Source organism: Bradyrhizobium betae, from assembly GCF_004123905.1.
Taxonomy (GTDB): Bacteria; Pseudomonadota; Alphaproteobacteria; order Rhizobiales; family Xanthobacteraceae; genus Bradyrhizobium; species Bradyrhizobium betae_A.
The window spans coordinates 286,481-343,358 of the sequence record NZ_MZXW01000004.1 but is presented as its reverse complement, the minus strand read 5'-3'; the positions used below and the strand labels follow the sequence as shown (position 1 = coordinate 343,358).

The window sequence follows — 56,878 nt, the reverse complement described above, 5'->3', positions numbered from 1 at the left end:
TCCGCGCGAAAGCGTAAGACCGTTGATGCGAAAGAGATCGTCCTGCACAGACCTCGAGCGAAGCGCTAAAGCAAAGTTGGAGCGACAGTCCTCCTCTGAAGTCCCCAGCCCATAATCGAATGACTGCGCTGCTTCAAGCGAGCTCATGACGCGCAGCGTGCTTTCACCGGCTTCGCGCATAAGCCGATACGCTTCGATGTGCTCCGGTGCCATGACGTGCCCCTCATAGCCTGCTGTCACACCACGGCTGTTGGCAATAAGCTGTCCCAGCCGCGCACCACGGTTCCAGTCATCAACAGTCGGCATCGGAAGGTTGACCATCAGGGATAGCCAGAAGGGATCAGGATTGTAGTAGTTGGTGACGCTGCCGCGAAAAATGCCGCTGGGCTCGCCATCTGGCTCTTTTTCGATCCAGACATCGCTCACGCGGGACGGTAGCGAAGCGGTTATCCCTAAACGGCGCATCGCCACGGTATTCATGGCACAGACATTCGGAATGCGCGGACCCCACGCGGCGATCATGACCGGATGGTTCGGCGCGATCACATCGAGCAGCGTACGGTTCGGCAGGCGACCTTCGGCGAGATCGCGCCAGCTCCTCCTGGTGAAATAATGAGGCTCGCCGACCGGGGTGGTAATAATCCATTCGCCGGCTGGCACTGTCCGTGCACGTTCTCGGATACGCTGGGCGATGTCGTCATGATTCTTGGCGTCGAGAATATCGACAGACATGCCAACGACGGCTGCAAAGTGAAGGAAATGAGGATGCGTGTCGATAATACCGGGCATGGCGGTCGAGCCGCGCAAGTCCAAACGCTCCGCCCCTTGGCCCGCGACTGTGAGCATCGAGCCCAAGTCTCCGGTCGCGAGAATGGTGTCACCATCGATCACCATGGCTTCGGCCATGGGCGATGCCGCATCTAGCGTAAGGATTTCACCTCCATGAATTACGGTTCGCATCGGCCTCTCTCAAGGTTTAAGGTTAAGTGACCGATGGTCACTTCACGAGACTTGCCGTTTTGACAGTGGCTGTCAAGTATTGCAGAAACGGTTATTCACAGCCGGACCGACGATGAAAATCCGAAAGAAGATGCCCGACGGCCACCACCACGGCAATTTGCGCGAGGCCGTGTTAGCAGCCGCGATGTCGCTCCTGCGGCAACGGCAGACTCCGTCGTTCAATCTCCGCGAGATCGCGGAGATGACGGGCGTAGGGCACTCGGCCGTATACCGGCATTTCGCCAGCAAGGACGCCCTGCTCGCCGATATCGCGGCCCGCGGTTTTACCGAACTAGCCCAAATTCAGGATCGGGAAATGGCCCTAGCCGGCGATGACCCTTGGGAACGGCTCATTGCGGCGGGGCTCGCCTATGTGAATTTCGCCCGAACCAATAGGGCGGCTTACATTGTCATGTTCGACCCCACTATGCGGGAGCGTTGGAACGAGCTCGAGAATGTCAGAACGGCATTGGACACATCATTCGGCCAGTTCGCCAAGACAATCGTAGCCTGTCAAACAGCCGGCCTGTTGCCGGCGGCGCCTCTCGAAATCCTGACCAGCATGCTTTGGTCTGCAGGGCACGGCCTCGCACAACTACTCGGATCGGGTCACCTCGATTGGCTTCAGTCTTCCGCAATAGGCGAAGACCAGTTTGTATCGATAGCTATCCATGTATTTTGCGAGGCCTTGCGCGCTCCGGCTTCAAGACCGTGGCTGGAACTACGACCTAGTCTAGCCGCCGCGACCCCGGGCCCGAGATCCAAGAACTCCTCCTGACCAAGCTCGCCTCACCCGGAGACCCAAAGTGGTCTATGGTAGAGCGCGCCGCGCGACAGCTTGCAGGCGTCCGCAAGGTCGGCGATCGAGGCCCGCATATAGCGAAGGAGGTCGGCCCCCCAACCGCCTGCTAAACTCGCTTCTCCCATGCTCGCCTGATTACCTGCATCAAATAGCGCGACTGTGTGTGGGAGAGCGGCCACCGCCGTCCACCACGAGAACAGCGCCCGTGACAAATGAAGCCTCGTCCGACGCTAAAAACAGACAGCAGGCAGCAATCTCGGCAGGCGCGGCCATACGCCCCAGCGCGATCCGCCGTTCGACAGACCGGAATTCGGCATCGGCCGTCGTGTCATTCTGCTCCGCCAGCAATTGCATCTCGTAGGCGCTCATCGGCGTCCGCACCCAGCCCGGCGCTACCGCATTGGCGCGGATAGAATCGGCGCCGTGCGCGAAAGCCAGCGAGCGCGTATAGGCGACCACAGCCGCCTTGCTCGCCGCGTAACTCGTGCTGTCTGGACTCGCATTGAAGGCTGCGACGGAAGCGACGTTCACGATCACTCCTGCCTGCTGCTTCAAGAGAGGCAAGGCAGCGCGACACACCCGCATTGTTCCGGTCAGGTTGACGTCGAGCGTCCTCGCCCAGACATCATCTGATACGTCCAGCGGCTGGTCCGGAATAATAAGACCCGCGGCATTGACTACGATGTCGAGCCGTTGGCCACATCTTTCGATGGCCCGCACGATATCGGCGCTCTTCGTAACGTCGCCCGCGACCGCGTGCCCACCCGCCTCCGTAGCCGCCATCTCAAGTTCGGCGTCACCGAGGCCGAACAGCACGACGCGTGCACCGTTCTGCGCAAACGTCAACGCGGTCGCCCGACCGATGCCGGTCGCCGCTCCCGTGATCAATGCGGTTTTTCCCGCGAGCCGCGCCGTCATCCAAGCCCCCATTGCCGCTCCACCGCAAAGCCGGTCTCGGGCAGCGTGCTGCCGCCATCGACGATGATGGTCTGCCCGGTCATGTATCCCGCTTCGACGGAAGCCAGATAGAGCATCGCGTAACCGATATCGTCGGCACTCCCCATCCGACCGACCGGGACGAAACGCTCGAGTTTCGCTCGCGTCTCCGGCGCGCTCATCGTGCCGCGGCCCGGCTTGGCAATGAACCCTGCCTCGACGCCGTTGACGGTGATGCCGTCGCGCGCCAGTTCGAACGCCGCGCCGCGGATGAAGGCGTTGACGCCGGCTTTCGCCGCCGAGTAATGCGCGCCACCACCCATCGCAACACGCGCGGACACCGAGGACGTCACGAGAATGCGCCCAAAGCGGTTGGCGCGCATGTGCGAGATAGCGGCCTGCGCCAACCAGAAACTGGCATTGAGGTTCAGCGCCAGCGCCTCCTCCAGCTTGGCTTCGTCCAGTTCCTCCAGCGATGACCACGGACAGCCGCCAGCATTGTGAACGACGATGTCGAGACGGCCATATCGTCCTGCGACGCGGTCGACCATGGCGTGCAGGCTGGCACGGTCGAGCGCATCGAACGGCACGCAATGCACCGTCAATCCATTGATCGCAAGCTCCGCCGCGAGGACTTCCGCAACCTCCCGCGTGCGGTTGGCGATCACGACGGTGGCGCCGGCATCCGCCAGGCGCGTGACGATGGCCGCGCCAATGCCCCTGCCTCCGCCGGTCACGATGGCGATCCTGCCTGAGAGGTCGAAGGGACGCGGCATGGTCAGATCACTCCGGTCTTGCGCAGGAGATCGATGAAACCGACGAACACCGCGGTGTGCAGCGCAATGTCCGCATCCGACGTCGCCGGACACATCAGCAGCATGGTGTGGAACGGCGTGACCAAAATGCCCTCGTTCATGTAGAATGCGTGCAGCAACGTCTCGAGGCCGGCCTGCCGGCCGGCGATAACATCGGCGCCGCTGCGCGGCTGCTGCGCCATGAACATGATTTCCGCACGCGCGCCGATCTGGGTGACATGCCAGGGCAAACGATTGGCCTCGATCAAGCCACGGATCTCGTCGGCAAGCCGGGTCGCGGTCGCGATCATGCGGCTATAGTTCTCGTCGGTCAGCACCTTTTCCAGCACCGCGCGCATGGTTGCGACCGTCAGTGCGTTGCCGGCGAGCGTTCCGCCGAAACCGAGATGGGCGGATTGGCGCTCGCGCGGATTGACATGGGGCACTATGGCCCAGAGACGTTCGGAGATCTCCTGGTTCAGCCCGAACACGCCGGCCGGAATGCCGCCCGCGATCGCCTTGCCTGCGACGAAGATGTCGGGCTGCAGGGCGTGGATTCCAGTGTAGCCGCGAGGGCCGCAGGACAGCGTGTGGGTCTCGTCGATCACGAGCACCGTGCCGCTCCGCCGCGTCAGCTCGCGCAATGCCTGATGAAAGCCCGGATCGACCGGGATCATGCCGAAATTGGTCATCAGCGGCTCGGCCAGCACGCAGGCGACGTCGCCATGCGCAAGCGCCGCCTCGAGCGCCGCGACATCGTTAAACTCCACCACGCGCGTGACGGTGTCGTGATCGATTCCGTTGGGATGAATCATGTTCCGCAAGCCGACGCGGCCATCGCGGATTTCGACATGCGCCTCCTCGACGCCGCCGTGATAGCAACCCGAGAACACCAGCACCTTGGGACGGCCGGTGATCATCCGCGCGATCCGGATCGCCGCACGATTGGCATCCGTCGCCGAGGTCGTCAGCGTCCAATGCCGCTGCCCAAACCGGCGCGACAGCTCGGCACCGACCCACAGGCTGTCCTCGGTCGGCATCATCATCGTCGCGCCGCGCTTGAGCTGACGCAGTGCCGCGTCGATCACCGCTTCAGGCGCGTGGCCGCACATGCCGCCGGTGTCGCCGAGACAGAAGTCGATGTAGTCGTGGCCGTCGATGTCACGAATATGTGCGCCGCTGGCCTCGTCGACATAAACGGGGAAACCGCCGGCCCAACGCCGCATCCAGTGCGAAGGGCCGCCGTAAAGGAAGTGCCGCTTGCCTTCCTGCCAGGCGTCCGCGGAGCGCGGATGCATCTTGCGGAAGCGTTCCTGCTCGGCATCGATCAGGCGATCGATGACTCCGGCGCGCTCTTCGGTTGTGATGCTCATAGCGCGATCCAGGCGGTCTTGAGGTCGGTATAGGCATCGAGCGCGTGCAGCGACTTGTCGCGCCCGAAGCCGGATTGTTTGAACCCCCCCAGCGGCACGGTGATATCTGCCCCGCCATAGGCATTCACGTGCACGACCCCGGCATGGATGGCGCGAATCATGCGGTGCGCGCGCGAGAGGCTGCCGGTCCACACGGCCGACGCGAGTCCGTAAGGGGACTCGTTTGCAAGTGCCACGGCATTCTCCTCGGATTCGAATTGTGTCACGGCGAGAACCGGGCCGAACACCTCCTCGCGCCAGAGATTCATCCGAGGCGCGACATCAGCCAAGATCGCTGGCGACATGAAGTGACCGCCGCTATCCGCCAGGAGCTGCTCGCCGCCGATCAGTCGCCGAGCGCCCTGCTCCTGCGCCAGCGCAACGGCATCGAGATTGCGGCGCAATTGCGAGGTGCTGGAGATCGCGCCGATGTCCGAGGTCAGATCGAGGGGATCGCCGACCCTAAGGCGCGCGGTCGCGCTCAGCAGCTGATCCATGAACCGGTCGTAGATCGATGATTGCACCAGCAGCCGCGATCCGGCGACACAAACCTGGCCTGAATTCCGGAAGATGCCATTCGCCGACACTTTTGCCACGTGACTGATATCGGGCGCATCGGCGAAGACGATGTTCGGGGACTTGCCGCCGAGCTCAAGATGGACGCGCTTCAGGTTGGAGCGTGCCGAGGACTCCAGCAGCCGTCGCCCGACCGCACCCGAGCCGGTGAACGCCAGCGCATCGACATCCATATGCAACGCCAGCGCCTCCCCGGCCGAGGCGCCACGGCCGGTAACGACGTTAAGGACGCCGTCGGGCAAACCGGCCTCGCTGGCGAGCCGCGCCAGATACAGCAAACTGAGCGAGGCGATCTCCGGCGGTTTCACCACGACCGAATTGCCGGCCGCCAGCGCCGGCGCGATCTTCCAGGCGCCGATCATCAGCGGAAAATTCCAGGGCACGATCACGCCGACGACGCCGAGCGGCTCGCGATGCACGAGGCCGAGCACGTCGCGGCCGGTCGGCGCGATCTCGCCGTAGAGCTTGTCGATCGCCTCGGCATAGTAGCGGAAGGTGCCGGCAGCGGATAGCGGCTCCGCCTTGTAGGCCATGCCGATCTCAGTGCCGTTGTCGCGGACGCCGAGCACCGCGATCTCGAGCGCATGTTGCTCGATCAACTCCGCAAGGCACAGCAACACTTTCTTCCGATACGCCGGCGCCGACCGCGACCAGCCGCCATGGCTGAACGCCTGTCGCGCAAGTTTCACGGCCAGATCGATATCGCGGGTGTCACCGTCGGCAATGGTGGTCAGGCGCCGCCCATCGATCGGCGACAGCACGTCGAGCCGCGCATCACCGAGCGCATCCGTCGGCCGGCCACCGAGAAAGAGCTGCTGGGGCGGAATGACTGCCGACCTCAATTGATCGATCTGGACTTGCTGCATGTCGGCTGAGTTGTCCATTGGCATGAGCAGCGTCAGGTGCGCCGCTCGCATGGTCTGATCCTTGCCAAAACAGACGGCCGAGCGGCAATCAACCGATGGGTGGATGTCGTTCCGCAGCCGCCGCTCATAGCGTGCGACCAAGCCTTGATGTCCGGCCTTCTGATGCAGGCCCGTCGTTCCATTCTTCCCTCAGCCATCGGTGAGTGCTGCCAGGTCATGCCCGAAACCATGAAACCGCGAATCCTCCTGATCGGCACCGGCGACACCAAGGCCGACGAGCTACTCTTCATGCGCGACCGCATCACGCGGGCCGGCGGAGAGACCGTGATGATGGACATCAGCGTGCTCGGCGATCCGCCCTACCGCCCGCAGCACGACAAGCATGCCGTCGCCGCGGCCACGCAGACGACCATCGCCGCGATCCTCGCCAGCGGTGACGAGAACTCTGCGATGTCGGCGATGGCACGCGGTGCCGCCACCCTTGCCCGGGAACTCACTGAGGCCGACGCGATCGATGCGGTCATCGCCATCGGCGGCACCATGGGGACCGATCTCGCGCTGGACGTAGCGCTGGCGTTGCCGCTCGGCATGCCGAAGCTCGTGGTCTCGACGGTCGCATTCTCGCACTTAATCCCGCCGGAGCGGATCGCAGCCGATCTGATGATGATCCTGTGGGCCGGCGGCCTCTATGGCCTCAACGGCACCTGCACGTCGGTGCTGGCGCAGGCCTGCGGCGCCATCGTCGGCGCAGCGCGCAGCGCGATCCGACCGAAGAAGGACCGGCCCGTCGTCGCCATCACTTCGCTCGGCAAGAGCTGTCTCAATTACATGGTGGAGTTGAAGCCGCAGCTTGAACGGCGCGGCTATGAGGTCGTGATCTTCCACACCACGGGCATGGGCGGCCGCGCCATGGAATCGATCGCCGCGCAAGGCGGCTTTGCCGCGGTGCTGGATTTGAGCCTGCAGGAACTCGCCAACCAGCTCACCGGCTCGGTGGTGAATTCCGGCCCTGATAGGTTGGAGAATGCGGGCAAGGCCGGCATCCCGCAGATCGTCGCGCCCGGCGCCATCGACATGGTGGACTTTCCGGCTTGGCTGCCGACGCCGAAGGAATTGGCTGATCGTCCGTTCCACGCCCACAACCGCCTGCTCGCCTCGGCGACGTCGGGTCCGGACGACCGCCGCCGGATCGCACGCGCGATTGCCGAAAAGCTCGCGCAAGCCAAGGCGCCGGTGGCGTTCGTGCTGCCGGCAGGCGGCATCCAGCAATGGGACCGCGAGGGTGAGTCCCTGCACGATCCCGAAGGGTTGACGGCGTTCGTCTCCGAGATGCGCTCGGCCATCGCTTCCCCTGTGGAACTTCACGAGTTGAAGGAGCATATCAACCACCCCGCCTTCGCCGAGCGCGTGCTGCAGATTTTCGATCGATGGGTGGCGGCCGGCATCGTGCCGGCCGGCCAGGCCACGGCCGCCGCGTGAAACCGCCGCTCGCCCGCGCGCTGGTGCTGGATTTCGGCGGGGTCATCTCAAAGACCCTGTTCGAGACCCATGATTTGACCGAGCAGGCACTGGGCCTACCGCCCTGCACGCTGAAATGGCTCGGGCCCTTTGCGCCTGACACTGATCCTCTCTGGGCCTCCATGCAGCGCGGAGATATTTCCGAGCGCGACTACTGGCTGACGCGCAGCCGCGAGGTCGGGCACATGCTCGGCGAGGACTGGCAAGCGATGGACACGTTCGTGCAGCGCGCTCGCGGCGCCGATCCCGCAACCGTCATTCGTCCCGAGGCGGACCGTGCCATCCGCATGGTCGATGACGCCGGCTTCATGCTCGCCATCCTCTCGAACGAGCTCGATCTGTTCTATGGCGCGAGCTTCCGGCACCGACTGCCGATCCTGCAGCGTTTCGTTGCAATCGTCGATGCGACCCATACAGGTATCCTGAAGCCCGATCCGCGAGCCTACAAGGACGTGCTCGACAGGCTTGGGCTCGCCGCGGAGGATTGCGTCTTCGTCGACGACCAACGTCGCAACATCGCGGGCGCCGCCGCCTGCAGCATGCGAACCGTGTTGTTCGACGTCAGGAATCCTCGCGCGTCATACGGCGAAGCCTTGCGGCATTTTGGACTGACCTTCGACTGAGCCGAGAGAGACCATGCGCGACAAGAATTTCCTGATCGAGAACAACGCCAAGCCGATCTGGCATCCGATGGCGCATCCCGCCGAGATGCGTGCGCAGCCGCCCCGCATCATCATGAAGGGCGACGGCGTGCACGTCACCGACATCGACGGCCGCAGGGTGATCGACGCCGTCGGTGGGCTCTGGAACGTCAATCTCGGCTACAGCTGCGATCCCATCAAGCGGGCGATCGCGGACCAGCTCGATGCGCTGCCCTATTATTCCGGCTTTCGCGGCACCTCGACCGGCCCGTCGATCGAGCTCGCCTACGAGCTCACCGAATGGTTCAAACCGGAAGGTATGGTCCGCGCCTTCCTGACGTCAGGCGGGTCGGATTCGGTGGAGACCGCGCTGCGGCTGGCGCGGCAGTACTGGAAGATCAAGGGGCAAAGCGATCGCACCAAATTCCTGGCGCTGAAGAAAGGCTATCACGGCACCCATTTCGGTGGCGCCTCGGTCAATGGCAACGCCAATTTCCGACGCAACTACGAGCCGCTTCTTCCGGGAGTGTTCCACATCCCGGCGCCCTGGACTTACCGCAATCCGTTCAATGAAACCGATCCAGCAAAGCTCGCGCAGCTTTGCGCATCGGCGATGGAGGATGAGATCGCCTTCCAGGGCGCTGACACGATCGCAGCCTTCATCATGGAGCCGGTGCTCGGCGCCGGCGGCGTAATCGTGCCGCCCGATAGCTTCATGACGCTCGTGCGCGAGATCTGCGACCGTCACGGCATCCTGATGATCGCAGATGAGGTCGTTACCGGATTTGGCCGGACCGGCGCCTGGTCGGGCTCGGGGCTGTGGGACGTGAAGCCGGATATGATGACGATCGCCAAAGCCATCACCTCGGGCTATTTCCCGCTCGGCGCGACCATGATCGGCGACAAGGTGGCTGAAGCGTTCGAGGCCGACAGCACCGGCTTCGGCTCGATCGGGCACGGCTACACCTACTCCGGGCATCCGGTCGGCTGCGCCGCGGGCATTGCGGCGCTCGCCGAAACGAAACGCCTCAGGCTCGACGAGAACGCCGCCGCACGGGGCAAGGAGCTGGCCACCGCCCTCGAAGGGCTGAAATCGAAGCATGTGCTGGTCGGGGACGTCCGCTGCAAGGGATTGATGGCCGCGATCGAGCTGGTGGCCGACCGCGACAGCAAGAAGGTGATCGACAAGAAGCTGATCGCCAGGATCGCCGACGCCACCTACGAGTCCGGGGTGATGATCCGCGTCTCCGGGAACAATATTATCCTGTCGCCGCCCCTGATCCTATTGGCGGCCGATGTCGCGACAATCGTCCAAGGCATCGACGCCGGCCTGTCGGCGGCCACCTGATGCGACGCAGGCGATGGCCCGCGCGAACAGCGGCGTTCGTTCCGGTCAGCGCCGATTGCCGATCCCTGATCTCATCCCATCCGGCCAGACTGTGCGCTACGAGATCGATCCGTGCCTCGTAGAGTTTCCCGGCTGCCAGCAGCGTCACCACCGCCCGGCGTGTAAAAGGCTGTCCCGGCCGCAAGGCTCGTATCTCGTCCTTGGCATTCTCGTCGATGGTCATGGACACGACCCGCGCGGCGGCGTCGAACTTTCCGGTGCTGCGCAGCAGGTCGACGGCAGCAACAATCTCGCCCGCGGTCAGGCCGTCCATCGGATGGGACGCCGACGCCGGTGGAGAAACCCTGGTTTCCGCATGCAACGCCGGCATGATGACGATCTCCGCGGCAAGCACCGCTCCGGAGCCACGACGTCCGCGACATCAGGGCCATCCCGCTCCCCGATCCAACCGTCCGTCGCAGGCATACTCACAAAGGCGGCGGGATGAAGCCCCCGAGTGCCCGTTCGAGCAACTGGGCGAATTTCAGCGGCGTGCGGTCTTCGAGGTAAGGACCGACGATCTGGACGCCGGCCGGAAGCCCCTCCACCAGCCGCCGGGTCGGGATCGCAGTGGCCGGCAGGTTCGCTACCGTCACCAGGCCGGGCCACATCAGATTGTCCATGTAGTGCGACGGCTGGCCGTTCACGACGATCCGACGTTCGAACCCCGCAGCCATGTCCATCTGCGCGACATCATGCGGAAACGCGACCGTCGGCGTGATCGGGCACAACAGCACATCATAGCGCGTGAAGAACGCGCGCCAGGCGCGGAACAGCTTTTCGCGCGCCTCGGCGGCATCGGCGAACTGAGCGAGGCTCTGGCTCATCGCCTCCGCCACCATGCGCGGATAGCTGCCCTCCGGCGCAGCCTTACCACCTGCGATGATCTCATCGCGCGCCGGCGGCGGGACACCCACGCCGATGATACCGAATAACGTCTGCATGTAGACGCGAAAGCTCTCGGCCGGATCGATCGCCGGCCGCGCGGCGGTGTCGACTTTCACCCCAAGTCGCGTCAGGTCCTCGACCAACCCGTCGATCGCGGCGGCATATGCTCCATCCAGCGCATAGGCCTTCGCGTCATTCCAGACAGCAACCCGGAAGTCGCGCAAGTCCGTGTGCCGCGCCGGCGGCAACGCGAGGCGGTACGCCGTCCGCTTCAGCTCCGGCGCGCCGGTGATCAAATCGAGCATCAGTTCGAGATCGAACGCAGAGCGTGCCAACGGACCAACGACAGCGAGCTCGGGCTCCGACAAATGGCCAGGCGGCGGCGGGATATGTCCGTCAAGCGGCACGATGCCGTAGCTCGGCTTGTGGCCGTAGACCCCGCAGAAATGCGAGGGCACCCGGATCGACCCCCCGATGTCGCTGCCGAGCTCCAGCGGCGTGAAGCCGGCCGCCAGCGCCGCCGCCGAACCACCGGACGAGCCGCCAACGGTGCGGTCGCCATTCCAGGGATTGCGCGTCAGCCCGAACAGGGAGTTGCAGGACTGGTGGTCGGCCGCCGCCGGGGGTAGATTGGTCTTGCCGAAGATGATCGCGCCGGCCGCGCGCAGCTTCGCGACCGCGGCCGCGTCGATCGCCGGGCGATAGTCGCGCAACGCCTCGAGCCCGCAGGTCGCGGTCATGCCGGTGACGGCGAACGCGTCCTTGATCGTCATCGACACGCCATGCAGCGGGCCGAGGGAGGCGCCACGGGCCCGCGCCGCGTCCGCCTCCTTGGCCGATCTGCGCGCCCCCTCTTCGTCCAGCGCCACCACGGCGTTAATCCGTGGATTGAGCTGCCGCACCCGCGCAAGATTTTCGTCCAACAACTCGCAGGCGCTGATCCGACCTGTCGCGAGCATCTTGGCGAGATCGGCAGCCGTGGCGTAAGTGATCTCGCTCATCGCGGTGTCCCTTCCGCGCTGCAAACGGCAACGAACCGGCCGGCCTTGACCGCGGCGCAGTTCGCCCAAGGCTGCTGCGCGTTCGACGTGTAGATCCGGCCGTTGCGGAAGACCGTGTCGGCGAATGTCCTGTCCATGTGCATCAATGTCTCGGTTGGGAAAAGTTCTCGCCGCGCCGCACGCAGAGCGGTGAAGCACCGGCCGGCTTGATCAGCGAAGAGTTCGGCATATCGCGGTTACGAGCAATCCACCATCCGGTGGATGCTCTCGGCCGAGCACGTTTTGAACAGCAAAAGGCAGCCGTCAGTGAACCGCGATCATCGCGATTCCCTTCTGGCTACCCATTGCACGCTGCAGAACGGGCGGCGTTGCCGCCCGCTTTACTGGGAGAGCATCTTACTTTGTGAACGTCGGCCGCTTGGTCGGCGGCGGAGGCGCATCGGGTCCCCACAGTCGGAAGCTCAGATTGGCGAACACCGAATAACCTTTGGTGATCGCGGCGGTGTCGATGCCGGGCGGGCCGGCGGTGCCGCCGGACGCCGTCGAGGAGAATTCATGCGTGGCCCAGACCGTCAACGCAGCCGGCCCGAAATTGTAGCCGACCAAACCGCCGCCGGCCCAGTTGTTGTACCGGTTGACGTTGATCGCGTTGCCATAGAACGCGCTCGACTTGTCGTCGGTCACCTGGCCCGCATAATAGGCCACCGGCCCGAACGTCCAGTTGCCAATCGTCTTGGCGGCCGTGAATTCGGCGTGGAAGACGTCGCCGGAACGATAGCCGGTGATCGAGTTCGCGGTGTTGATCTCCTGGAACAGATTAGCCGTCAGATTCCAGCCGTCTTTCAAATAGGACACCACCAGTTCGGGCTGGAAGGTCCACCAGGGATTGCCGACACTGTTCAGTCCGGCTGGCCCGCTGATCGACCCGTTCGGCACATGGATACCGAGGCCGGTCTTGACGAAGAAACCGCTGTCGCCGAGCTTCCAGCTCAACTCCGCCGGCACGATGAACGTGTTATGCATGCCGGCCAGTTGGACGTTGATGGGCGAGCCGACGTCCGCCATGATCCAGGGCTGCACGATTACCGCATTATAGGTCGCGCCGAATAAGGTCCAGCCCGGCACCCACAACAGACCCGACGCTTCGACTGCGGAACGCGCCGGCGTCGCCGCGCCACCGACATTCGGCGCGCCGGGACCGACAAGGTTCGACTGATAGGTGAAAACCTGGTTGAAGCTGTAAAGACCGGGCGGCGGTGCGCCGGCCGTTCCGCCACCGAGCGTGATCCCGGGCTTTTGCGCAAAGCCCGAGGAACCAAACTCGAATGCATTGGCGCTGGTTGCGCCCGCGCTGACCGCGACAAGTGCCGCCGCAGCAATTCGTCCGTTGATCGTCATGTTGCCCCCATCCCCGTTATCGCTGCGTCGGTCACGTTCCGATCGACGACCGATTGCGCGCGGCGCAGCAGTTGCGGGCGAAATCTTGAAACGGGCCCTTGACCGGCGTTAGCCGGATTCGGCAAACGCGGAGCGGTGATGCGAAAATTCCTAAACTGATGCAGATAGAACACGCCGCACCGTGTGCGACGGCAGCTCGCCAAACAGCTGCCGATAGTTTTCGGTGAAGCGGCTCCAGTGCCAAAAGCCCCATCGCGCCGCAACATCGCCGATCGACACCGGCCGCCCGGCCGCTGCAAGCGCACGAAGCTCGCGGCGCACGGCGTTCAGCCGCAGCATGCGCAGATAATGCAAGGGCGTCTGACCGAGCGCATCCTGAAAGCAGCCCTGCAGCGTCCGGCGGCTGACGGCGACATGGCGGCACAGCTCGGCGATGCTCGGAGGATCATCGACATGCGCGAACACGTACTCCTTGATTCGATCCACAATCCGCTTTTGCGCGGTCACGCTGTTGACGTCGCTCCAGGCGTTTTCTGACAGAATGTCAGCGAGAGCATCAACGACGGTGTCTTCGAGGGACGCTCGCGCGCGAGCAAATCCGATCGCAGGTTGAAGTCGATCCCCCTGATCACAGATCTCACGAAAACCATGCTGGAGTGTCGATAGCCCGCCGGGCAATCCGCTGAAGCAATGATTCTGCTGGCGATGACCGGCGACGAAGTCGGCGGCCCGCCTCTCGCCGAGCGCTTCGAGCAACGACGCCAAGCGGTCCCGGGCAATCGCGATCGACACCACATCGAGCTGCGTCGGCGTCAGCAAGGGCGGCAGGTCCGCCCCGTCGCTGAGCAATACATTCGGAAAGGCCAAGGGCCGGCCGTTGAAATGCCCCGCGTTGGAGGCCGCCAGCGGCAGGCTGAAGACGAGTGAATCCGGCCAAGCCGAGCCCTGCTTGATCAGCGCCTGCGAGGTGGTTTCCCTGATGATCTCGAGACCGCCGAGCCGAATCATCACGAGGCGCCCGGCAAAACGCCCGGACGACACCTGGTCCGTCCGCAGGTCCCAGCCGTGGAAGCGGCCGGCATGGTCCGCCGCATCGACGGACTCCACCACCGACACACCGATGACGCTGCCAGACTCCATCTTGGAAACGGGTACGTCCGCCATGAAGCGCTCCCCGAGACCGAGCTTGGCGAGCGTGTCGAACGGTAACAATCAACCCTTGGGTGGACAGCTTGCGCACCACCGGAAACAAATCATGTCGGCGGCCGCATCGGCCTCAATAGCCAAGCGCTTGCAGCGTTGCTGGTCACAGCGGGAGCCGCTCGCCAACACTGCCGAAAAAGACGCCGATCTCGAAACTCTCTCACCGCGCATGCGGCTGCATCAACCTAATGGTGGATGGGATTCGTGGAGGCAGGACTCGGTGAGGCAAGGCTCAGCGAGGTCAGGCTCAGTGCGGCCGCGACATCAGCGCGACGACGGCCGAGCGGGTCTCGACACCGAGCTTCTCGAAGATATGGATCAGGTGCGTCTTCACGGTGGCGAGGCCGATATTCAGGCACTCGCCAATCTCGCGATTGGTCCGGCCGCAGCAGAGCAGCTCGACGACCTCGAGCTCACGCGAGGTCAGGCCATAGCGCGCGGGCTCGTCCGGCGAAGGCGCCAGGCGGCTGGTCACATTGAACTCGAGATAATCGTGGATCTTCTCGGCGATGTTCATGGTGCCGTCGGGGATCCTGCAGCCGGATCCCCAAAGCACGCTCATCCCCGCCACGATCCGATCGTTGCGGCGGAAGAAGAATTCGATTATGTCGGCGATACCACATTGTCCGGCGAAGGTGCGGTAGGTGAGCGCTTCCTTTGTGGCGCATTGACCGATGGTGACACTGAGCCGCGCAAACGGCTGATTGGTTGCGGAACGCGGATGCAGTGGATCGAGCCGGTTCATGCCGGCCAGATACTGGTCGTGAAAGCCCGACGGGACGCCGCTTGAGAGCACAAAGCGATTGAGATTGAGGTCGCTGTCGACCTCGTAAAACGCGGTCGCGCACCCCTCGAGTATCCCTCGTGCGAACTGGGCGGCCTGCGTCGTTGCCGGATCCGACCGGCCCAACCACGCAATCATGACCTACCTCCCGAATGTTTCTCCGATGGCGGACGTCTGCGCGTCGCATGGCCAGCAAAGCTGTGACAGACGCGCCGCTTAGTCAAGCAAATTACGGGCCAAGCAATTATCGAACACAAGCCTGATGCAGTTTCAGCCAAGTAACCAGTCGCAAGCCTCCACCATCCGGTTGATTGCCGGCCATTGGGCGCACGCTGAAGCTTGATGCTGTTTCCGAAGCGAATGCCGGACCAGGAATGAATGCGCTGCGTCGGAGACGTCCTCACTTCAATCGTCGAAATTCGCTGTTGATTTAGATCGTCGCCTGACCGGAGAGCGTTCAAAATCTGGAAATGCATCGATAGTGATTGGCTCCTGCGCTGCCGGTTCATCACGGCGCTTATGGCCGATTCAGCGATCGTGGTGATGTGAATCGCCTGACAGATGACGTTCGAACAATGGGCACGACAAGGTGAAAGTAGGGCCCTTCGTCCTAATGCACCGCATCTTCCAAAGATTCATTGACCGCTTGTCAGCCGCTGAGGATCTGGCCGGATTCTCTGATGCAATGTCCGTGACCGCTGCAGCCCTCGACCTATCTTGCTTCGCATATCTAGGGCTGCCCCGCCAACGGCACGGTAAACCACGCTTGATTACAACATATCCGGAGGAGTGGACCTCACATTACCTTAGAAGCCGATATGAGCGTATCGATGCGGTCATCACGCAAGCACTCCAAAGCCCGGAGCCTTTTCAGTGGGGAGTTGGTTTACCATCGCCCTTCGGTTCGCCTGAGCAACAGCGGCTTCTAGATGAAGCCTCTCAGTTTGGCATCCGAACTGGTTTCACAGTTCCCATTCATGACGGGCGTGGTCCGATTGCGGCGCTGACCTTTGCTGCCGACCAGCGGGAGGCGTCGTTTGAACTCTGTATCAACTCGCACGCCCGAGTCCTTCAGCTTATGGCAATATATTTTCATGCGCATGTTCGCCGTAAGCTCACTGATGAGCATAGGATAGGCGAGGTCCCTCTTTCTCCACGCGAATTCGAATGCCTCAAATGGGCTGCACAGGGCAAGAGTTCCTGGGAGATCGGACTCATCCTGGGTATCTCACGTCACACCGTGACCTCTTATCTTGATAGTGCGAAGGAAAAGCTGGGGGTGCGTACAATCGTGCAAGCGGCGACACGCCTGGCGGCTGCAAAAGGAGAAGAGCACAATTAAGGCGGGACTCCCCCCCTAGGGAGGGGAGGTGCCCCTGATCACGAAGCGAGTTTCCATAAGGCATGACAAATGCTGTTTGGAGGCAATTATGATTCAGCTTATCACCGAGCGATGCTATGGGGAATTTTCCCAAACTCTTGTCGCGATGCACCAGCTCCGCCATCGAGTTTTCAAGGAGCGGTTGGATTGGGAAGTCCACACCAGTGGAGATATGGAAATCGACAGTTTCGACGCGCTCCATCCAGCCTACCTTGTGCAAATAGCAACCGACGGGCGTGTACAAGGTTGCGTTCGACTCCTGCCTTCTGTCGGGCCTACCATGCTTCGTGATACGTTTCCCATACTTCTCGCAGGTCAAAGTGCACCCTCACAGCGCTCAATATGGGAAAGCAGTCGATTCGCACTGGATGTAGCGGCAGATGCTCCTAAGGGGAAGAACGCTCTAGCTTGCGCAACCTATGAATTATTCGCTGGCATGATCGAGTTCGGCCTCTCGCGAAAACTTACCGATATCGTCACGGTAACCGACGCTCGAATGGAACGAATCCTGCGCCGCGCCGGCTGGCCCTTACGACGCCTGGGCAACCCGTGCAACCTTGGAAATACCTTGGCCGTTGCTGGCTGTCTCGAGATATCCCCTGAGATACTGGCTGGGATCCGTTGCGCCGGTGGTTTCACCGGCCCCGTCCTTTGGGAACCGGTCATTCTCGCCGTCGCGTGACGCAATCGCGAGACAAGCAGTTCTGTTAGTTCTCAACGAAATTGCTGCCTGCAGCACGACGAAATGCATCCGTCCGCTTCGGAAATTGTGAAAACGAGAAAATGGACCAGTCACGGACGTCCCGGGAGCACGCGGTTGACCTGCAGCAGCTTCGATTTGCGGTAGCAGCCGCAGACTATGGGAGTATTCGGCAAGCCGCCGAGCTGCTGTCCATTCGACACTCAATCCTGAGCCGATCCATTCGTCAGCTTGAGCATCTGATCGGCGTTGCCATATTCGAGCGCTCGGGCGGAGGCGTAAAGCCAACGCCGGCTGGACGAAGCGTTCTGAGGATGGCCAGGTTAATTCTGGAGCAAGTCGATGTGCTTGTCGCAACGGCAAAATCGAATGGGCGAGGCGAAGCAGGCCGCCTTTCGATCGGCTTTTGCACCTCCATTTCCGCGGGAAATTTGCGAGCAACACTAACCGAATTCAAGAACCGATTGCCTCGAATCGAACTCGCAACCTTCGAGCGGTCACGAACACGTCTGGCAACTGCACTGCGCAACGGCACGGTCGATATTCTGGTCGTAACTGGCGAGGTGCCGCTGCTCGACAATAACGTTCGCCCGCTCTGGAGTGAGCGCATCCTGGTCTCCTTGGCGGAAGATCATCCATTGGCCACGCGCAGCGCAATCTATTGGACGGACCTCCGGAACGAGACCGTTCTATTGAGCCAGCACGATCCAGGACGCGAACTCGAGGATCTCCTGATATCAAAACTTGTTTCTCCTGAAGATCGCCCCAGGATCGAGCGTCATGACGTCAGCCGAGGCATTATTAAGAGCCTTATCAGCATGAAGCTTGGGATCAGTTTGGTCCTGGAATCAGATGTTGGCGCAAGCTTCGCTGGCCTGGTCTATCGCGAATTGCGCGATGGGACCGGGTCGACACGTTTTGATTTTGCAGCGCATTGGCGTGCCGACAATGACAATCCCGCCCTGGACGGCTTTCTCAAACTCCTGGCCGAACGTTATCCTTCGCTGACGTCTGGTGAATGAGTCATACGACGCCGTCTTGCAAATCCACGATCCGTGGCCATAAACCGCGCCAGCATGGGCGCGATGAGTTTATTCGGATCGCTGACCGGCTGCCCCGTTTCTCGCGCCAGGGCCGCTGCGTAAGCGACCAGATCTCGATGCACGGAAGCCGACAGTTCAAGGCTGACCTTAACTGGTCTTTCGTCTGGAAGCGCCCCAATCTTGAGCTTGGTCATTTCACCCTCGGTATGGCTCGAGAACGAGATCTCGATTGACAATCACCCGCACGGGGAATCCCGGGCGGATAGTCAACGTCGGCTGAATATTCAGACTACGGCGGACAACCTGCTGGCCGGTTTGATTCAGTGAGTCCCCTGCCCCGTGCCGCAAAGCCTGGATGATGGCACTGTCGTTGCTGTTGGTGTCGGAGCCTGCGCCGAGCTCGGTGCCGACAGCAAGCAGCGTCGAAAGGGCCGCGGCTTTGAGCAATTCGCCCCAATGGTTATCGACTTCGTCTTCGAGGCCGGCATATCCTGCCGCGTCTGCACCCGGTTGCCGCTCAAGAACAATCGAACGACCGTTCGGCATGATAAGGCGAGTCCAAACCAACAGGACGCGGGACTGGCCGAACGCGACCTGGCTGTCGTAAACGCCGATCAAGCGCGCTCCCTGCGGGATGAGCTGAAGGCGCCCGGTCGGAGAATCGAAAACGCTCTCTGTGACCTGTGCGGTGATCTGGCCGGGAAGGTCCGATCGGATCCCGGTGATCAGGGCTCCCGGAATGACAGTTCCAGCCTGCACGATATACGGTGAAGCCGGCCTGGTGACGCGGTCGGGGCTTACTGTACGGCGATCAACGGATGCGTTGACGAAGGCGAGCTTCCTGTCCTGACCGTTCTGCGCGGATCCGTCGTCGCTATTGGTGGTCGAGATCGATGGAGCATTGCGGTCGCTCCCCTGAGCCACGGCAGCAGGCGGACGCACTTCTCTCCCATTCGTCGAAGCGAACACATGGCTCACGCGGGCGGCCTCGGCCTCCTGGTCCCGACGCTGCTGTTCCATATCTGGAGCCGTCACTCCGATCGTCGGAGACTGACCTTGTGCAGCAAGAATTGGCCGTCCAAGGTCTCCAGGGAGGGGCGGACCAAGCTGCGGGATGGCTTGGCGCGGCACGCCTGCGTAATCCCTCGGCAGCACGGTAAGGCCATCGGCGACGTTGTGATGGTCGGTGCTATAGAGTTCATCGGCCGCCTGGTTTCGGGAGCGATTGCTCTGCAACGACCACAACACAGCTCCGCCGATGACAAGCAAGGCAACCGCGCTCCCTCCCGCCAGAACCTTCCGCGACAACCGTGTCACGCGCGGATGCTCTGCTCTCAACCGGAAGCTCGTAGACTGCTCGTCCTGTGTTTGCGGCGGAATCGCCTGCCCGTGGTCGTTTCCATTCTGGGCAGTCATGACGAGGGCCTCCCGTCAGTCCTGACAATTCTGACCTTCTGCTGGTGCTCACCACCGAGCCGCAGTTCTGCGGCTGCAAACAGCCGATCCACGATCAACACATTGCCGGAGGCGCGATAGTTGACGAGTTGGGTCTTGCCGTCGGGGCCGATGACGAAGAGCGGCGGCATCTCGCCTTGGACAATCCCTTGCGGGAATTCGACATAGACCTTGCGGCCGTCATCATACGCTGCAAGCGGTCGCCAGGGTGGCGTGTCCCCTTCGATCGCGTAACGAAAGACACGCTGGGCCGGTTCGGGAAGAACGGGTCTCAGCTTGACCGATTGCGATCGTTCGCGAACGGTTTCCGGATAATACCAGGCAACGGATGGCATGTATGGCCGCTCGCGGGAGCGGAGCTCGATCAGGTAGGTACGTCGGTCGGTGTTAACGACAAGGTTGGTTTCGATCGAAGCGCGTGTCGGCTTTACCAGGATGTGGACGCGCCGCGTGTCACCACTCCCGCTCTCGGTATCGCCCACAACCCAGCGCACGGTGTCTCCGGCCGCGATTGGTCCTGATCCCGTCAACAGCTCTCCCTCTTCGAGCGCAATATCCGTGATCTGGCCAGGCGCGGTGTAAATCTGGTAGAGCGCGCCGGGGCTGTACGCGTAGATCTGAGCCGCGTTGAAATATCCCTTTTTGCGCGGTTCGACGCGCGCCGCGCTGTTTGCGGTCTCAACTCGGCTCACAGGTTCGGGGTCTTCCTTCCCTCCCGACTTGCCGCCAACAACGGGTTTCCAAGGCGGTGGAACGTGAAGCGGCTGCGGTCTGTCGTCAAGGGACGCTGGAAGGGCGGGCAATGGCGGAACTTCGGCGTCATAGCTGATCTCGGGCGGTTTGTAGGTCGCGCACCCCCCGAGAGTTGACGTACAAAGCAGAAGAGCGGACAGAAACGCACGCTTAGAGGTCACGAATTTGGACCAAGTCACGTGGAGCTTGCTGTGCGGGATGGGCAGCTTTGAATGCAACTGAGACGTCGTTTTGGTCACTGACCCAACTCCTTTGACCAGTTGATGGCGCGTACGTAGACGCCAAGGGGATTCTTGCGAAGGCGTTCGGCATCGCGCGGCGTCTCGATTGTGATCGTGAGAATCGCGGTCCAGCGCTCGGTCGAACTCAACGAGCCGTTGTCGTAAATGCGTTGGATCCATGCGATTCGAAAACTTTCCGACGACGCGCGGATAACGCTCGAGACCTCGACGGAAATCTGCGCCTTACCCAACTTGGCAAAGGGATCATTGTTACGTGCAAAGTCGTTGAGCGCGGCCGCGCCGCGATCGGTCGTAAAATCATAGGCCCGAAGCCAATTCTGGCGCAGCACTATGCCGTCGGCCGGCAGGCCTCTGACGTCTTCGATAAAACGCGCCAAGTGGTAGGCGATCTGAGCGTCGGTGGGTTGATAGTCGATGTTGGCCGGGGCGACCCTTTGGGCCTGGCCGAGACGATCGACCTCGACCACCCAGGGCGTGATCGATCCTTGGCTCGATTGCCAAACGAGTCCCCCGGCGAGACCTGCCGACAGCATCAGGCAACTGAACGCCATCAAGCGCCAGTTTTTGGCTTGTACGCGGGCGGATCCGATGCGTTCATCCCATATCTGGGCTGCTTTTTGGTAGGGTGTGACCGGTTCGGGCATGCGCCCGTAATGAACGGAGGGTCGTTTGAACATGGATTATTGCCCCTGAGATCGAGTGGTATGGTTTGAAGACGTGCAGCGTCCGGGTTGCGGCGTTCTTGCCAGCGGCCGGTGTTGAAAGCGACGCTCGGCCATGTCAGCGCTCTCCTTCGGAAAGGTTGACGGAAGCGCCGCTCCCACCATGGTCGCCAGAACGAACGGCGTGGCCGGCCGCAGACGCGCCATGCCGAACGGTCTGGGCGCGTTTCATGCGCCGTGCCCAATCGGGTTGCCCATCCGCCGAAGCGTTCGCGGCCGGCTCACCCGTTTGTCCACTGTCGAATGCAGCCGCAGCTCGGCGCAATGGACTCACGGCAGCGGAAGCACCCCCTTCAGCCACGCCTGCAAGTCCACCGCTTCGATAAGCTGCGGATGCTCCGCTCAAGACGGCGCCGCCACTGCGCGCAGCACCTGCGATCGCTCCGCCGGCGAGGCCGGCACCACCAGCGGCAAGGCCGGCACCTGCCGCAACAACGCCACCAGCAGCAAGTCCCGTTCCAATCGCGGCGCCGGCGCCGAGTTGCGGTCCGCCGGACACCAGGCCATTTGCGATTCCCGGACCGAAGATACCGAGACCCAACAACGAGAGCGCTGCGAGTACGAGCGTCATCGCGTCTTCGATGGTTGGCTGTGCGCCGCCGAAGCCCGAGGTGAATTGCGAGAACAGCGTCGAGCCGATACCGACGATAACGGCCAAGACCAGGACCTTGATTCCGGAAGATATGACGTTACCCAAGACGCGCTCGGCCGCGAATGCGGTCTTGCCAAACAGACCGAAGGGTATGAGTACGAAACCGGCAAGCGTCGTCAGCTTAAATTCAATCAGGGTGACGAAGAGCTGGATCGCCAGAATGAAGAAGGCGAGCAGCACGACGACCCATGCGAACAAGAGGACGACGATCTGAACGAAATTCTCGAAGAAGCTGATGTAGCCCATCAGGTTCGAGATCGAATCGAGCAGCGGCCGGCCGGCGTCGAGGCCGACTTGAGCAATTCGTCCGGGTCGTAGGAAATCTGCTGACGACAGGCTTGCGCCGGATGCCTTCAGCCCAAGTCCCGCAAAGCTTTCGAAGACGATGCGCGCAAGATTATTCCAATTGCCGATGAGGTAAGCAAAAACACCAACGAAGAGCGTCTTCTTCACGAGGCGCGCAATAATGTCCTCGTCCGTTCCCCAACTCCAAAACAGCGCGGCGAGCGTGATATCAATCGCGGCCAGGGTCGTTGCGAGATATCCCACGTCGCCACCGAGCAACCCAAAGCCGTTATCGATGTAGCGCGTGAACGTTTCCAGGAATTGATCGATGACACCGGTGCCGGTCATGGCTTGCTCGCTTCAGGTATCGCGACGGATGGATACCCTTGCGGCATCCGGCTCTGGTCCTTTGGACTGGGCGGTCCGTCAGCGGCCGGATTACCTTGGCCGGAAACTGCGGCACCATCTTTTCTGCCAAAGAAGCGACGCTGGTTTTCGACCCAAATTTTATGACATTGCTGATAATCTGCCGCATCCTCCGAAGTGACGTTGCGGCAGCGGGCGAGATCGGAAACGTCGACGTCTGTGGTCTGCTCTGCCTTTGCCGACGAAGACGTATCTTCTCCACCACGCAGCTGGATCGTGCAGGCTGCGACGACCAGTATCCCGACTGATGTGAGCAGCGACAACGCCTTGAAGGGGCCTGTATCTGTCATTAGTGGAACATCCGCACGTCTTGGGATTGATAGCCCTGTCCCGGCGTCAGAAACCGCCGGAGTTGTTCTCGGCCCTGGTCTTGCGCGGTCGCGCGCTGCGCCGCCTCAAGGCTCTGCGCCCTGCCTTGTGCGGCCACTGTGGCGGTGAGATCGGCGAGTTGTTGCGCTTGAAGTGCAAGGATCTGATTGCCAGCCTGGGTCGCTTGCAAGGCTCCGCTGGCGCCCTGGCTCGACGTGACAAGCGCTGACGTCTGGATACGGTTGGTGTCGAGATTGCCAACGACGCCGGCCTGGACCCGGAGCGCGTCCTGCAGCGCAGCGACCGAATTCTGCCACCGCGATTGAGCGTTGGTGATCAACACCTGGCTCGACTGGCTGCCGGTGGCCGGCGCATAGTTGGTCGAGAACGCGCGATCGATCTGCTGGACGTCGTAGGCAATGCGCTGAGCCTGGGCCAGCAGCTGCTGGGTCCGCTGGATCGATGATTGGAGTTGCTGCAGCGATGAATACGGCAGGCTTGCGAGATTCTTCGCTTGGTTGATCAGCATCTGCGCCTGGTTCTGCAACGAGGTGATCTGATTGTTGATCTGCTGCAGCGCCCGCGCTGCAGTCAGGACGTTCTGGACGTAATTGTTGGGGTCAAAGACGATTGACTGCGCCCGTGCGGGCGCCGTGACGCCAAGCGTGAAGGCGACAGTCCCAGCGACCAGCAAAGACCTGAGACGGCTCATAGTGATCTCTCCAGATTGACGAGATTGGGGATGAGGTCAGTTGCCCAGGCGACGCCACGGTGCTGGAGCCAAGCGGGTACGAAGCCGTCACGTCCATGTTCCGCGAGCAGTTGCTCGATAGCAGCCTGGTCGGTCTTGGAAGAGGCTGCCGTAAAGGCAAGGGCAACTTCGCCGAGACCGAGTTCGAACATCCGGTTGCCGCGGCGAGACTGGCAGTAGTAGTCGCGCTTCGGCGTGGCCCGGCTCAGCAGTTCGATCTGTCGGTCGTTAAGGCCGAAGCGGCGGTAGATGGCTGATATCTGCGGCTCGATCGCCCGCTCGTTCGGCAACAACAGCCGCGTTGGACAGCTTTCGATGATCGCCGGCGCGATCGCGGAACCATCGATGTCTGAAAGCGATTGGGTGGCGAAGATGACGGACGCATTCTTCTTCCGAAGTGTCTTCAGCCACTCGCGAAGCTGGCCGGCAAAATCCTCGTCGTCGAGGGCAAGCCAACCCTCATCAACAATGAGAAGTGTGGGCCGACCGTCGAGACGGTCCCCAATACGATGAAAGAGGTAGGCCAGCACGGCCGGCGCCGCGCTCGTTCCGATCAATCCTTCGGTTTCAAACGCCTGGACCGAGGCCTCGCCAAGGCGCTCGAATTCGGCATCAAGCAGGCGTCCGGATGGACCGCCCAGGCAATAAGGTTGCAAGGCACGTTTCAGGGCGTTCGATTGCAGGAGGACCGACAAGCCGGTCAGGGTGCGTTCCTGCATTGGCGCCGACGCGAGTGACGTCAGCGCCGACCACAGATGATCCTTGACCTCCGGGGTGATCTCGATCTTTTCCCGTGCCAGGATCGCGCCGATCCATTCCGTGGCCCATCCTCGCTCCGAGGAATCGTCGATCCAGGCCAGCGGTTGCAGGGCGACGCGGTTTTCATCTCCTTCAGACAATGCACCGCCCAGATCGTGCCAGTCGCCATCCATGGCGAGCGCGGCGGCCCGGATCGAACCGCCGAAATCGAACGCAAAGACCTGAGAATTCGGGTAGCGGCGGAATTGCAGCGCCATCAGCGCTAACAACACCGACTTGCCAGCACCTGTCGGTCCCACCACGAGGGTATGGCCGACGTCGCCGACGTGGAGGGAGAATCGGAATGGGGTCGATCCCTCGGTCTTGCCAAACAGGAGTGGCGGACCCTTGAAGTGTAGATCCCTCGCCTCGCCCGCCCACACGGCCGACATCGGGATCATATGGGCGAGGTTGAGGGTCGAAACCGGCGGCTGCCGCACATTGGCATAGACATGTCCCGGCAGGCTGCCGAGCCAGGCTTCGACGGCGTTCACCGTCTCGATCATGCAGGTGAAATCGCGGCCTTGAATGACTTTCTCGACCAGCCGCAGCTTTTCGTCGGCTGCACCGGGATCGCCGTCCCAGACGGTGATGGTTGCGGTGACAAAGGCTTGTCCGATCTGATCCGAACCCAGTTCCTGCAAAGCTGCGTCGGCGTCGATGGCTTTGTTGTGGGCGTCGGTATCGAGCAGCGTCGACGCCTCGTTGGTCATGACCTCCTTGAGAATGGCGCCAATCGACTTTCTCTTTGCGAACCACTGGCGGCGGATCTTGGTGACGAGCTTGGTGGCATCGGTCTTGTCGAGCATGATCGCGCGCGTCGACCAGCGATACGAAAACGCCAGGCGATTCAGATCGTCCAAAATTCCCGGCGTCGTCGAGCCCGGGAAGCCGACAATCGTGAGAACTCGAACGTTGGCCGAACCCAACATCGGCTCGAGCCCACCGGTCAGCGGCTGGTCGGCCAACAGCGCATCAAGGTACATAGGAATTTCGGGCACGCGAACGCGATGACGCTTGGTCGAAATCGTTGAGTGCAGGTAGGTCAGCGTGGCCTGGTCATCGAGCCAGGTGCATTCGGGCATGAACCCTTCAAGGAGTTGAAGCACGCGGTTGGTTTGATCGGCAAATCCGCGGAGCACCTCGCGAGCGTCGGCTCCAACGGTGCGATCGCGCCCCTCATAGAGCAGTCGCTCCGCCTTGGCGGCTCCCTCCTCCGGTGGCAGATAGAGGAAGGTCAGGAAATAGCTGGATTCATAGTGGGCGCCTGCCTCCTCGAATTGTGCTCTGCGCTCGGCGTCGACCAGCGCAGATGCGACATCCGGAAAGGTGTTCGGCGGGTAAGCACCTGCAAAATGGCGCTGCGCCTCAACGAATACGGCCCAGCCGGATCCCAGACGACGCAAGGCATTGTTCAGACGCCCTGCGACGGCGACAAGTTCAGCTGGCACCGCACTGTCGAGGTCGGGGCCCCGGAACTTTGCTGTCCGCTGGAACGAACCATCCTTGTTCAGGATAATTCCCTCGTCGACCAGGGCTGCCCAAGGCAGGAAGTCCGCAAGACGAGCATTGGAGTGGCGATATTCGGCGAGATTCATCATGACTGGGAGCTCAGAGGTTGAGATGACCGGGAATGCGCAGATGTCGGCGCACCACATCGACGAAGGCGGGATCGCGCTTGGTGGCCCAGACGGCGGCCATGTGGCCGATGAACCAGAGGACGAGACCCGCGATCCACAAGCGCAGCCCTAGTCCAAGGGCGGCCGCCAATGTGCCGTTGACAATCGCGACCGCCCGCGGCGCACCGCCCATCAGAATCGGCTCGGTGAGCGCGCGGTGAACGGGCACGACAAAACCTGCGACCGGGTCGTCCATCAGATCACCATGCCGCCGCCGAAGGAGAAGAACGACAGAAAGAAGCTCGAGGCCGCGAACGCGATCGACAGTCCGAACACGATCTGGATCAGCCGCCGGAAACCGCCGGACGAATCGCCGAACGCGAGCGTGAGCCCGGTCACGACGATGATGATGACAGCGATGATCTTGGCGACCGGACCTTCAACCGACTGCAGGATCTGATTGAGTGGCTGCTCCCACGGCATGTTCGAGCCAGCCGCCCATGCCGGCGCCGTCATCAAAAGAGCCAGGTTCGAAACGGCTAGCGATGCGGCTGTTCGAAGAAAACGCAATCGTGGACGCATGTCAGTCTCCTGCTGGTGAAAGGCTGTAGTCGCCGGCGGCCCCAAGCCCCATGACAAGGGCGAGTTCGGCGAGGCGACGGTCCGCGCCGCGACCCGCGAGCACGGCGACGAAGTTGATGGTCTCGGCGATCAGGGCACGCGGAACCGTGATGACGGCTTCCTGGATGAGTTGCTCGAGCCGCCGTAGCGCGCCGAGTGCGGTGCCGGCATGGATGGTGCCGATGCCGCCGGGGTGCCCGGTGCCCCAGGCCTTGAGCAGGTCGAGTGCTTCGGCCCCGCGGACCTCCCCGATCGGGATGCGGTCAGGGCGCAGTCGGAGCGAGGACCGAACGAGGTCAGACAGCGTCGCTACGCCGTCCTTCGTCCGCAGCGCGACAAGATTGGGCGCCTTGCATTGCAGTTCACGTGTATCTTCGATCAGCACGACCCGATCGGAGGTCTTGGCCACCTCGGCCAGAAGCGCGTTGGTCAACGTTGTCTTGCCGGTCGACGTACCGCCAGCGACGAGTATGTTCTTACGCACAGCGACCGCATTCCTCAGGGCCTTGGCTTGCTCCGAGGTCATGGTTCCCGCGGCGACATAGTCGTCGAGAGTGAACACGGCGACGGCGGGTTTACGGATAGCGAAGGCAGGAGCCGCAACGACTGGAGGTAACAGGCCTTCGAAACGTTCGCCGGTTCCGGGCAATTCTGCGGAGACGCGTGGTGAGCCAGCGTGCACCTCGGCGCCTACGTGGTGCGCCACCAGACGCACGATGCGCTCGCCGTCCGCCGCAGACAAAGTTTCGCCAGTATCAATGAGGCCGCTCGACAGCCGGTCGATCCACAACCGTCCATCTGGATTGAGCATCACCTCGACGATCGAGTCATCTTCCAGGTAGCCCGCAATGGCGGCGCCAAGCGCGCTACGCAGCATTCGCGCACCGCGCGATAACGACTCCGATTGAAAAGAATGGATTGCCACCGCCGCCCCCACCGAATGAGGACGTTTAAAGAGCGTCCTCAGATAGGGATGATTAAGAAAGCCACCAATCGACTTAGCGCAACAAGCGCTTTCAGTGATCGTAGACTGGCGCAGAAAAAGAAAGACTGGAAACGGATATTTGACGCCTGCTCGAACGCACCAGTTGGATGGCGATGAATGTTGATCAGTGTTCGCCGGGAAGGCTTACACGTAACGTTGCGGGCGGCGGCTCACCACTCCGCATCGACATCCGCCGGCAATAGTACGACCGTTTGCTCGTACGAAATGACGGGTTCGACTGCGTCGGAAACGCTAACCGACGCGAAGAAGGGAATTGAACCCATCCACCAGGTGAAGGATCGGAGCCACGGTAGCGCGAACCAAACGAACGCCGCGATCTGCACGGCTACGTTGAGACCGAACGCGACTTGATACGCCAGGATGGACGTATGGCCATCCTCCTTGGACCATTGCTCCAGGATCAGCCCCGTCCCGTATTGGGCCAAAAATGCCCAACCGAAATGCAGAACGTTCAGGGCGCCGTTGGCACGACCGGTGAGTTCTGGCGGAAAGTAGTCGGCTATTACCGCGAAGCTGACCACTGTCGCAGTTCCGACAATTGCGACAATGGACCACGGCAAACTGGACGGCAAAGGCGCGCGCAGGATCAAGGCAAGCTCGGCGGCGACGAACAGCACTGCGACAATTACCAGTATTGTTTCCGCTCCAACTCCTCTTCGTCTGATGCAATGGACCAATGTGCCGAACAACCAAGCACCGCCGCTAAGTAAGATCGACATCGTGAACAGCTGTCCGACAAGGCTCGCACGATCAAGTCCTTCTACGTCCGTCAGCCACGGCGACGCCCATAATCCCTGGAGAGACCAGGCCGATCCCACGCAAGTCGCTGACAACGGGGCAATTCGCCAAAAACGCCTATCGCCAAAAACGGTGCTAAGGGTGGCCGGGATTGATGCGGATGATGGGATGATGACTCGTTCAGGAACTACGACATAAATGAGCAGGGCCGTGGCACCGGTCACGGCCGCCAGGATTTCAAAGAACTGTCTCCAACCCATCCAAGCGAGGAGGTGCTCGGCGGGAGCCGTGGCGGTCACTGCTCCCAGCGACCCGAGCATGATCATGTAGCCGTTGAGCAAGGCTACTCGTTCCCTGGGAAACCAGAGCACGATGGACTTCAAGCCAGCCGTCAACGCCGCAGCCACCCCAAGGCCGATCATTGCTCGCGAAATCAAGAGCGTCGGCAACCCAGTGGACACCGCGAATAGTCCGGCACCTGCCGCGGCGACCAAGAGCAACGCGCTTTGAACACGACGCGGGCCAAAGCGGTCCAACAATATACCAATAGGGATCTGGGCCGCCGCGAAGACCAGGAAATAGACTGACGTGAGCAACCCGATGTCGGCAGTATCGAGCCCGGTATCCGAGATGAGACTGCCGGCGATCAGAGCGTTGATCGTTCGGAACAGATACGAAAGATAGTATCCTGCAGCAAACGGGAGAAAAACGCGCGCGATGAGCCGCCACGCCACTGAAATTTGCATGCTGGCCCTTCTTGCTCCTCAGCTCATTCGAGCCGATAGCGCGTCCAGCTATTTGTCGGCTTGGCTAAATTGCTGCGGTCGTGGGCTGGCGTAGAAAAAGAAGGACCGGTGAACGGCTTGTCTGCGTAGTTCAATCAGGCTTCGCTGCCGGCTCGTGACGGACAATGTCTTCTGGAATTTCGCGCAGGAAACTCTGTCCCTTCTGCAACCGACGCCCGAGCGCTTCGACAAACCCTTCAAAGCGCTCCCGACCCTTGAGTTGGGCCGCCGCCTGTGCGTCGTTGGGCAATGGCGGCGTGATTGTCAGCCAGAAGCGGATGAAGAGAGCCAGGGTTTCAGCCGTCAAACCAACATCACGCTCCAGCCTCTGCATCTGGCGCGACAGCCGGTCCAGTCGGCGGGTAAATGCCGCCTCTTGTCGGTCTGCTCCATCTGGTGACAGAAACGAAGCGACTGCTGCTTCCACGATCGCGGACCGAGACAGCTTCTTGCGATCGGCAAGATCCGTGATCTGCTTCAGAAGTTCCGGCGGGAAATAGACGTTCATCCGGTCGCGCATAACGCCTCAGAGCTCCATGCCGTCGTTTTGGATCAAGCGCTACTTGGCGGGCAACGCCGCGCTCTGTTGGCGTATGAGCCGGGACTGGCGGACCGCGTCCTCGTCGTCGTCAAGAACAACGGCAAATTCTTCTGCCGGCGTAGGCTCGGTCGTCTCCTTGGCAATCGCAACGTGATCGGGGAGTTCGGGCTCACGGCGAAGACCGCTATTGGCCGTGTCCTCTGCGGCGCTTTCGCCACTGTCGGTTGGACCTGCCGCTGGCGTCACCGTTCCGAGCGCCGACCACCCGTCCGTTCGCGATGACCGTCCGGCGGCCGCGGGATCGGGTGGCGGCAAGACCCGCTCGGTAAACCGCTGATCCTCGTAATAGCGCGCCTTCTTCGCCCTGATCGGTGGCGTGCCCGCCACCATGACGATCTCGTCTCGCGGAGGAAGCTGCATGACCTCGCCAGGGGTCAAGAGTGGCCTCGCCGTCTCCTGCCGCGAGACCATGAGGTGGCCCAGCCAGGGGTTCAATCTGTGTCCGGCATAATTCTTCATGGCCCGCATCTCGGTCGCCGTACCCAGCGCATCGGACACCCGCTTGGCGGTCCGCTCGTCATTCGTCGCAAAGCTGACGCGCACGTGGCAGTTGTCGAGGATCGCGTTGTTGGGCCCATAGGCCTTCTCGATCTGATTAAGCGATTGCGCGATCAAGAAACTCTTGATGCCGTAACCGGCCATGAAGGCGAGCGCGGACTCGAAGAAATCAAGCCGCCCCAGAGCCGGGAACTCATCGAGCATCATCAGAACACGGTGCCGGCGGTCGCTGGCGTGCAAGTCCTCGGTTAAACGCCGGCCGATCTGGTTCAGCACGAGACGGATCAGCGGCTTGGTCCGCGAAATGTCGGAGGGCGGCACCACGAGGTAAAGTGTCGTCGGGCCGACATCAGCGATCAGGTCGGCGATCCGCCAGTCGCACCGGCGGGTCACTTGGGCCACCACGGGATCGCGGTAGAGCCCAAGGAACGACATCGCGGTAGACAGAACGCCGGAACGCTCGTTCTCAGATTTGTTGAGGAGCTCGCGTGCGGTCGAGGCGACCACGGGATGGACGCCCTGCTCGCCAAGGTGCGACGTGGTCATCATCGCCTTCAACGTCGTCTCGATCGGCCGCTTCGGATCGGACAGGAAGGCTGCGACGCCGGCCAGGGTCTTATCACCCTCGGCATAGAGGACATGGAGGATGGCGCCGACCAGGAGCGAATGACTGGTCTTCTCCCAATGGTTCCGCTTGTCGAGTGAACCTTCGGGGTCGACCAGGACGTCGGCGACATTCTGAACGTCGCGGACCTCCCACTCCCCGCGCCGAACCTCGAGCAGCGGATTGTAGGCTGAGGATTTGGGGTTGGTCGGGTCGAACAGCAGGACGCGGCCATGCCGCGAGCGGAAGCCGGCTGTCAGCTGCCAGTTCTCACCCTTGATGTCGTGGACGATGGCCGAACCCGGCCAGGCGAGAAGCGATGGAACGACAAGGCCGACACCTTTGCCGGACCGGGTGGGTGCGAAACACAACACGTGCTCTGGTCCATCATGACGAAGGTAGTCGCGGTCGAGCTTACCCAGCACTACTCCATCCTGACCGAGAAGTCCGGCCGCTTTCACCTCCTCGATGCCGGCCCAGCGCGCCGAGCCATAGGTCTCGACATTCTTGGCCTCGCGCGCCCGCCAGACCGACATGCCGATCGCCGCCGCAATCGAAATGACAGTTCCAGACGCTGCGATGAAGGCCCCCTCGACAAAGACCTGAGGCGCATAGGCGTCGTAGACGAACCACCACCAGAAGAAGATCGGTGGGTAGTAGACCTTCCAACCTGCCAGCACGAACCAGGGGTGGCCGAGCTCCGGCTGGTAGGCGAGCCGCCAGGCGGTCCACTCGGTTGCTCCCCAGATGGCGAGCAAAACGATCAGGCCGACAACGATCACCTGGCCCCAGAGAATTTTGGTTCCGGACATCCCGAACGCCCTTCCGCAACTAAATTGGCGAGATTAGCTAGAGGCCGAGGTCTCGCTTGCGACCAAAACCCCATTCAATGCCGCCGCCGTCCTTCACGACGCCGGTGACGTGCTGGCCGAATCTCTTTTCGAGTTCGCGCGACCAGGGCACGAGCTGAAAGCCAAGTCCGTCATCGATCATGGCGAAACGCCCCGAGGCGAGCGTCAGCCGCTGGCGATACGTGCCGGTCACCTGCTCCCCGGAGGCGGCCTTGACGTGAGGCAGGCCGGTGTCGGCCGAGACTCTTGCCCCCACCTCGTCCAGCTCGCGTCGGCGCAGCGTGTTCAGCAGGTCGCGCTGCAGGATGATGCGTTGGCCCTGCCGCCGCGCCAGACCTTCCTGGATCAGATGCTCGGTCCGCGCTTCCATGGCGTCGCGAGTCTCGCGGCCGAATCCGCCCATGGCGAGTGGCATAGGGTCCCGCTCGACCAGGCGGTGGTCGAGCCAGGTTGCGCCTTTCGCGGTGACCTGCGCACTGAGCTCGAGATCGGAACGGGTCGCAAGCATCACGGTGGGGCTCGGCTCGCCGGCTTGACCAAAGCGTCGCACTTCGACGATCCCGCCGACCCGCGGAGCGTGTTCGAAGGCCTCGACCCCGCGGAAACGGACGTGGTGAGCGCGTCCGTCTGTTCCGTCGATCACGGCGTAGGCCTCCCCGGTCAGTTCGTCATGCAGTCCTCGATCAACCAGCCTTCCGACGATCTGGGATGTCGGCGGCCCACCTTCGATGACATAGTCGGAAACGCCGCGCACCTCCCCGCGCTCGGTAAAGGCGCGGTGCATCGTCTTGATGATATCGCCGCGCATGCCGAGATCGCGTAGGTTATGCTCGGCTTCAAGCCCGACCATCCATTCCCCAGGTGCAGCTGACGCCGCGAGACCCATCTTCTCCAGATGTTGGAGACGACCAACCATCAGGCGCCGGATCTCGGGATCCGACCTGCCGGGATTATTGGGGCGAAGATCGACATAGCCGGTTTCGTCAGCTGCCATCCGGATCTCTTGATCAAGCCGCGTCCATCGCTCCGCTGTGACTTCCCTCTCCAACGAAACTCGGATTTCATGCTCCGGTCTTGGTCCAAGCTCGATGGCAACCAGTTCCTCGGCGCGTGAGCGCAAACCTCGGGTGATGTAGTCGCGGGAGATGACGAGATCGGCGCCCTCTTCGTCGACGCCCCGAACGAGAAGATGGACGTGAGGGTTGTCTGTGTTCCAGTGATCGACGGCCACCCAGTCGAGCCGAGTGCCGAGGTCGATCTCCATCTGCCTGGCCAAGTCGCGGGTGAAAGCCCTGAGGTCAGTCATCTCGCCGGCATCCTCGGGCGAGACGATGAACCGAAAATGATGCCTGTCTCCCTCGCACCGCTCCGCGAAGGCCGCGCCATCGGCACTGTCGCCGCTCACATCGAACATCTCGGCCCGTTCACCGCTCCGAGTCACGCCATCGCGCTTCAGGTATGAAAGATGGGCCGTCAGCGGCGCCGAGCGGAATGCTCGTCCTTTGTGGCGGACAACGCGCGCTTTCACCACGACGCGTCGCGTCGGGCTAAACAATCGGCTGCGGCTAAACGCAAGCCTACCGCGGCCAAACGTCGAGCGCCCATAGGCTGCGGAACGCTTGCCAGCCGCAGCCTGACCCGAGGTGTGCCCGGCTTTCTTCGCGGCGCGTAGCACCTGGTTGATGAAGCTCTTCGGTTTCGGCGCGCGGGTGCTGCGAATGCGCCCGGGTCGAATACGCAGATCGCTGTCGCCCACCGTCATGGCCGGGCCTCAAGAGGCGCAAGAACGCTGACAGTGCCGAAAATATCCTTGATCGCATTGCTAAAAATGCATGGCGCGGCACGCGCCCCGACCGACCGGCACGGTAGAACCCAAGCCATGCCAATGGCTTGCGGGTCTACCGGCGAGCCCCTTTTATCTCGCCGTCCTGCTGTCGTGTTTCCCCACTGCCCTCGCCTTTCCGCCCATTCTTCTCCAGAGCACGCCAATGCTTGCGAGGTTGCGCATTCGGTCATCTCGGGCCTCCCGCATCAGATCTCGCGACGAACAACCCTGTTGCCTGTGGCACGATGGCCGAGATGTCGTGAACGGCAGCGGCCGTTGGAGCCGGGTTCGGCGGGCGCACAGGCTGCAGGCGGGCAGCGGCCTTTGAGCTTTCAGACCGCACAATGAAGAACGATCCCGCCGATGGCCGCAGACTCGCGACCGCGCTGGAAGCGGCAATGTCGTTGCCGATGACTGGCGCAAGCTTCTGCAAATAGGCCTGGGTCTCAGCTGGTAATGGACGGCCGGCGAGATGCTCTTCGTAGCGACCAGGTCCCGCGTTGTAGGCTGCGAGGAAGCCTGGTGAACCGTACCGATCGTGCAGTTCGCGCAGGTACGCGGTACCTGCAAGAATGTTGTCATGGGGATCGTAGGGATCGTTGCCGAGGTCATACCGAAGACGTAGCTCTGCCCACGTCTCTGGCATGATCTGCATCAGCCCCATGGCGCCTTTCAACGATCTGGCGTGCGCGTCTCCGGCGCTTTCGACGTCTATGACTGCGCGTATCCAGCGCACCGGAACGCCGAAGCGACGGGAGGCATCTTTGATGAAATCCGCAAATGGATCGCTAGTCGTATACGTTGCCGGAGGGTCCGCGGGTCGCGTTTCGGCGACAGCAGTAGCGTTACTCACGATCACCGCAACGACCAACGGTACGACTGCGCGCAGGCTCCTCTCGAACAAGCGCACGCATGCCGCCGTGCTCGCCCCCGTCCAGGGTAAAGCTGCTTGGCGCCGGCCTTTCAGCCGCCTTGGACCGCCGCTGCGCGCGACGGCTGCGCAATTGTTGGTCGGGATGGAGGAATGGTGCAGCACTTGGCCGAACAGAGGAATAGCAGATCGGGAACCCAATGCACGCACGATTAATTCTCCCAGGTCCACACAGGGAGCGCGCGGCCGATGATGGCCGATGCCGGCAAGAACCCGAAATAGCGGCCATCCAGCGAGTTGGTGGACTGCCAGTTCATGACGAAGAGTTCGCCCTCGCCGACGACGCGGCAGCCCTGCCATTTCGGGAGCGGTCGGCCGCGGCCATCGCGCTCCCGCGCCTCCCCCATTTCGATCGCGTCGACGGAAAGTGTGAGCCCGCTTCTGCAGACGGTCTGCCCGGGAAGCGCCAGAACGCGTTTGAGCATCGGCAGCCCGGCCGGCAGATAGCCATTCAGATCGAGGAAGGTCGCAAGCGGTTCCGGCGGCTGAACGGCAACGAGCTCGGTGACGAACAGGTTGTCCGACGGCTGCAAACGATAGAGCCCGATCGGCACGCTCTCGGATGCATTCCAGACGTAGACCGGTGTGATCTCCAGAACGGTCGGCACGATGAGAGCGGCGGCGCCGGCAAGCATCGCAGTTAACGCCTTCAACCGTCTTGTCATCGCATGATCCTCTGCCGATAAAGCCAAGCCTGGTGGCGTCCTTTCGTGTAAGGGCGCGGGTTCTCGTTGACGGACAGCCGATTGTGAACGTGATGCCAATAGTCCGGTGCAGCGTCTGCCGGATTGATGTCCACTGCTTCGACGGCATCGATCAACTGGAGCGCCCGTTCGACTTTCGGCCAGCCGGATAGCCGTAAAAGAATCTCACCGCCCGGCTTTACATAGGGCACGGTCGAGCACCGCTGTCCCGGCGCGACCGCGCGCAGGATGTCCATCCGCGAGATCGCGGTTCCGAAGTCGTTCGACGTCCAGCGAACGAACGCAAAGATGCTGCCTGGCGCAAATGACAGCAGCCGCCGGCGGCGATCGAGGATCTTCTCCTCGACAGCACGCCCGAAGCGAATGCGGTTCTCAATGCGCTTCTCGAGCCAAAGGAGTTCGACTTCGGTGAGGTCGCTCATGAGACGCTCCGAGCTTGAAAGATGATCCCATTGCCCCGCTGGAGCGCGCTTGCGACAGCGCGTGGTCGCCGTCGCTGACAGCGAGACGAGGCAGAACAGGCGGATGGTTGCTGGTGGTTGTCCCCAACTGCGCGAATGGTGCCGTCCGTTAGAAGAAATCCGAAGGATTTCTGGTTAGAAGAGTTATGGCGGCTGGAAATCGCTGAGAGACAAGGACTTAGGTCCGATTCCGGTCCCCGATAGCACGAGGATCCGGTCCCTGATGGCACGAGGGTTGTGGTCCCCGATAGCACGAGCTGATTCACAGGCTATCTCCCGACTTCGGAATGAGACCGCGCCGGCGAAGCCGCTCGGTGAATGGATCGACGGGGGTGAGCACGAAATTCAAGCGCTCGGCGCCATTCGCGTCGCGCGAGAGCACCAGTTGATACCCCGGCAATGTCTGCCGCTGGACAATCTGGCGTACGTCGTAAGCAAAATGCTTGAGCGGCGAGAGGCTGCCGGACTTGGCATGGAGATGCACAAGATCGAAACTCCAGCCGCCCTCTTGCCGGCCGCCGTGCTTGCGCACGAGCCGGTAAAGCCAGCGCTCAAGTCCGCCCGTCAGATCAAAATACGCGCGATCGATGGTGAGCACGAGCGCATCATCGATTATGCCGGCATAGAACCAATCCGGCAGGATCAGCTCGAGCCCGAGCGGACGTCCGTTTGCGTCAGCCGTCTCCTTCCATTCGTTGATCCAAGAGAAGCGATGTCGCCGTCGTTCTGCGGGCTGGCGGATCGACGTCAGCACGGTCGTTGATTGCAATCTGTCGAGACCGGCTTTCAGCCGATCATAATCGCGCGCACTCGTGCCGCGGCCAACGAACGTCAGAATCTCGTATGGAGTTGCAGCCATCAGGCGCGAGGTCTTCAGGCCTGCGTCACGGGCTTCGACGATTTGTGACGCAGCCCAGATCAGAACATCGGCGTCCCAGATGGTCGCCATGCCATGCTCCGGCACGGCCTCAACACGAATGGCGACCACGCCGGCACGAAAATCGATGGGAACGACTCGCTTGGTCTTTGCGAGAGAAAAGAACGGATAGGCCATCAGATCCTGTGCGTCGCGCGGCGCCAAATCGCCGGGCAACGCACGAAAAAGCTCAAGCTGATCGCGCTCGGACAGGTATTTGCGCCGCATCGCCATTGTCCTTTTTTGGCAATTAGCGGCGTTCCTGGCCCGCATACGGGCGCAGGGTCGGATGTTTTTTGGCGGGCAATACCGTGCCCTTGCCGGGATCGGAGGTCGATGTCTTGGCGCCGAGATCGGCCCACGCCTTCAGATCATCCAGTGCGTAGACGACGCGACCGCCGATCTTTCGGTAGGTCGGTCCCGTGCCGTACGTGCGGTGTTTTTCGAGGGTGCGGCCGGAAAGGCCCAGATATCGCGCAGCCTCTGGCGTGCGCAGGAATCGCGGCGGTAAGCCGGCCAACGGATCGGACATTTGAGAACTCTGTGATGACGACGCGTACCGGCGGTGGCGCCGGCGGGTGTGCGGTCATCGTGGAGGAGCAGGCCCTCGCAGGGGGATGCCGATGATCGGGGGGTGGACTTTCGATACCCCCGGAGAGGCACTACTTGTCTCTGCGCTTGGGCCGCAGAAGTTCGCGATAGCCGCCGCGCATCAATGCGAGGCCGCTTTGCACGAGACGGATGGTTCGATTGCGCAGATCGTGCGTTTTCCAGGCGCGATCCGGGACACGCTTCTTGCCGAAGTAGACTTCGGCGATCACACGATAAGTATTGCCAGCCGCGCGCGCGTCGAGCGCACGAATGGCGGCGCTCAACCGTTCGCGTCTCTGTTTAGATAGCTCATGAAAAGCGGGCCCCGGCGTGCGCCCATTCACTGCGCGCCACAGCCGTCGGGCAGCATATGCGCGTGCGTCGAAGTCGCCGTCGAACGGCAACTCTGCTACGTAGCTGGCGCCGATAGCTGGCGGCTCTTTGAGCCAGACGCGATGCTCCACTGCGCCCAAGCGAAGGATGGCGTGCCATCCATCGGAGGCACGCCGCACCTCGCCTGCGCCTGCTGCAAGATCTAGCGGTGGCGGAGGCGCGTCACCATTGAGAGGCGACGTGGTCGCTGCGACGGGAATGACAGTAGGCAGAACCTCGGGCGCCCAAAAGATGGTCTGCTCGCTGCAGTACCCTTGTGGGTCATGCGCGAAAGCAGATGCCCCACCTCCTCCTGAATTCCGGCGTTACTTCACCGTCCGGACTGTTGGCGATCATCGCTTGGTAGTCACGGCGATAATCCGCATTGCGACGAAGACATTCCCAGGCGATGTCGGTGATGTCAGCATTTTGCAAGCTCTTGTAAGAGTCCGGCGACCGCCAGTCGAATTCAGGCATTGCTTCCGCCCCATTCACAAAGCTAACGAGGATTGTGGCGCAATAATTCTGATCGATTGGGTTGCAGGAAGCCCCTACTTTGGCACCACGTGGTGCCCGGGGATGACCACCACTCTGCTGGAGAAAATTGTGTTCGCGGCGGAAATATCGTCGGCAGCTTTCTTCTAATTCGAGCCAGCACCGCGCAAAAGACGGCCCTGCCCGGTAACCCACTTAGCGCGCGCAAGGTGACTCAGGTATGCATTCTGTGCACGGTCGGGTTCGTGGTCAGGATCGATGTGCAAGACTATTCGCGCGACTTCACGCCAATCGGCCCCCTCGCTCTCAGCTTGCAGAAGGCGCGCGTACGTTACGATGTGCTGGTTGTCATAGGGCGTGAGCGCCGAATCAGTTGGCGCGACATCCGCGACGTCAGGATCAAGCGGTAGTTTTGACATCGGCCCTACGCCGTACGAACAATCGAAATAAAAATTGAGGCGCATGCATCCAGCCACCTCGCATAGCTTGCGATCGTAGCATATGGCATGCCACCAAGAACCGCCCGGGCACCCTTTTCACTACATTTCAGCAATCGAATCTCCATTCGCGATCACAACCGGGGCGGCGCGTCCGCGTATTATAACACGTAGCGCCAAAATACGCGATTGCCTCCTATCCTGCGGATGGATATTCGCAAGGTCTTTGGAGGAAACGCACGACGATTCCGGCTGGCCCTTGGCTTGAGCCAAGAGGCGGTTGCGGAACGGATGGGAGTCGACAGGGCCTTCATAAGCAGCATGGAAAGAGGGCTGCAAAACGCGACCCTGCTTACGATCTGGCAGATTGCCCAAGCCCTGGAGGTGCGGCCTGCAGACTTGCTTGACGAAAAAGCGTCTAAGATTCGATCCTGATCTTCGCGAGCCGGGCCGAAGGCCCGGCGAGCGCCGGACGCGGACACGCGTCATCGCCGCCGGTCCGGCTTGCCGGACCGGCGGCGATGCATAGGCTACCGGGGAAGTAGCCGCGCAACCGAGCCCGATTGCGCGGCTCGCCTCTCAGATCGCGCGTTCCATCAAGCGCTTTGCCTTCCCCTCCAGTTCAAGCCTCGCGTCCTGATGCGATTTGATGCGGGCCAGCGCCGTAATCCCCTGCACAAAATCAAAGATGCTTTCAGGCTTGCGGTTTTCCTCGCCTAGAACGGTCTCGATAACCTTCGTCGTCTCTGATTTGGAAAACCCGCTCTTTCGCAGGAAGGTTTCCCGATCCTCGTCCGTGCGGGCAACGATCCGCTCCCGTGCGGCCTTGATACCGGCCACGAATGGCGCGGGTGAGGAATTGGCAAAGCTCGTCAGCGCTGGGGCGGCCTCATGCGCGAAACGTTGCCCTGCGAATTTGGAATGCCGGATCGTGATCTCCTCGAAATTCTCGACGCCCCACAGGTTGCGGTTCATGCAGACGGCGCGGAGGTAGAAGCTTGCGATGCCCAGCGTCTTGCTGCCAACCTCGCTGTTCCAGCAGTAAAATCCCCGGAAATACAAATCCGGCGATCCGTCCGCCAAGCGCCCCGCCTCTATCGGGTTGGTATCGTCGACCAGAAACAGGAACACATCCCGGTCGCTGGCGTAGAGCGTGGTGGTGTCCTTCGTGACGTCCACGAATGGATTGTGGGTCATCGTGGCCCAATCCAGCACGCCCGGCACCTTCCACCGCGTATCGCCCGTGCCGTTGCCTGCAATCTTCATCACGGCGGCAACAAGCTCATGGTCCCAGATACGGCCGTAGTCCGGGCCGGTGACCGCGCGAAGCTCGACACGGCCGCTATCGGCTTCCAAGGTCTTCACAAGCTCGGCGCGATGCGACAACAAACCATGTTGCAGATTGATACCTGACAGCGTTGCCGGGAGTTGCCGCAGATACGATGTTGGCGCCCCGACAAGGGCGCACAACTGCCCAAAACTCCAATGGGTCGGGGCCACCGGCTCGGCACGTCCGGGCACGATCAAGGCCAGCCGCTCGACATTGTCGCGGCTGGCCTCCACCCTGATGGCCCGGCTCTCCACCGTCCGCGCTTGCGCATGCTCGGCGCGGCCGCGGACAGCATCGTATAACTCAGGCAAGTTCAGATATCGCTCGTCGTCCGGCCGCGAAAACCATTCCGACGATACACGGCCAACACGCTCGCCGCGCGAAACATCGACGCGAAAGCTGCCGGAAACAGGCCGCTCGTTCTGGGTCAGGTTCATCATGGTCATGAATCATTCTCCTTTGGGGCTGGGTTAAAGCGCAGCGCTGCGCTGCAACCCTGCCCGTCGGCGAGACCGGGGTAGCAAGGGCAAGGGCGGCCGGAGTGGAGGGGGATCACCCGCCCAAGGGGCGCGCGGTACGCGCGCGTCTGCACGCGCCTGGCGCTCATGTCTTCATGTAAATTCTGCGACGGCGCGGAAGACCGGGGAAACCACTCCGGCCGGCGCCGGCTTCGGCGCTTCACCCTTGCGCGCGCGAGGGCGGAGCCCTTCCATGTCCTTTTGCAAGTAAAAAGATGTGCGAGAACCCTCGCCGTGCCGAAGGCACGGCGACAGAGAAGTCTTCTTTTCCTGTTGGGTCGGGGGCGAAGCGCCGATGGCGACGGTCGATCAATCTTCCATTCGCGGGTTGGATACCGCATGAACGCTTTTCGTCGCGGCCTGCCTCTGACTTAGCACGGGCATCGGATTGAACCGGCCCACTGGGCTCTCGAGGATTGCCTGACCTTGCGCTCCGCCCCCGGCCGAACAGGTCGGCGGATTTACGCCTACGGCACCCCAGACCTCACGGCGTGACCGATCGCCCAAACAAAGCCGCTGAGTTCGCGGGCGATCGCGGTGATCACTACCGTGGGCTTCTTGCCCGCGGCGGCGAGCTTGCGATAGCGGCTGCAGAGACGGACCTGCGCCTTCCATGCAATGTCCCGCACTGGCTTTGGTTGATGCCCCACAATGTCGGTCTTGCCCGACGAGACGCGCGGCTGATAGCGATAGCTCCAGGCTGCTTCCACCAGCATGCGGCGCGCCTCGCTATTGCCGGCCCGAGTGATCCCGCCGCGCCGGATGCGACTGCCGCTCGATTGCTCGGACGGCACCAGGCCGAGATAGGCCATGAGCTGGCGAGGAGACTCGAAGCGGCCGAGGTCGCCTACCGCCGCGACGAAGATCACGGAAGAGATGAGGTCGATACCGCGGACGGTCCGCAGTGCCTCAACCAACGGCGCCATCGACCAGTCTGACAACATCGCCGATATCCGCGCTTCGAGCTGATCGCGCCGATCCTGGGCGGCCCACACCGCTTCAACATAATCCTGGAAGACAATCTGGTGGGTGGTTTGCTCGAATGCTTGCGTCGCGAGCCAGCGCCGGTGACGCAGAGTCCAGTTCTTCTTACCTGGGCCGTAGCTCCGGCCACGACGGAGCAGGAAGGCGAGACACTGCTGGCGAGCACGCATCAGCTGCATGACGGCATCCATGCGGGCGCGGACGAGATCGCGGATCGCCTCGTGTACCGGATCAGGAACCCAGACCGCCGTCAGGTCGCCGAAGCGATGCTGCAGGGCGAGCTTCTGGGAATCCCTCCGATCTGTCTTGATCCGATCGCCCGGTTTGCGAGCAATCAGTGTCGGCGCCGCCACCGTGCAGCCGTGGCCAAGATCAACAAGTTGTCGGTAGATGCCATAGCCGCATCCGCCGGCCTCGTAACAGAACTCCAAGCGACGGTCCTCATTGGCCAGTCGCTTGGCGAGTTTGGCAACATCCGTCGGCGTGTTGGGAATGGTGCCGATGAAACGGACTTCGCCATCCCGTCCTTCCTCGGCTGTGGTGACGGAAATGCTCGCCTTGTGAACGTCGAGGCCGACATAGAGTGTCTTCTGCATGATCCCTCCGCATATCGAGACACCACGCACCCATGCGGTGCGGCATCTCGATTGTGAGAGATCGAGCGCCGGTCGTCACCGGGCACCCAAAGGACATACGGACTTAGCAATCCTCTAGCAACAAGGAGGCCGAGGGCCTTCTCCCCCTCTTTCTGCGCCGTTGTGGTCATGAGCACAGAAAAAACCCCGCCTCCGAAGAGGCGGGGTGCGTCGATCCCCTTGGATCAGTCGCCGTTGCGGCGGGACCAGATCAGCGTGAAGCTGTCGTCGCCCTCCCCCTTCACCAGCGAGGCGTAGATCGGAGCCGGGAAGCTCGGATCGTCGAGCTTGACCGAGAGATATTCGCGATCGGTCTCCCGCGCGGTTTTCTTCCAGGCGGCGCCGAATTCGGTGGCGCCGGCGAAGATGCGATAGTCGGGAGCCTTGTCGTTGTCCTTCTCGGTCGCGACGAACTTCGCCTTGACGTTGAGCGTGAGCGTCTTGACCGATCCGGTGTAGCCGTTGTCCGCTGCGGTGAAGGTTCCGATGGTAGCCATGGTGGTCTCCGTTCTGTTTTCGGGCCGCGACCATCGCAGCCTCGATGGCGGTCCTTGGCCCGGGGAGCGATCGGCCCGCAGCCGTCAAGCCCGCAGCGCAGCGGAGGACGGCGGTAGACGGCTTTTTTGCCTCGCGAGGAATGCCGCCACTTCGCGGCAGGGGAAAAAAGCCGGCGGAGCCGTTGCGGGAAGGCGATCGAGGCGAAGCCGCCCCCTCGGGCCTGATCCGTCCATTCGAGGTTGCGTGGGACGCGCCCGTCAAACAGACTGATGGAGATCACCATGACTGCCATCATCGTCGCCGCACAAGGACAGGAATCACCGATCGGATTAAGACGTGTGTCCGCGCATCCACGAAGACGAAGGCGCGACCTGGCGAACGATGGCGCATGATTTCGCATCGCGGCGCTGCCGATCGCGCCGCCCTCGACTTAAGACCCGCTGAAACCAATTTGCGATCTCGATGTCACAGATGGCCGATAGGTCCGCCCCGATCTACGCCTCGCTGGTGAAAGGGAATGGCGACAGCTTCACGCTGATCTGGTCCCGCCGTAACGGCGACTGATCCAACCGGATCGACGCCCCAACTCTTCGGAAGCGGGGTTAACGGGCGCTGACCACAGCATGCCCTTCCCCACTGGCTTCAAGCCAAAAAGCGTCTAGCTTTCCTTGAAGAATGCACCCGGTCGACGGCTTGAGCATCATGAGATTTGCCGCGCGCCCGATGGCGCGCGGCCAGAAACTTCGAAGGTCGCACCATGACAAGCCGGGACCGCGCGAGCGGTCCCGGCCATGTCGTTTACTCGGCGGCGACAGAGTATGCGTCAGGGTTAGCTTCCGTGACGGAATCCGCCTGCGGGTGTTCGGCAGGCTCTTGGCCGGCTCGCGGCGTCCGCATCAGCACCGGCAGCCAGCCGGTTCCGACCAACAACTGCTCGGCGGCTTCCGCCATGTCCTGCTTCTTCATATCCGCCATCCGACCAGCGGCTTCTTCGCTGAGACCTTCCCGCACGGCGGCAAGAATATGCATCTTGGTGACACGCCCCAAATAGGTCCGCACGGTCGGCGTCCAATGCGCGGTCATGTCGAGCGACACGGCCTCCGCCAGCCTGTCCGCCGTCGCCACCGCGCGGGGTCTACGCTCCGATGGCAGTCTCACCGCATTGACCGTGAGCGCAACGCAATGCGCAAACAGCGCCATGCGGCTGTCGTGGTCCAATTCCACGACAAAAGCCCACAGGTCGGCCGCGTCGCGCGGCATCTGCGCCGCCCAACGCGCGTGACGATCCGCCCACGCCTTCCCCGCTTTGGTGTCCTCGATACCATCCGCATGGGAGGCCAGCACCGTACTGACCGGACGGATATCGAGAACGTGCGCGTCCGCACCGCGATAGAAGATTTGCGCAGCGAACGCATGGGTGACGGCAACGACGGCGACTTCCGGGTGCTCACCCAAGGCGAGGCGAAGCCCAAGGGTACGATGCGCCGTGAGATCGCGGATCAGGATATCCGATAGCGGCTTGTGATCGTCGTTCTCATCCTCCGCATCCAAGGTCTCACGACCCGGCTCGTGGTTCGGGCCGGTTCCTCCGTCGTCACTGGCAGTGTCACCGACCTCCCCTTCGTCGCTCCCATTCTGCATTTCCGGCTGCGGTTTCTCGTCCTCGGCCAGTATAAAACCGCGTTCAACCCGCAACGCCCCATCATGGCCGAGGATGACGAAGGCCCCGCATCGGGCGATGTCGGCGGGGTCGTAGGCCACGCGCTTCGCCTCAAGCCGCTCGATCTCGGCCTCAAGCTCGCCGAAACGCGCATCGACCTCGTCAGGCAGTTCTTCGGCGCTTTCATATTGCGCCGTCAGGCCGTTGAATTCGGACTGTGCGGCATCCAGGGCAGCTTGATCCTCCGCCGATAGCTCAACCGGCTGCGGATATGTTCGGCGTAGACCATGGCTGTGGGGGTAGTCGAGGAAGACTTGCGCCCATTTCCACCCCTCGGCCTCCATCAGGGCGTTGGCCTCCCGCCCGAGTTTCGCCAAGACCAGCATATCGAGAAGCGCCACGTCCTCGAAATAGCCGCCGCGATCCTCGGTAAAGAGGTCGCGGAGGATCGTACCGCCAACCTCCGTATACTTTTCTGCGCCGACAAAGATCGCGCGGCGATCCGTGGCGGCGACGTTGGTTTCGGTGAGCAAGCGGCGGATCGTGCTGGCGTCCCGGTTATAGGACAGCCGCTCGAACGCGGCTTCCTGCCGGGCATGGTCCTCGGTGATCGCAAAGGCCATCAACTGGTCAAGCGCCAGATCGCCATTGCGATAGATTTCCATCAGTTTGGGCGAGACCGCACCCAAGCGCAGCCGCTGCCGCACCACGTGAGGCGTGACGCCGAACCGGGCCGCAATCTCCTCCGCGCCGAAACCGCGTTCGTCGGCGAGCTTCTTGAACGCCTCGAACTGGTCGGCGGGATGCATGTTTTCCCGGGTGACGTTTTCGTCAAGGCTGATCTCGTGCGGGTCGTTCGCCGTATCGACGATACAGCGGATCGGCTCGGTCTTCTTGATCTCCTTGCGCTTCACCCGCAGAAGCTGGGCAAGCCGCCTGCCCTCGCCGATGGTGACGGAATAGAAGCCGGTAGCGGCACCATCGCCGTCCAATTCCGGTTCGACGACCAGATTTTGCAAAATGCCCTTCGCGGCGATGCTCGCCGCATAGGCTTCGATCGCCGCCTCGCTATGCGGCGTCTTGCGGGCGTTCTTCGGGGACTTCTTGAGCTTGTTGAGCGGGATGAAAACCTCCGTCCCGCTCTCCACAATGGTTTCTGCGTGCTTGGCCGACATGATTGATCTCCTTTGGGTTAAGGGCGCAGAGCGCACCTGCGCCTGCGCCCCTGCCCGTCGGCGAGACCGGGGGTAGCAAGTGCCAGGGCGACCCGAGTGGAGGGGGATCGCCCGCCCTTAGGGGCCGCTCGAAGAGCGGGTCTGCACAAGCGCATGACTGGCAGCGAAGATTCGGGATGTGCGGAAGCGCGGAAGACCGGGGATACCGCTCGGGTCGGCGCCGGCGTTTGCCGGCGCTTCACCCTGGTGCGCGCGAGGGGCGGAGCCCATTCCATGTCCTTTTGCAAGTAAAAAGATGTGCGAGAACCCTCGCCGTGCCGAAGGCACGGCGACAGAGAAGTCTTCTTTTCCTGTTGGGTCGGGGGCGAAGCGCCGATGGCGACGGTCGATCAATCTTCCATTCGCGGGTTGGATACCGCATGAACGCTTTTCGTCGCGGCCTGCCTCTGACTTAGCACGGGCATCGGATTGAACCGGCCCACTGGGCTCTCGAGGATTGCCTGACCTTGCGCTCCGCCCCCGGCCGAACAGGTCGGCGGATTTACGCCTACGGCACCCCAGACCTCACGGCGTGACCGATCGCCCAAACAAAGCCGCTGAGTTCGCGGGCGATCGCGGTGATCACTACCGTGGGCTTCTTGCCCGCGGCGGCGAGCTTGCGATAGCGGCTGCAGAGACGGACCTGCGCCTTCCATGCAATGTCCCGCACTGGCTTTGGTTGATGCCCCACAATGTCGGTCTTGCCCGACGAGACGCGCGGCTGATAGCGATAGCTCCAGGCTGCTTCCACCAGCATGCGGCGCGCCTCGCTATTGCCGGCCCGAGTGATCCCGCCGCGCCGGATGCGACTGCCGCTCGATTGCTCGGACGGCACCAGGCCGAGATAGGCCATGAGCTGGCGAGGAGACTCGAAGCGGCCGAGGTCGCCTACCGCCGCGACGAAGATCACGGAAGAGATGAGGTCGATACCGCGGACGGTCCGCAGTGCCTCAACCAACGGCGCCATCGACCAGTCTGACAACATCGCCGATATCCGCGCTTCGAGCTGATCGCGCCGATCCTGGGCGGCCCACACCGCTTCAACATAATCCTGGAAGACAATCTGGTGGGTGGTTTGCTCGAATGCTTGCGTCGCGAGCCAGCGCCGGTGACGCAGAGTCCAGTTCTTCTTACCTGGGCCGTAGCTCCGGCCACGACGGAGCAGGAAGGCGAGACACTGCTGGCGAGCACGCATCAGCTGCATGACGGCATCCATGCGGGCGCGGACGAGATCGCGGATCGCCTCGTGTACCGGATCAGGAACCCAGACCGCCGTCAGGTCGCCGAAGCGATGCTGCAGGGCGAGCTTCTGGGAATCCCTCCGATCTGTCTTGATCCGATCGCCCGGTTTGCGAGCAATCAGTGTCGGCGCCGCCACCGTGCAGCCGTGGCCAAGATCAACAAGTTGTCGGTAGATGCCATAGCCGCATCCGCCGGCCTCGTAACAGAACTCCAAGCGACGGTCCTCATTGGCCAGTCGCTTGGCGAGTTTGGCAACATCCGTCGGCGTGTTGGGAATGGTGCCGATGAAACGGACTTCGCCATCCCGTCCTTCCTCGGCTGTGGTGACGGAAATGCTCGCCTTGTGAACGTCGAGGCCGACATAGAGTGTCTTCTGCATGATCCCTCCGCATATCGAGACACCACGCACCCATGCGGTGCGGCATCTCGATTGTGAGAGATCGAGCGCCGGTCGTCACCGGGCACCCAAAGGACATACGGACTTAGCTTTCCTGCGAAAGGAAGAGACCTGTTGGTTGGCGCAAGCCATGCCCGGGAGAAAAAGGCAGCCGCAGGAGCGTCAGCATAGCGCCGACGCGGAACGCGGCGGGACGCGGGACCGACTGCAGTCGCGAGACCGGTTAACAAGGCACCCGAACGCGGGACAGTGATAGCGACGCCGGCATGCAATGACGGCGGGGCCCGCGAGCGAGTGCCTCCGGCGAGCGACTCAAGAGCGACGTCACGACTCGTTGGTATCAATTTTGCATTTGTGATATCGTCTCAATGTTGTGCACGTCGATACACGGCGTGTGCACGTTCACTGAGCCACTTTTTAAAAGAGGACGACATGGCCAAGAAAGCGAAGAAGGCAAAGAAGACCGCGAAGGCAGCCAGCAAGAAGGTAGCAAAGAAGACTTCAAAGAAAAAGAAGTAGTCGCATCCACGACTGAGAGATCGCGCCGCCGGGTTGCACCTCGGACGCAAAGCGAAACCTCTCCCAAAGGATATGAAGTGTCCTTTGCAGCCGTTCAGTATCGCGGCAAGGCAAGATAAGGCCGGACCTTTGTGCAGGTGGCTACTGCATAAAGGTCCGGTTTTTCGTTTCTGCCCGGTGGGCTTGATCTGCTCTTGCGCGAAGGATCGATGCCGCATGGCCGCGACGCTCTTGCGGCGCGGTTCACGAGAGCCTGGTCCGCGAATGCGGACGCGCCCACGATCACGATTTATTTGAAGCTATGGCGTGAGCGCAGCCGCACCTGTCGCACAACTTACTCACGCCGCCGCACGGTCTTCCTTATCGGCGCCAGGCGCCACGATTCCCAACGCGTCGTCCGGCTATGGCCGCTGCAAGGCCTTCGCCTCGTCCCAAGGCGCACGCATCCACACGTCGCGTTCTTCGTCGGTCGTCAGGATTACCGGCATGGCCTTGGGATGGATCAGTTCGACGATCACATTGGATGCGGTGGTCAGAAAGCCGTAAACAAGGTGAGGTCCGGGGATCGGCTTCGATTTGGTTCCGCGATCACTTTGAACTCGGTCCAAAGTCCACCGAAAGCGAACAGCGGCCGGTCGTCGTTCAGGGCGAACCACACGACGTCTTTCTTGCCGGTCGCCGGGTTGGGCTCCAGCGCGTATTCGGCGAAGCTGTTGGACGGTACCAGACAGCGGCTCTCCGGCTTCAGCCAGCCCCGCCAGTGTGGTGATGTAGTGTTGCGGATAAACCTGAGGCTGCGCGCATAGAGGCGGCTCACCGTGATCAGCATGCTTACCAGCATTTGCCCAGGCGCTCCTGTCGATCGAGGTAGGCACAAACTGCCTTGAGGACCCGCCCCTCCGGCGCCGGCACTCACCGAGGCTTCGCTTGGTTTATCCGGACCCAAACTGCACCCGAACGATCTCGCCGAGAGGACAACCACGGCGGCCTAGTGGCCACCGTGGAAGTAGGCTGCAATCGCAATTGCAATCCGTGTGATTGGCCAAAGCATGCGACGGAGAAAGCCCTTCGACACTGACGGCGTCCTCGTCTCCTCAACCTCTTCAGTGATGGTCAGCTTGTAGACACGTTTCATCAGGCATAGCTCCAGCGAGGCGCGAAGCGGCATCGCGCAACAGGTTGACAGTGTGCCTGGAGGAAGCGACAACGGTCGCTGTTAGGGCGGGAGAGTCATCGACCTCCCACCAGGCGGCGGGCGACGCCTCCTACAGCGTCGTCCGTCCACCCTTCTAAGGTCTGATTCTGCAAGGCGACACGCCGATTCGGCGGCTATCCACCGTTATACCCGAAAAACTTCAGGCTTGGTTTTGACCACTTGGTAAGTTGCTTTTTTGCCGCTTACCGATTTTTGATATAATCCCAATGGCTTACGCTGTGAATAAGTTGACCACCAATGCCATTGACATTGAATAACTTATTTCTTCGTCGCAACGACCATCGCGGTAATCATCATAGAACGCCATCGCAAATTTGTTGGCGATAATCCCGCAAATCAGATTCCATGGGCCATTCCCGGGAGCCGCCCATGACGAATACCGCCCGTCCCTTCGGACTTTCTACCGGGACGACCGTGATTGGATTCACCCGTTCGTATCGAAGAATCGGAATTACCGGATCGAGTGCGTCACAACGCGCATTCCCTCCGGCCCCGGCATGATGCACATCGCCAGCCAGCGCGTTGTGGCCACCGTTCAGGCGGCATAACTATGGCTTCTGAGCCTGAACCTCCGTTGTCCAGTCCGCAGGAGTCCACCGCGCTAAGGCGCGCTCAATTCATCGCGCTCGATTCTTCACATCTGGGCAACCTCGCACGCGAACGAGTGTCCAAGGATGCTTCTATACGTCAGGGCGCCGCCGCCCTGGAGCAGGCTATCAAGGAGCGTGGTTATATCCTCGTTCTTAGCATGCACCACTTTCAGGAACTGCTGGTTTACAACGACAGCGACGTCGTCGCGCAGCGCATAGCCTTCATCCAATCGCTGCCGCTGGTGGGCGTCATCAACTCAATTCTTGGCGAAGGTGTTGCCGGGTCGGTATTTGATATCCAGGCAAGCGAAGTGCTGGCCGCTTTTCAGCGGCCCAACGCGACGCCTCGGGCGATCCGAGACGAAGTTGCCACGCAAATGTTTCGGCTCACGTCAGGTGCCGAAGCGGTACGCCCGTTCTTGGTCGACTTGCCTGCCATTCAGGCTGAGTTGACGATGATGGCCGAAAAGCACCGGAACATCGTTGCGATCACGAGTTCTGATTTCGCCAAAATCTCGAAGAAGGTTGTCGAGTTAATCAAAGGAAAACTGCACGCGCCACTCGACATTCAGCGAAATCTCGCACGCCTTGAGGCAGCCCTAAGCGAGGATATCCGCCAACATGGTGACGAGCGGATTTCCAGCCCGGACAGTGTTTCCGCCGCCTTCATGGCGGACATTCGCCGCCGCGGTCTCGCGCTCGCCGACGGCGGAAATCCCGGCCTGCAAATCCTGGCGGCGTGCGATGTCGAGCCCACGGAAATTACACCGACGACCACGGTTGGTGAAGTCGGCGAATGGGCGGTATTTCGTGGAAAGCTCAAGCGATTGAATCGGGTTCTTCAGCTACCGTGGGACGGACTTAAAACCCGCGTCAAGGAAGAGCGGATTCCGTCCGGCGTTATCAGTTCGGCACTCGCACGTTTCCGGCCGCGAACCGACGAATGGAAAGGGAGCGATCTGATCGATGTGCATCTCGCCTGTCTCTCACCGTATGCCGATATCACTTTTGTAGATAAACGGACCCATGAAGGATTACGAATTGCCCGACAGAAAACCCAAGAATTGCCACGGATCATTCACCGCGTGGAAAAGGCGAAGAACACCCGTGTGATCTTGGAACACCTCAGGTGACGCGTACACCCCGAGTTCGCCTTGAGGAAACATCCTTTTTGTTGTGCTTCTTAACCTTCCCGACCGGCAAAGCCCGCTTCGTGACCTTCACCTTATCTTGCGCCTCTTTGAGGCTGTGCTTTTCGACCTCAAAGGCGACTTCCCCTAATTCGTCGGATAGATCGCTGATGATTTGCAGGAATACGATGTTGTCCACGGTCGGGCGGACGATCAGAAGCGAGCTGGTTACCTGATTCAGCGAGATCGCTGTCATATGGATAGGGTCCGTAAAGCCCGAATTGCTCTGCCCAACCAAATGCACCGGCTGCGTCGATTCCGCCGTGCCCAGCATTGCGAGCGCTGGACGATATCCGCCGTGGGTGTGCTGGGAGGCCCAACGATAGCGCGGGCGCCAGTGATCGAGCGCGACGGCTTTCTCAAGTTGCGCAAATGTCGGCTTAGGATTTTTGAGCGCCGGGGAAGCCCAGCCGCGTTCGTTGTGCATTTCTTTTCCAAAACGCGCCTCAAACCCGTCGCAGCGTTGCTTCATCTCCGCTAACTCTTCTTCTAAAAAAGGCGTCATATTTGCGCGTTCCGCGTGCTCGTTGAGCTGCTTGGCCGCATTGAGCGCCGCAAACGGGAAGCTTGCGAGATATCGGTGAGATACCTCCTGATCATGTTTTTGAAGAAACACAGCGGTTACGGCGATTTCGTGCAAGGAGCGCCAACGGCTCAGGGCTCCATCAGGGTATCCGCCGTAGAGTAGACACAACACTTCACGGCTGATGAGAAGTGCGCGCGCATGGAGCGAAACGAGGGCTTCGAACTGATAATCCTTGGCGACGACCGCAGCAGGGCGCTCGGTCTGATTAAATTTTCCGCCAACCTCTTCGGAAATATTCCAAAGCAATTCGAGAAGATCGAGAGGCTTTTTCCAACGCCGATAGTTTCGGCGCTCAAACCCTGCGTCGGATTTCTTGTGCTCGCGAAGCATCTTAGGTGCAGCGCGCTTTAATCCCTTGAGCATTTCCGAAGCCGCGTGCGGCGCGAAGCTCTTCAGCACCAACGTTGGCATTGCAGCAATCTGATCCTCCGTCAGGTCGCTGCGAGACAATGCTTGCACCAAAATATCCTCAAAAGTCTTTTCAAGATTAGTCATGTCCGCAACCCTGCGCGACTGCCAAAGCACAAGAAATCCATACGAAACACATAATCGAAACTCCGATGCTGAAGCCTTAAGTCCGGATATTTGATGACAGATTGCTGGCCATTGCGACATCTCGCGTAGCACGCGCCAGACGCATCGTTACCAGTTTGGCCTCAACCGAGGCATGTTTCTGCTCTATGCTTTCGAGATAGATATACTCGGCATCATCCCAAAAGGATGCGATTGCATCCGCAAAGCGACGGATGAGATCTTGGGAAAGAACGATGGCGTCGATTGATTGTGGTCCTGGCATGGCTGGCGTGTCATCATCAAAAAGCGAAGGCGATGGCTTCCGCTGCGGCCATAAATCCGGATGTTGATCCCACAGCTTCCGCGCCGATGGACCGTCTCCGTGGCGACACGCATTGCCGAGTAATTGAAGCAGGTCGAGATCGCCGTAAGCCTCAAACTTCGTTAGAGAGATTCCCCGTAGATCATAAAACAGTCTGTCGATTCCCTCCCATCGCTCGGTCATCACCCGTTTTGCAAAAGCGCTTCCCGGCCTAAGTTCCTCGGCGCATCCCCGAAGATAGGTTCGAACTTGTCGTTCCCACATCGATTGGATCGCGAGGCAAAACGCCAGTGTGGTTGCGTGCAACAGCACTTCTGTATCGGACTGCGCAAAGGGAGCCCCGGGATCATCGCTTCTCGACCAAGATTCGAGTTGAGCCTGCAAGGCGCTAAGGGACGGCTCTACAACCTCCTTAAGGAAGGCTCGCGCGATTTGTCCATAACCCGAAGACGCCACATCTGCGTAACAGTTCTTCCATTGAAACGGGATCGTCATGCTTCCATCCCAATCATTGCGAGAACGCCTCGGAAATCAGACCGCGCTGAAATGTATGCTCGGTGACAGTTTGATCGTCTCATTCAGTACCCATCACACAACTGATGCCAGAAGCAGCCACGCACTCGCTGTTCGAGCCAATCGGTGCTATTCGTAAGGCAATTCGCCGAACAGACCGATCATGAGGTCACCGTCGAGTTGCGCGAAGGGGATATCCACGTAGTGATCAGGATGCCGCGGCTTCGCCCTCCCGTCATTCGGTCCGTTCCTGGTGTGCCCCCGCACCTGTTCGCCGCTGTCCTTGATATAGGGCAAGATGACCAATCGACCGTGATTGATCGACCGGATCGTGCCTTCCTTCCATAAAGTGCTTCCCTCCGAGTCCCTGGTCGAGGTGGTGTGTTTGACCTGCCAGCCGACCCCGCCATCATCTTCGTACCAGAAGACAATGCCGTTCGAGACCAGCACCTTTTGGCCGTTGGCCAATGCTTCCGCCAGCATTCGCTGCACGCTCGCGAGTTGCAGCAACTGATTGGCCCGCGGCAGCAGGATCTGGCGGATCTTGGCTTTGGTCTTTCCCCAATGGGCGTCGGCGCTGCAGCCGAAACCGTTGGCGATCCGTGCCCGCATCGCTTTTGCCGCGGATCGCTCACCCGCCGTGTAAGGCTTGGACCATATATTGTCGTGCGAGAGGAAGAGAATCGAACGGTGCCAGCGGCGAGCCGGCTGCCCGACCATCACGACCCTCAGATAGGGCATGTCGGAAAGTTGATCGCTCAATTCTTGGCGGAAAGGCTCCGACTCCGCCGAGAGCACGATTGCCGATGGGTCCGGCCGCGGATCGCTCGCGTGCCGGCGCCGGGCTTCGGCCAGCATAAGCTCCTCTTCGTCGTGAAGACGCTCTTTGGATTGCAGGTTTTTCGCGACTTTAAGCTGAAGCGAATGCTTCTTCGTGGCATCCATCTCGCGTGCTGCAAGCGTGTCGCGGAGCGTCTGGTTGAGAGTGGCGGTCGCTGACCTTGCGGCTTCGCGATCGGGATAGACGTCGCCACGCACGTGTCCATCTTCGGCCGGCACCCTGCGATCGCGCCAGATCGGAGCCTGGTCGCCCTGCTCCACCAGCTCCTGCATCAACCAGTTATCGAACAGCGGGCGATAGTTCGGCCACACAGCGAGTGCAGTATCGAAATCGCGGGGGTTGTCTCCCCATTTCATTTCAGGTCTCTCCACGACGTCAGACGCGTTAGATTGATACATATATCGCGGGGATCCCCTCCCGGGCCGGGTCAGGACGCCCGATAGGGAATGTCGGATCGGCCGATGGGAAAGTCCCAATCGATGCCGATGGAGCGGAGCATGGTGCGCACGGTCCGCTCGGCGTCGGGCGGCGCCGCGGGACCGACGACGATCTCGGCGATCTTGTGCTGGACGCGGAGCGGCATTGGCTGGGCGATGTAGGGAACGATCTCGCTGCCGCGAAAGCGCGTCGTGACGAATGGCGAGACGACGGCCGGCGTTCCCATCATCACCAGACGCACCTCCTGCTCGTGCTCATAAGCGGGGTGCTTCGACGTGAGGCAGTTCCAGATCAGCGGCGAAGCGATGATCTCGCGGACGAACTGGTCCATGAACGGGATGCCGACAGTTTTGTCAGCCAGCAGATCGGTGTTGGCGTTCGCGGTGGCGAGAAAGATCGCCGCGGCCTCCTCAAGACAGGCTTCGTGCCGGCCGCACACATCGGCAAGACTGTAGCGAACCGGACCAACAAACTCCGGAAGCTGACCGGGTGGCGGAGCGTCGGCGACGACGAACAGCGATGGGGAGAGCCCGATCGCGACGCCTCGTCCGTTGTCCGCATAGGCGCGCCACTGGCCGAGATCGTCTCGTGCGCGGCTGAAACAGGCGATGAAGAATTCCAGGGTCGGAGCGAAATTGTCGTGCCGAAAGAGATCGAGGAAGCAGTCGAGAAACAGCCGGACCCGGCCATCCGCTCCGGTGGCAATGTGCTGGGCCACATCGCGGGCCATATCGATGCCGTGGGTCAGTTCGCTGGGGTCGTTGAGATGCCGGTAGTCGGTGAACCAGATCTGTCCGGCCTCGAGCATGCCCTTGAGGCCGCGCACGTCGGTGTAGTGATAGAGGGTCGTCGCAATCGTGCTGTCGTTCTGCTCGGACAGGAGATGCTGGCTCGTCCAGCCCTTGAACGCCTCGATCGCCTGTTGAAGCTGCGGCGGCAACGGCACACGGCTATGGTTGGGAGGATCGGTTTCAGACATGTGCCGTCAGGCCCGGTTTGAGGAGACGGCCGCTCGTGTCCATCTCGAAATGAACGGGATGGCTGATCGCCGCGAGGTCGAAATAGCTCTGCCCGGCGACCAACAGCGGCCACGCGTACCACGGCAATGTATAGGTCGAGACCATATAGGTCTCGTCCGGCGCGTCGGCGCGCGCGCCGGCGATCGGAAGGTAGGCCTCGGCGACGATGGAAACATTGGTGAGCTGCACGTCATTGTCTTCGAACACCAAGACGGTCCGGGCGCCGTCCGACTGTTTCCAGCGCGCGAGCTTGGGAAACTTCTTCTCGCAGGCGCGCGCGATGCGCTCGACGCGCGGCGTCTCGCTGCCGCGCGTCAGATGCTTGAGCTGGAATCGGCCCTCCATCCCGGCGATGCCGTCGAACCGTACTAAGGAAGCCTGAAACGGCACGCCGGCCGGCTGGGCCGTCACGAGCGTGCCCCGATAATTGGCATAGCGACGCGGCGGCAGTGTCGGCGCGGTGGCGGTGATCCAGGCGAGCAACGCGGCCTGAATGGCGCGCACCTCGGGCATCTTGCGATCCGTGAAGGCGTCGATCGGCAGGTGCATTTCGATGACGACGCCGTTGGCCAACATCGAGCCCAGCGCCGCAGCCGCGGCGGCCTGAAGCGGCAAGAATAGTGATGCTGCACGATTTTGATGCGCCATGAAGCCGTCGAACGGCTCGATGCCGGTGTGCTCGATGGCATAGAGCTGGTCATCCAGGCGGAACGCCATCTCGACGCGGGCATCCGCCGACGTCTCGCTGCCCCTGTCGCGTATCTGTACGTCCGAGCGCCACGCGCACTGGCGCTGCTCGAGATGCTGGATAATGCCCTCGCACGTCTCGGTTTCGTGAAAGGCCAGCACCGCGAAGTCCCTTCTCACTGCCGCTGGAAATCGCCGGGCTGATTGCCCCGATTGCTGCAGACGTAGGTCCGCCCCGTGGATTCACTCGATATCATCGCCGATCCGCGCCGGGGCTGCAGCACAGCGCGGATGGCACGCTTGAAATCGGTCCACGACATATCGTCCGGTCGCTCGATCCGCAGTGCGGTCTTGTGCGGTAGCAACTGCACATCGAGACCCCAGGATCGGAGGACGCTCATGGCACGGCGAATGTTGTCGCCGACCACTCGGTTGAACTCGCCAAAATAGGTATGCATCATCTTACTCCTCATCTGAATCATCGGCGGCAAAACCGATCGACACCGTCGCCAGGCCGTTGTTGCGGCTGAATCCGATCAAGACCCCTTCCCGATTCAGGGCGAGACGGATCGCTTTCAGTGTCTCGGGCCTGGAATCCCGCCCGCGCTCGACGTTGGAAATCGTGCCGGCAGAAAGCCCGGCCTGGGCCGCGAGGGCGCCCTGGTCGAGGCCCGCCATCATGCGCGCCGCCGCGTAGGTCCGCCCGAGCGCCTGACTGTTGGAAAGATTGAGCGGCATTCCCCATCCTCGGTTTCATTTAAATAGTATTACCTTAAATATGGCTAAAATACGGCATAACTTTCGTAGCTGAAATATACCGCGCTTGCTCATTTGTCGGCGTCCGGGGTAGCCGGAGGCCCAAGGCGCATGGGCTTCGCCGGCGGCGTCCCCCTCCCGTCCGGTCTGGTCCGTTGCTACATGGTAAGAATGGCAATCGCCGGAATCTGGCGCGAGGATCATGGCAATCATCCTCGGCCTTCGCGATGCTGACGACAGAGCCAGGCCCGGATGTCCCGCCGTATCACAACCGCCAGGTCGTGGCGGTCCAGACTGTGCGGGAGGGGCGAGCATGATCGTTGGGTTTCCTGGGCATGAAGGATTTTTCGGCCTCTTTTGGCCGGCGAGGATCGTGCATCCTTTCGACTATGAAAGGAGCCAATGCTCATGACGACCCAAGACCTATTGGACA

General features: G+C 61.6%; 55 protein-coding genes and 3 pseudogenes (2 of these 58 cut by a window edge). 12 read left to right on the top strand and 46 right to left on the bottom strand.

Annotation, left to right across the window (positions count from 1 at the left end; genetic code table 11):
• Positions 1-906, bottom strand: the 5' portion of a protein-coding gene (locus tag B5V03_RS01760; RefSeq protein ID WP_164987716.1) for an amidohydrolase. 903 nt of this gene lie to the left of the window's left edge; the window shows 906 of its 1,809 coding nt (coding positions 1-906); it begins with the start codon at positions 904-906; its stop codon lies off the left edge, out of view.
• A gap of 166 nt (positions 907-1,072) precedes the next feature.
• Between B5V03_RS01760 and B5V03_RS01755 the strand changes: the two genes are divergently transcribed.
• Entirely contained in the window at positions 1,073-1,777 is a 705-nt protein-coding gene (locus B5V03_RS01755) for a TetR/AcrR family transcriptional regulator (protein ID WP_129267543.1), read from the top strand.
• Between the two features lie 168 nt (positions 1,778-1,945).
• On the opposite strand, the gene B5V03_RS01745 is transcribed toward B5V03_RS01755, so the two are convergent.
• From B5V03_RS01745 to B5V03_RS01730, 4 genes are read right to left on the bottom strand one after another with little or no spacing between them, the layout of a single operon-like run.
• Positions 1,946-2,719: an SDR family NAD(P)-dependent oxidoreductase gene (locus tag B5V03_RS01745; protein WP_129267542.1), complete on the bottom strand. Its 774-nt coding sequence runs from the start codon at positions 2,717-2,719 to the stop codon at positions 1,946-1,948.
• Entirely contained in the window at positions 2,716-3,513 is a 798-nt protein-coding gene (locus B5V03_RS01740; protein ID WP_129267541.1) for an SDR family NAD(P)-dependent oxidoreductase, read from the bottom strand. Before B5V03_RS01740 ends, B5V03_RS01745 begins: the two co-directional genes overlap by 4 nt.
• 2 nt (positions 3,514-3,515) lie before the next feature.
• Positions 3,516-4,904, bottom strand: coding sequence for a transaminase (locus B5V03_RS01735; protein WP_129267540.1), 1,389 nt, complete (start codon positions 4,902-4,904; stop codon positions 3,516-3,518).
• A complete protein-coding gene (locus B5V03_RS01730) occupies positions 4,901-6,385 on the bottom strand; it encodes an aldehyde dehydrogenase (protein ID WP_129267682.1) in 1,485 nt (494 codons plus the stop codon). Before B5V03_RS01730 ends, B5V03_RS01735 begins: the two co-directional genes overlap by 4 nt.
• A 216-nt stretch (positions 6,386-6,601) precedes the next feature.
• Between B5V03_RS01730 and B5V03_RS01725 the strand changes: the two genes are divergently transcribed.
• Genes B5V03_RS01725 through B5V03_RS01715 form a run of 3 tightly spaced genes read left to right on the top strand, consistent with a single transcriptional unit; the run spans position 6,602 to position 9,892 of the window.
• Positions 6,602-7,864 (top strand): Tm-1-like ATP-binding domain-containing protein, encoded by a 1,263-nt coding sequence (locus B5V03_RS01725; protein WP_129267539.1) that lies wholly within the window; start codon positions 6,602-6,604, stop codon positions 7,862-7,864.
• Complete coding sequence (locus tag B5V03_RS01720; protein WP_129267538.1) at positions 7,861-8,526, top strand: HAD family hydrolase; 666 nt, start codon at positions 7,861-7,863, stop codon at positions 8,524-8,526. Before B5V03_RS01725 ends, B5V03_RS01720 begins: the two co-directional genes overlap by 4 nt.
• 13 nt (positions 8,527-8,539) lie before the next feature.
• Entirely contained in the window at positions 8,540-9,892 is a 1,353-nt protein-coding gene (locus tag B5V03_RS01715; RefSeq protein ID WP_129267537.1) for an aspartate aminotransferase family protein, read from the top strand.
• Here the strand turns inward: B5V03_RS01715 and B5V03_RS42985 are convergent.
• The 5 genes from B5V03_RS42985 to B5V03_RS01690 all read right to left on the bottom strand — a co-directional run bounded on the left by B5V03_RS42985 (position 9,804) and on the right by B5V03_RS01690 (position 15,343).
• On the bottom strand, positions 9,804-10,205 hold the full coding sequence (locus tag B5V03_RS42985) for a hypothetical protein (protein ID WP_433995324.1): 402 nt from the start codon (positions 10,203-10,205) through the stop codon (positions 9,804-9,806). The genes B5V03_RS01715 and B5V03_RS42985 overlap by 89 nt on opposite strands.
• A 154-nt stretch (positions 10,206-10,359) precedes the next feature.
• Positions 10,360-11,820 carry an amidase gene (locus B5V03_RS01705; RefSeq protein WP_129267535.1) on the bottom strand — a complete coding sequence of 487 codons (1,461 nt, stop codon included), beginning with the start codon at positions 11,818-11,820 and terminating at the stop codon, positions 10,360-10,362.
• 396 nt (positions 11,821-12,216) lie between these two features.
• A complete protein-coding gene (locus tag B5V03_RS01700; protein WP_129267534.1) occupies positions 12,217-13,218 on the bottom strand; it encodes a SphA family protein in 1,002 nt (333 codons plus the stop codon).
• Between the two features lie 150 nt (positions 13,219-13,368).
• Complete coding sequence (locus B5V03_RS01695) at positions 13,369-14,382, bottom strand: helix-turn-helix domain-containing protein (protein ID WP_129267533.1); 1,014 nt, start codon at positions 14,380-14,382, stop codon at positions 13,369-13,371.
• Positions 14,383-14,668: 286 nt separating this feature from the next.
• Positions 14,669-15,343, bottom strand: a complete 675-nt coding sequence (locus B5V03_RS01690; protein WP_129267532.1) for a response regulator transcription factor — start codon at positions 15,341-15,343, stop codon at positions 14,669-14,671.
• 475 nt (positions 15,344-15,818) lie between these two features.
• On the opposite strand from B5V03_RS01690, the gene B5V03_RS01685 reads away from it, so the two are divergent.
• The 3 genes from B5V03_RS01685 (at position 15,819) to B5V03_RS01675 (ending at position 18,308) form a co-directional block, all read left to right on the top strand.
• Complete coding sequence (locus tag B5V03_RS01685; protein WP_129267531.1) at positions 15,819-16,547, top strand: LuxR family transcriptional regulator; 729 nt, start codon at positions 15,819-15,821, stop codon at positions 16,545-16,547.
• Positions 16,548-16,635: 88 nt separating this feature from the next.
• Complete coding sequence (locus B5V03_RS01680) at positions 16,636-17,268, top strand: acyl-homoserine-lactone synthase (RefSeq protein WP_129267530.1); 633 nt, start codon at positions 16,636-16,638, stop codon at positions 17,266-17,268.
• Positions 17,269-17,369: 101 nt separating this feature from the next.
• The gene (locus tag B5V03_RS01675) at positions 17,370-18,308 is read left to right on the top strand and encodes a LysR family transcriptional regulator (protein WP_129267529.1); all 939 of its coding nucleotides are present in this window, start codon (positions 17,370-17,372) and stop codon (positions 18,306-18,308) included.
• On the opposite strand, the gene B5V03_RS01670 is transcribed toward B5V03_RS01675, so the two are convergent.
• The 23 genes and pseudogenes from B5V03_RS01670 to B5V03_RS42165 all read right to left on the bottom strand — a co-directional run bounded on the left by B5V03_RS01670 (position 18,281) and on the right by B5V03_RS42165 (position 38,759).
• Positions 18,281-18,523, bottom strand: a complete 243-nt coding sequence (locus B5V03_RS01670) for a DUF2274 domain-containing protein (RefSeq protein ID WP_129267528.1) — start codon at positions 18,521-18,523, stop codon at positions 18,281-18,283. The genes B5V03_RS01675 and B5V03_RS01670 overlap by 28 nt on opposite strands.
• Before the next feature lies 1 nt (position 18,524).
• Positions 18,525-19,745 (bottom strand): TrbI/VirB10 family protein, encoded by a 1,221-nt coding sequence (locus B5V03_RS01665; protein ID WP_129267527.1) that lies wholly within the window; start codon positions 19,743-19,745, stop codon positions 18,525-18,527.
• Positions 19,742-20,776 (bottom strand): P-type conjugative transfer protein TrbG, encoded by a 1,035-nt coding sequence (trbG, locus tag B5V03_RS01660; protein WP_206736106.1) that lies wholly within the window; start codon positions 20,774-20,776, stop codon positions 19,742-19,744. The genes B5V03_RS01665 and trbG overlap by 4 nt, the downstream gene beginning before the upstream one ends.
• Positions 20,773-21,456, bottom strand: a complete 684-nt coding sequence (gene trbF, locus B5V03_RS01655; protein ID WP_129267526.1) for a conjugal transfer protein TrbF — start codon at positions 21,454-21,456, stop codon at positions 20,773-20,775. Before trbF ends, trbG begins: the two co-directional genes overlap by 4 nt.
• Positions 21,457-21,559: 103 nt before the next feature.
• Positions 21,560-22,786, bottom strand: a complete 1,227-nt coding sequence (gene trbL / locus B5V03_RS01650; protein WP_129267525.1) for a P-type conjugative transfer protein TrbL — start codon at positions 22,784-22,786, stop codon at positions 21,560-21,562.
• Positions 22,783-23,154: a putative entry exclusion protein TrbK-alt gene (gene trbK-alt / locus B5V03_RS01645; protein ID WP_129267524.1), complete on the bottom strand. Its 372-nt coding sequence runs from the start codon at positions 23,152-23,154 to the stop codon at positions 22,783-22,785. The genes trbL and trbK-alt overlap by 4 nt, the downstream gene beginning before the upstream one ends.
• On the bottom strand, positions 23,154-23,885 hold the full coding sequence (trbJ, locus tag B5V03_RS01640) for a P-type conjugative transfer protein TrbJ (protein WP_129267523.1): 732 nt from the start codon (positions 23,883-23,885) through the stop codon (positions 23,154-23,156). The genes trbK-alt and trbJ overlap by 1 nt, the downstream gene beginning before the upstream one ends.
• Positions 23,882-26,323 carry a conjugal transfer protein TrbE gene (gene trbE, locus B5V03_RS01635; RefSeq protein WP_129267522.1) on the bottom strand — a complete coding sequence of 814 codons (2,442 nt, stop codon included), beginning with the start codon at positions 26,321-26,323 and terminating at the stop codon, positions 23,882-23,884. The genes trbJ and trbE overlap by 4 nt, the downstream gene beginning before the upstream one ends.
• 10 nt (positions 26,324-26,333) lie before the next feature.
• A complete protein-coding gene (locus tag B5V03_RS01630) occupies positions 26,334-26,597 on the bottom strand; it encodes a VirB3 family type IV secretion system protein (RefSeq protein ID WP_129267521.1) in 264 nt (87 codons plus the stop codon).
• Positions 26,597-26,923 (bottom strand): TrbC/VirB2 family protein, encoded by a 327-nt coding sequence (locus tag B5V03_RS01625; RefSeq protein WP_129267520.1) that lies wholly within the window; start codon positions 26,921-26,923, stop codon positions 26,597-26,599. Before B5V03_RS01625 ends, B5V03_RS01630 begins: the two co-directional genes overlap by 1 nt.
• Position 26,924: 1 nt before the next feature.
• Complete coding sequence (trbB, locus tag B5V03_RS01620) at positions 26,925-27,839, bottom strand: P-type conjugative transfer ATPase TrbB (protein WP_206736105.1); 915 nt, start codon at positions 27,837-27,839, stop codon at positions 26,925-26,927.
• 278 nt (positions 27,840-28,117) lie between these two features.
• Positions 28,118-29,452 (bottom strand): MFS transporter, encoded by a 1,335-nt coding sequence (locus B5V03_RS01615; RefSeq protein ID WP_129267518.1) that lies wholly within the window; start codon positions 29,450-29,452, stop codon positions 28,118-28,120.
• Positions 29,453-29,582: 130 nt separating this feature from the next.
• On the bottom strand, positions 29,583-30,011 hold the full coding sequence (locus tag B5V03_RS01610; protein WP_129267517.1) for a CopG family transcriptional regulator: 429 nt from the start codon (positions 30,009-30,011) through the stop codon (positions 29,583-29,585).
• Positions 30,012-30,017: 6 nt separating this feature from the next.
• Positions 30,018-32,006, bottom strand: a pseudogene (locus tag B5V03_RS01605) (conjugal transfer protein TraG).
• Positions 32,007-32,043: 37 nt separating this feature from the next.
• The gene (locus tag B5V03_RS01600; protein WP_129267515.1) at positions 32,044-33,807 is read right to left on the bottom strand and encodes a relaxase/mobilization nuclease domain-containing protein; all 1,764 of its coding nucleotides are present in this window, start codon (positions 33,805-33,807) and stop codon (positions 32,044-32,046) included.
• 250 nt (positions 33,808-34,057) lie between these two features.
• Positions 34,058-34,774, bottom strand: coding sequence for a lytic transglycosylase domain-containing protein (locus B5V03_RS01595; protein WP_129267680.1), 717 nt, complete (start codon positions 34,772-34,774; stop codon positions 34,058-34,060).
• 179 nt (positions 34,775-34,953) lie between these two features.
• Complete coding sequence (locus tag B5V03_RS01590; RefSeq protein WP_129267514.1) at positions 34,954-35,466, bottom strand: S26 family signal peptidase; 513 nt, start codon at positions 35,464-35,466, stop codon at positions 34,954-34,956.
• A complete protein-coding gene (locus B5V03_RS01585) occupies positions 35,463-35,927 on the bottom strand; it encodes a DUF2840 domain-containing protein (RefSeq protein WP_129267513.1) in 465 nt (154 codons plus the stop codon). The genes B5V03_RS01590 and B5V03_RS01585 overlap by 4 nt, the downstream gene beginning before the upstream one ends.
• Positions 35,928-36,228: 301 nt before the next feature.
• Positions 36,229-37,110, bottom strand: coding sequence for a replication initiator protein A (locus B5V03_RS01580; protein ID WP_129267512.1), 882 nt, complete (start codon positions 37,108-37,110; stop codon positions 36,229-36,231).
• A 22-nt stretch (positions 37,111-37,132) separates the two neighbouring features.
• Positions 37,133-37,414, bottom strand: a complete 282-nt coding sequence (locus B5V03_RS01575) for a helix-turn-helix transcriptional regulator (RefSeq protein ID WP_129267511.1) — start codon at positions 37,412-37,414, stop codon at positions 37,133-37,135.
• Between the two features lie 130 nt (positions 37,415-37,544).
• Positions 37,545-37,985 (bottom strand): DUF2285 domain-containing protein, encoded by a 441-nt coding sequence (locus B5V03_RS01570; protein ID WP_349643381.1) that lies wholly within the window; start codon positions 37,983-37,985, stop codon positions 37,545-37,547.
• 142 nt (positions 37,986-38,127) lie between these two features.
• Positions 38,128-38,322 (bottom strand): transcriptional regulator domain-containing protein, encoded by a 195-nt coding sequence (locus tag B5V03_RS01565; protein ID WP_129267509.1) that lies wholly within the window; start codon positions 38,320-38,322, stop codon positions 38,128-38,130.
• A 164-nt stretch (positions 38,323-38,486) separates the two neighbouring features.
• Positions 38,487-38,759 (bottom strand): DUF2285 domain-containing protein, encoded by a 273-nt coding sequence (locus B5V03_RS42165; protein WP_129267679.1) that lies wholly within the window; start codon positions 38,757-38,759, stop codon positions 38,487-38,489.
• Between the two features lie 225 nt (positions 38,760-38,984).
• Here B5V03_RS42165 and B5V03_RS01555 point away from each other — a divergent pair, with 225 nt between their 5' ends.
• Positions 38,985-39,212, top strand: a complete 228-nt coding sequence (locus B5V03_RS01555) for a helix-turn-helix domain-containing protein (RefSeq protein ID WP_129267508.1) — start codon at positions 38,985-38,987, stop codon at positions 39,210-39,212.
• Between the two features lie 144 nt (positions 39,213-39,356).
• On the opposite strand, the gene B5V03_RS01550 is transcribed toward B5V03_RS01555, so the two are convergent.
• The 5 genes from B5V03_RS01550 to B5V03_RS01525 form a co-directional block, all read right to left on the bottom strand.
• Complete coding sequence (locus B5V03_RS01550) at positions 39,357-40,553, bottom strand: DUF932 domain-containing protein (RefSeq protein WP_129267507.1); 1,197 nt, start codon at positions 40,551-40,553, stop codon at positions 39,357-39,359.
• 539 nt (positions 40,554-41,092) lie between these two features.
• Positions 41,093-42,205: an IS110 family transposase gene (locus B5V03_RS01545; protein ID WP_164987715.1), complete on the bottom strand. Its 1,113-nt coding sequence runs from the start codon at positions 42,203-42,205 to the stop codon at positions 41,093-41,095.
• Between the two features lie 224 nt (positions 42,206-42,429).
• Positions 42,430-42,741, bottom strand: coding sequence for a DUF736 domain-containing protein (locus tag B5V03_RS01540; RefSeq protein WP_100175901.1), 312 nt, complete (start codon positions 42,739-42,741; stop codon positions 42,430-42,432).
• 799 nt (positions 42,742-43,540) lie between these two features.
• Positions 43,541-45,577, bottom strand: a complete 2,037-nt coding sequence (locus B5V03_RS01530) for a ParB/RepB/Spo0J family partition protein (protein ID WP_129267506.1) — start codon at positions 45,575-45,577, stop codon at positions 43,541-43,543.
• A 547-nt stretch (positions 45,578-46,124) separates the two neighbouring features.
• Positions 46,125-47,237 carry an IS110 family transposase gene (locus B5V03_RS01525; protein WP_164987715.1) on the bottom strand — a complete coding sequence of 371 codons (1,113 nt, stop codon included), beginning with the start codon at positions 47,235-47,237 and terminating at the stop codon, positions 46,125-46,127.
• A 410-nt stretch (positions 47,238-47,647) separates the two neighbouring features.
• On the opposite strand from B5V03_RS01525, the gene B5V03_RS41270 reads away from it, so the two are divergent.
• Complete coding sequence (locus B5V03_RS41270; protein ID WP_164987696.1) at positions 47,648-47,893, top strand: hypothetical protein; 246 nt, start codon at positions 47,648-47,650, stop codon at positions 47,891-47,893.
• Between the two features lie 219 nt (positions 47,894-48,112).
• On the opposite strand, the pseudogene B5V03_RS01515 reads toward B5V03_RS41270, so the two are convergent.
• Positions 48,113-48,558, bottom strand: a pseudogene (locus tag B5V03_RS01515) (SOS response-associated peptidase family protein); the annotation flags it as partial.
• A gap of 982 nt (positions 48,559-49,540) precedes the next feature.
• On the opposite strand from B5V03_RS01515, the gene B5V03_RS01510 reads away from it, so the two are divergent.
• Positions 49,541-50,713, top strand: a complete 1,173-nt coding sequence (locus B5V03_RS01510; protein ID WP_129267504.1) for a hypothetical protein — start codon at positions 49,541-49,543, stop codon at positions 50,711-50,713.
• Here B5V03_RS01510 and B5V03_RS01505 read toward each other — a convergent pair.
• The 7 genes from B5V03_RS01505 to B5V03_RS01475 form a co-directional block, all read right to left on the bottom strand.
• Positions 50,706-51,851: a DUF5677 domain-containing protein gene (locus tag B5V03_RS01505; protein WP_129267503.1), complete on the bottom strand. Its 1,146-nt coding sequence runs from the start codon at positions 51,849-51,851 to the stop codon at positions 50,706-50,708. The two genes, B5V03_RS01510 and B5V03_RS01505, sit on opposite strands and share 8 nt — an antisense overlap.
• 76 nt (positions 51,852-51,927) lie before the next feature.
• Positions 51,928-52,686, bottom strand: coding sequence for a hypothetical protein (locus tag B5V03_RS01500; RefSeq protein WP_206736104.1), 759 nt, complete (start codon positions 52,684-52,686; stop codon positions 51,928-51,930).
• 147 nt (positions 52,687-52,833) lie between these two features.
• Complete coding sequence (locus B5V03_RS01495) at positions 52,834-53,901, bottom strand: hypothetical protein (protein ID WP_129267502.1); 1,068 nt, start codon at positions 53,899-53,901, stop codon at positions 52,834-52,836.
• A 71-nt stretch (positions 53,902-53,972) separates the two neighbouring features.
• A complete protein-coding gene (locus B5V03_RS01490) occupies positions 53,973-54,962 on the bottom strand; it encodes a DUF2971 domain-containing protein (protein WP_129267501.1) in 990 nt (329 codons plus the stop codon).
• Complete coding sequence (locus B5V03_RS01485; protein ID WP_129267500.1) at positions 54,955-55,851, bottom strand: hypothetical protein; 897 nt, start codon at positions 55,849-55,851, stop codon at positions 54,955-54,957. The genes B5V03_RS01490 and B5V03_RS01485 overlap by 8 nt, the downstream gene beginning before the upstream one ends.
• 14 nt (positions 55,852-55,865) lie before the next feature.
• Positions 55,866-56,150 (bottom strand): hypothetical protein, encoded by a 285-nt coding sequence (locus B5V03_RS01480; protein WP_164987714.1) that lies wholly within the window; start codon positions 56,148-56,150, stop codon positions 55,866-55,868.
• 1 nt (position 56,151) lies between these two features.
• Positions 56,152-56,427, bottom strand: coding sequence for a helix-turn-helix domain-containing protein (locus tag B5V03_RS01475; protein WP_129267498.1), 276 nt, complete (start codon positions 56,425-56,427; stop codon positions 56,152-56,154).
• A gap of 189 nt (positions 56,428-56,616) precedes the next feature.
• On the opposite strand from B5V03_RS01475, the pseudogene B5V03_RS42980 reads away from it, so the two are divergent.
• Both B5V03_RS42980 and B5V03_RS01465 read left to right on the top strand, forming a co-directional pair.
• Positions 56,617-56,738 (top strand): annotated as a pseudogene (locus B5V03_RS42980) (SOS response-associated peptidase); the annotation flags it as partial.
• A 115-nt stretch (positions 56,739-56,853) separates the two neighbouring features.
• Positions 56,854-56,878: the 5' end (the start) of a helix-turn-helix domain-containing protein gene (locus B5V03_RS01465; protein WP_164987713.1), read on the top strand. The gene runs 722 nt beyond the window's last position; the window shows 25 of its 747 coding nt (coding positions 1-25); the start codon lies at positions 56,854-56,856; the stop codon falls past the right edge of the window.

Coding starts and splice junctions, on each gene's coding strand:
- B5V03_RS01680 (WP_129267530.1), top strand. CDS start 16,636: ATGATTCAGCTTATCACCGAGCGATGCTATGGGGAATTTTCCCAAACT.
- B5V03_RS01685 (WP_129267531.1), top strand. CDS start 15,819: ATGCACCGCATCTTCCAAAGATTCATTGACCGCTTGTCAGCCGCTGAG.
- B5V03_RS01665 (WP_129267527.1), bottom strand. CDS start 19,745: ATGACTGCCCAGAATGGAAACGACCACGGGCAGGCGATTCCGCCGCAA.
- B5V03_RS01550 (WP_129267507.1), bottom strand. CDS start 40,553: ATGACCATGATGAACCTGACCCAGAACGAGCGGCCTGTTTCCGGCAGC.
- B5V03_RS01585 (WP_129267513.1), bottom strand. CDS start 35,927: ATGAGCGACCTCACCGAAGTCGAACTCCTTTGGCTCGAGAAGCGCATT.
- B5V03_RS01505 (WP_129267503.1), bottom strand. CDS start 51,851: ATGACTAATCTTGAAAAGACTTTTGAGGATATTTTGGTGCAAGCATTG.
- B5V03_RS01500 (WP_206736104.1), bottom strand. CDS start 52,686: ATGACGATCCCGTTTCAATGGAAGAACTGTTACGCAGATGTGGCGTCT.
- trbF (WP_129267526.1), bottom strand. CDS start 21,456: ATGTTCAAACGACCCTCCGTTCATTACGGGCGCATGCCCGAACCGGTC.
- B5V03_RS01630 (WP_129267521.1), bottom strand. CDS start 26,597: ATGGACGACCCGGTCGCAGGTTTTGTCGTGCCCGTTCACCGCGCGCTC.
- B5V03_RS01725 (WP_129267539.1), top strand. CDS start 6,602: ATGCCCGAAACCATGAAACCGCGAATCCTCCTGATCGGCACCGGCGAC.
- B5V03_RS42985 (WP_433995324.1), bottom strand. CDS start 10,205: ATGGACGGCCTGACCGCGGGCGAGATTGTTGCTGCCGTCGACCTGCTG.
- B5V03_RS01530 (WP_129267506.1), bottom strand. CDS start 45,577: ATGTCGGCCAAGCACGCAGAAACCATTGTGGAGAGCGGGACGGAGGTT.
- B5V03_RS01730 (WP_129267682.1), bottom strand. CDS start 6,385: ATGCAGCAAGTCCAGATCGATCAATTGAGGTCGGCAGTCATTCCGCCC.
- trbJ (WP_129267523.1), bottom strand. CDS start 23,885: ATGAGCCGTCTCAGGTCTTTGCTGGTCGCTGGGACTGTCGCCTTCACG.
- B5V03_RS01700 (WP_129267534.1), bottom strand. CDS start 13,218: ATGACGATCAACGGACGAATTGCTGCGGCGGCACTTGTCGCGGTCAGC.
- B5V03_RS01475 (WP_129267498.1), bottom strand. CDS start 56,427: ATGCCGCTCAATCTTTCCAACAGTCAGGCGCTCGGGCGGACCTACGCG.
- B5V03_RS01540 (WP_100175901.1), bottom strand. CDS start 42,741: ATGGCTACCATCGGAACCTTCACCGCAGCGGACAACGGCTACACCGGA.
- B5V03_RS01590 (WP_129267514.1), bottom strand. CDS start 35,466: ATGACAAGACGGTTGAAGGCGTTAACTGCGATGCTTGCCGGCGCCGCC.
- B5V03_RS01740 (WP_129267541.1), bottom strand. CDS start 3,513: ATGCCGCGTCCCTTCGACCTCTCAGGCAGGATCGCCATCGTGACCGGC.
- B5V03_RS01480 (WP_164987714.1), bottom strand. CDS start 56,150: ATGATGCATACCTATTTTGGCGAGTTCAACCGAGTGGTCGGCGACAAC.
- B5V03_RS01745 (WP_129267542.1), bottom strand. CDS start 2,719: ATGACGGCGCGGCTCGCGGGAAAAACCGCATTGATCACGGGAGCGGCG.
- trbB (WP_206736105.1), bottom strand. CDS start 27,839: ATGCTGCGTAGCGCGCTTGGCGCCGCCATTGCGGGCTACCTGGAAGAT.
- B5V03_RS01755 (WP_129267543.1), top strand. CDS start 1,073: ATGAAAATCCGAAAGAAGATGCCCGACGGCCACCACCACGGCAATTTG.
- B5V03_RS01675 (WP_129267529.1), top strand. CDS start 17,370: ATGGACCAGTCACGGACGTCCCGGGAGCACGCGGTTGACCTGCAGCAG.
- trbK-alt (WP_129267524.1), bottom strand. CDS start 23,154: ATGACAGATACAGGCCCCTTCAAGGCGTTGTCGCTGCTCACATCAGTC.
- B5V03_RS01705 (WP_129267535.1), bottom strand. CDS start 11,820: ATGAGCGAGATCACTTACGCCACGGCTGCCGATCTCGCCAAGATGCTC.
- B5V03_RS01715 (WP_129267537.1), top strand. CDS start 8,540: ATGCGCGACAAGAATTTCCTGATCGAGAACAACGCCAAGCCGATCTGG.
- B5V03_RS01600 (WP_129267515.1), bottom strand. CDS start 33,807: ATGACGGTGGGCGACAGCGATCTGCGTATTCGACCCGGGCGCATTCGC.
- B5V03_RS01545 (WP_164987715.1), bottom strand. CDS start 42,205: ATGCAGAAGACACTCTATGTCGGCCTCGACGTTCACAAGGCGAGCATT.
- B5V03_RS01670 (WP_129267528.1), bottom strand. CDS start 18,523: ATGACCAAGCTCAAGATTGGGGCGCTTCCAGACGAAAGACCAGTTAAG.
- trbE (WP_129267522.1), bottom strand. CDS start 26,323: ATGATGAATCTCGCCGAATATCGCCACTCCAATGCTCGTCTTGCGGAC.
- B5V03_RS01555 (WP_129267508.1), top strand. CDS start 38,985: ATGGATATTCGCAAGGTCTTTGGAGGAAACGCACGACGATTCCGGCTG.
- B5V03_RS01615 (WP_129267518.1), bottom strand. CDS start 29,452: ATGCAAATTTCAGTGGCGTGGCGGCTCATCGCGCGCGTTTTTCTCCCG.
- B5V03_RS01575 (WP_129267511.1), bottom strand. CDS start 37,414: ATGTCCGATCCGTTGGCCGGCTTACCGCCGCGATTCCTGCGCACGCCA.
- B5V03_RS01525 (WP_164987715.1), bottom strand. CDS start 47,237: ATGCAGAAGACACTCTATGTCGGCCTCGACGTTCACAAGGCGAGCATT.
- B5V03_RS01565 (WP_129267509.1), bottom strand. CDS start 38,322: ATGCCTGAATTCGACTGGCGGTCGCCGGACTCTTACAAGAGCTTGCAA.
- B5V03_RS01695 (WP_129267533.1), bottom strand. CDS start 14,382: ATGGCGGACGTACCCGTTTCCAAGATGGAGTCTGGCAGCGTCATCGGT.
- B5V03_RS01495 (WP_129267502.1), bottom strand. CDS start 53,901: ATGAAATGGGGAGACAACCCCCGCGATTTCGATACTGCACTCGCTGTG.
- B5V03_RS01490 (WP_129267501.1), bottom strand. CDS start 54,962: ATGTCTGAAACCGATCCTCCCAACCATAGCCGTGTGCCGTTGCCGCCG.
- B5V03_RS01690 (WP_129267532.1), bottom strand. CDS start 15,343: ATGATTGCGTGGTTGGGCCGGTCGGATCCGGCAACGACGCAGGCCGCC.
- B5V03_RS01625 (WP_129267520.1), bottom strand. CDS start 26,923: ATGCGTCCACGATTGCGTTTTCTTCGAACAGCCGCATCGCTAGCCGTT.
- B5V03_RS42165 (WP_129267679.1), bottom strand. CDS start 38,759: ATGTCAAAACTACCGCTTGATCCTGACGTCGCGGATGTCGCGCCAACT.
- B5V03_RS01610 (WP_129267517.1), bottom strand. CDS start 30,011: ATGCGCGACCGGATGAACGTCTATTTCCCGCCGGAACTTCTGAAGCAG.
- B5V03_RS01510 (WP_129267504.1), top strand. CDS start 49,541: ATGGCTTCTGAGCCTGAACCTCCGTTGTCCAGTCCGCAGGAGTCCACC.
- B5V03_RS01580 (WP_129267512.1), bottom strand. CDS start 37,110: ATGCGGCGCAAATACCTGTCCGAGCGCGATCAGCTTGAGCTTTTTCGT.
- trbL (WP_129267525.1), bottom strand. CDS start 22,786: ATGACCGGCACCGGTGTCATCGATCAATTCCTGGAAACGTTCACGCGC.
- B5V03_RS01735 (WP_129267540.1), bottom strand. CDS start 4,904: ATGAGCATCACAACCGAAGAGCGCGCCGGAGTCATCGATCGCCTGATC.